Annotated in this window: 56 protein-coding genes (2 of these 56 only partly in view); 33 read left to right on the top strand and 23 right to left on the bottom strand. The window is 51.0% G+C overall.

Annotated features, from left to right (window positions below):
- From LG201_RS01660 to LG201_RS01650, 3 genes are all read right to left on the bottom strand, one after another.
- Positions 1-406 carry the 5' end (the start) of a DUF4175 domain-containing protein gene (locus tag LG201_RS01660; RefSeq protein ID WP_226770447.1) on the bottom strand. It extends 740 nt beyond the left edge of the window, so only the first 406 of its 1,146 coding nucleotides appear in the window; it begins with the start codon at positions 404-406; the stop codon falls past the left edge of the window.
- Positions 407-431: 25 nt separating this feature from the next.
- Positions 432-2,123, bottom strand: coding sequence for a sensor domain-containing diguanylate cyclase (locus tag LG201_RS01655; RefSeq protein ID WP_226770446.1), 1,692 nt, complete (start codon positions 2,121-2,123; stop codon positions 432-434).
- 171 nt (positions 2,124-2,294) lie between these two features.
- Complete coding sequence (locus tag LG201_RS01650; protein WP_226770445.1) at positions 2,295-4,484, bottom strand: heavy metal translocating P-type ATPase; 2,190 nt, start codon at positions 4,482-4,484, stop codon at positions 2,295-2,297.
- A gap of 101 nt (positions 4,485-4,585) precedes the next feature.
- Between LG201_RS01650 and LG201_RS01645 the strand changes: the two genes are divergently transcribed.
- Entirely contained in the window at positions 4,586-4,825 is a 240-nt protein-coding gene (locus LG201_RS01645) for a heavy-metal-associated domain-containing protein (protein WP_226770444.1), read from the top strand.
- A 96-nt stretch (positions 4,826-4,921) separates the two neighbouring features.
- Here LG201_RS01645 and LG201_RS01640 read toward each other — a convergent pair whose 3' ends face one another.
- The 4 genes from LG201_RS01640 to LG201_RS01625 form a co-directional block, all read right to left on the bottom strand.
- Complete coding sequence (locus LG201_RS01640) at positions 4,922-6,304, bottom strand: multicopper oxidase family protein (RefSeq protein WP_226770443.1); 1,383 nt, start codon at positions 6,302-6,304, stop codon at positions 4,922-4,924.
- Positions 6,305-6,306: 2 nt separating this feature from the next.
- The gene (locus LG201_RS01635; RefSeq protein WP_226770442.1) at positions 6,307-7,695 is read right to left on the bottom strand and encodes a TolC family protein; all 1,389 of its coding nucleotides are present in this window, start codon (positions 7,693-7,695) and stop codon (positions 6,307-6,309) included.
- A gap of 3 nt (positions 7,696-7,698) precedes the next feature.
- Positions 7,699-7,983: a hypothetical protein gene (locus LG201_RS01630; RefSeq protein WP_226770441.1), complete on the bottom strand. Its 285-nt coding sequence runs from the start codon at positions 7,981-7,983 to the stop codon at positions 7,699-7,701.
- 71 nt (positions 7,984-8,054) lie between these two features.
- The gene (locus LG201_RS01625) at positions 8,055-8,408 is read right to left on the bottom strand and encodes a hypothetical protein (RefSeq protein WP_226770440.1); all 354 of its coding nucleotides are present in this window, start codon (positions 8,406-8,408) and stop codon (positions 8,055-8,057) included.
- A 142-nt stretch (positions 8,409-8,550) separates the two neighbouring features.
- Here LG201_RS01625 and aat point away from each other — a divergent pair, with 142 nt between their 5' ends.
- From aat to LG201_RS01570, 11 genes are all read left to right on the top strand, one after another.
- A complete protein-coding gene (aat, locus tag LG201_RS01620; RefSeq protein ID WP_226770439.1) occupies positions 8,551-9,246 on the top strand; it encodes a leucyl/phenylalanyl-tRNA--protein transferase in 696 nt (231 codons plus the stop codon).
- Positions 9,243-10,001, top strand: a complete 759-nt coding sequence (locus tag LG201_RS01615; protein ID WP_226770438.1) for an arginyltransferase — start codon at positions 9,243-9,245, stop codon at positions 9,999-10,001. Before aat ends, LG201_RS01615 begins: the two co-directional genes overlap by 4 nt.
- A gap of 205 nt (positions 10,002-10,206) precedes the next feature.
- Entirely contained in the window at positions 10,207-11,094 is an 888-nt protein-coding gene (locus tag LG201_RS01610) for a prephenate dehydrogenase (RefSeq protein WP_226770437.1), read from the top strand.
- Complete coding sequence (aroA, locus tag LG201_RS01605) at positions 11,082-12,368, top strand: 3-phosphoshikimate 1-carboxyvinyltransferase (RefSeq protein WP_226770436.1); 1,287 nt, start codon at positions 11,082-11,084, stop codon at positions 12,366-12,368. Before LG201_RS01610 ends, aroA begins: the two co-directional genes overlap by 13 nt.
- A gap of 25 nt (positions 12,369-12,393) precedes the next feature.
- On the top strand, positions 12,394-13,065 hold the full coding sequence (cmk, locus tag LG201_RS01600; RefSeq protein ID WP_226770435.1) for a (d)CMP kinase: 672 nt from the start codon (positions 12,394-12,396) through the stop codon (positions 13,063-13,065).
- A gap of 91 nt (positions 13,066-13,156) precedes the next feature.
- Positions 13,157-14,866, top strand: coding sequence for a 30S ribosomal protein S1 (gene rpsA, locus LG201_RS01595; protein WP_226770434.1), 1,710 nt, complete (start codon positions 13,157-13,159; stop codon positions 14,864-14,866).
- Positions 14,867-14,877: 11 nt separating this feature from the next.
- Positions 14,878-15,162 carry an integration host factor subunit beta gene (locus LG201_RS01590; RefSeq protein WP_226756978.1) on the top strand — a complete coding sequence of 95 codons (285 nt, stop codon included), beginning with the start codon at positions 14,878-14,880 and terminating at the stop codon, positions 15,160-15,162.
- Between the two features lie 129 nt (positions 15,163-15,291).
- Complete coding sequence (locus tag LG201_RS01585; RefSeq protein WP_226770433.1) at positions 15,292-15,534, top strand: LapA family protein; 243 nt, start codon at positions 15,292-15,294, stop codon at positions 15,532-15,534.
- A 70-nt stretch (positions 15,535-15,604) separates the two neighbouring features.
- Positions 15,605-16,768, top strand: a complete 1,164-nt coding sequence (gene lapB, locus LG201_RS01580) for a lipopolysaccharide assembly protein LapB (RefSeq protein ID WP_226770432.1) — start codon at positions 15,605-15,607, stop codon at positions 16,766-16,768.
- The gene (pyrF, locus tag LG201_RS01575) at positions 16,765-17,460 is read left to right on the top strand and encodes an orotidine-5'-phosphate decarboxylase (protein ID WP_226770431.1); all 696 of its coding nucleotides are present in this window, start codon (positions 16,765-16,767) and stop codon (positions 17,458-17,460) included. The genes lapB and pyrF overlap by 4 nt, the downstream gene beginning before the upstream one ends.
- A 130-nt stretch (positions 17,461-17,590) precedes the next feature.
- The gene (locus LG201_RS01570) at positions 17,591-17,893 is read left to right on the top strand and encodes a ComEA family DNA-binding protein (RefSeq protein ID WP_319006030.1); all 303 of its coding nucleotides are present in this window, start codon (positions 17,591-17,593) and stop codon (positions 17,891-17,893) included.
- Between the two features lie 73 nt (positions 17,894-17,966).
- Here LG201_RS01570 and metG read toward each other — a convergent pair whose 3' ends face one another.
- Positions 17,967-20,015 (bottom strand): methionine--tRNA ligase, encoded by a 2,049-nt coding sequence (metG, locus tag LG201_RS01565; RefSeq protein ID WP_226770430.1) that lies wholly within the window; start codon positions 20,013-20,015, stop codon positions 17,967-17,969.
- 119 nt (positions 20,016-20,134) lie between these two features.
- Between metG and apbC the strand changes: the two genes are divergently transcribed.
- Positions 20,135-21,223, top strand: coding sequence for an iron-sulfur cluster carrier protein ApbC (apbC, locus tag LG201_RS01560; RefSeq protein ID WP_226770429.1), 1,089 nt, complete (start codon positions 20,135-20,137; stop codon positions 21,221-21,223).
- Between the two features lie 71 nt (positions 21,224-21,294).
- Here apbC and LG201_RS01555 read toward each other — a convergent pair whose 3' ends face one another.
- Together LG201_RS01555 and pgl are read right to left on the bottom strand one after the other, a co-directional pair.
- Positions 21,295-21,900, bottom strand: a complete 606-nt coding sequence (locus LG201_RS01555) for a hypothetical protein (RefSeq protein WP_226770428.1) — start codon at positions 21,898-21,900, stop codon at positions 21,295-21,297.
- 199 nt (positions 21,901-22,099) lie between these two features.
- Positions 22,100-22,807: a 6-phosphogluconolactonase gene (gene pgl, locus LG201_RS01550; RefSeq protein ID WP_226770427.1), complete on the bottom strand. Its 708-nt coding sequence runs from the start codon at positions 22,805-22,807 to the stop codon at positions 22,100-22,102.
- A gap of 124 nt (positions 22,808-22,931) precedes the next feature.
- Here pgl and gnd point away from each other — a divergent pair, with 124 nt between their 5' ends.
- From gnd to LG201_RS01530, 4 genes are all read left to right on the top strand, one after another.
- A complete protein-coding gene (gene gnd / locus LG201_RS01545; RefSeq protein WP_226770426.1) occupies positions 22,932-23,843 on the top strand; it encodes a phosphogluconate dehydrogenase (NAD(+)-dependent, decarboxylating) in 912 nt (303 codons plus the stop codon).
- Positions 23,844-23,927: 84 nt separating this feature from the next.
- On the top strand, positions 23,928-25,406 hold the full coding sequence (gene zwf, locus LG201_RS01540; RefSeq protein WP_226770425.1) for a glucose-6-phosphate dehydrogenase: 1,479 nt from the start codon (positions 23,928-23,930) through the stop codon (positions 25,404-25,406).
- Between the two features lie 76 nt (positions 25,407-25,482).
- Positions 25,483-26,049, top strand: coding sequence for a dCTP deaminase (dcd, locus tag LG201_RS01535; RefSeq protein ID WP_226770424.1), 567 nt, complete (start codon positions 25,483-25,485; stop codon positions 26,047-26,049).
- 102 nt (positions 26,050-26,151) lie between these two features.
- Positions 26,152-28,392, top strand: a complete 2,241-nt coding sequence (locus tag LG201_RS01530; protein ID WP_226770423.1) for an arginine/lysine/ornithine decarboxylase — start codon at positions 26,152-26,154, stop codon at positions 28,390-28,392.
- Between the two features lie 61 nt (positions 28,393-28,453).
- On the opposite strand, the gene LG201_RS01525 is transcribed toward LG201_RS01530, so the two are convergent.
- On the bottom strand, positions 28,454-28,936 hold the full coding sequence (locus LG201_RS01525; RefSeq protein ID WP_226770422.1) for a dihydrofolate reductase: 483 nt from the start codon (positions 28,934-28,936) through the stop codon (positions 28,454-28,456).
- A gap of 118 nt (positions 28,937-29,054) precedes the next feature.
- On the opposite strand from LG201_RS01525, the gene LG201_RS01520 reads away from it, so the two are divergent.
- From LG201_RS01520 to LG201_RS01505, 4 genes are all read left to right on the top strand, one after another.
- A complete protein-coding gene (locus LG201_RS01520) occupies positions 29,055-30,491 on the top strand; it encodes a HAMP domain-containing sensor histidine kinase (protein WP_226770421.1) in 1,437 nt (478 codons plus the stop codon).
- Positions 30,488-31,081: a hypothetical protein gene (locus tag LG201_RS01515; RefSeq protein ID WP_226770420.1), complete on the top strand. Its 594-nt coding sequence runs from the start codon at positions 30,488-30,490 to the stop codon at positions 31,079-31,081. Before LG201_RS01520 ends, LG201_RS01515 begins: the two co-directional genes overlap by 4 nt.
- Positions 31,078-32,445 carry a sigma 54-interacting transcriptional regulator gene (locus LG201_RS01510; protein WP_226770419.1) on the top strand — a complete coding sequence of 456 codons (1,368 nt, stop codon included), beginning with the start codon at positions 31,078-31,080 and terminating at the stop codon, positions 32,443-32,445. The genes LG201_RS01515 and LG201_RS01510 overlap by 4 nt, the downstream gene beginning before the upstream one ends.
- A gap of 254 nt (positions 32,446-32,699) precedes the next feature.
- Positions 32,700-33,155, top strand: a complete 456-nt coding sequence (locus tag LG201_RS01505; protein ID WP_226770418.1) for a hypothetical protein — start codon at positions 32,700-32,702, stop codon at positions 33,153-33,155.
- A gap of 162 nt (positions 33,156-33,317) precedes the next feature.
- Here the strand turns inward: LG201_RS01505 and LG201_RS01500 are convergent, their stop codons facing one another.
- The 7 genes from LG201_RS01500 to LG201_RS01470 all read right to left on the bottom strand — a co-directional run bounded on the left by LG201_RS01500 (position 33,318) and on the right by LG201_RS01470 (position 41,273).
- Entirely contained in the window at positions 33,318-33,518 is a 201-nt protein-coding gene (locus LG201_RS01500; protein ID WP_226770417.1) for a YjfB family protein, read from the bottom strand.
- Positions 33,519-33,680: 162 nt separating this feature from the next.
- Positions 33,681-34,208, bottom strand: a complete 528-nt coding sequence (locus LG201_RS01495; RefSeq protein ID WP_226770416.1) for a PepSY domain-containing protein — start codon at positions 34,206-34,208, stop codon at positions 33,681-33,683.
- Between the two features lie 102 nt (positions 34,209-34,310).
- A complete protein-coding gene (locus tag LG201_RS01490) occupies positions 34,311-36,182 on the bottom strand; it encodes a putative bifunctional diguanylate cyclase/phosphodiesterase (RefSeq protein ID WP_226770415.1) in 1,872 nt (623 codons plus the stop codon).
- Positions 36,183-36,333: 151 nt separating this feature from the next.
- A complete protein-coding gene (locus LG201_RS01485) occupies positions 36,334-37,128 on the bottom strand; it encodes a thymidylate synthase (protein ID WP_226770414.1) in 795 nt (264 codons plus the stop codon).
- A 12-nt stretch (positions 37,129-37,140) separates the two neighbouring features.
- A complete protein-coding gene (thrC, locus tag LG201_RS01480) occupies positions 37,141-38,571 on the bottom strand; it encodes a threonine synthase (protein ID WP_226770413.1) in 1,431 nt (476 codons plus the stop codon).
- Between the two features lie 61 nt (positions 38,572-38,632).
- The gene (locus LG201_RS01475) at positions 38,633-39,946 is read right to left on the bottom strand and encodes a homoserine dehydrogenase (protein WP_226770412.1); all 1,314 of its coding nucleotides are present in this window, start codon (positions 39,944-39,946) and stop codon (positions 38,633-38,635) included.
- 52 nt (positions 39,947-39,998) lie between these two features.
- Positions 39,999-41,273, bottom strand: coding sequence for a pyridoxal phosphate-dependent aminotransferase (locus tag LG201_RS01470; RefSeq protein WP_226770411.1), 1,275 nt, complete (start codon positions 41,271-41,273; stop codon positions 39,999-40,001).
- A 130-nt stretch (positions 41,274-41,403) separates the two neighbouring features.
- Between LG201_RS01470 and LG201_RS01465 the strand changes: the two genes are divergently transcribed.
- Positions 41,404-41,772 carry an Mth938-like domain-containing protein gene (locus tag LG201_RS01465; RefSeq protein ID WP_226770410.1) on the top strand — a complete coding sequence of 123 codons (369 nt, stop codon included), beginning with the start codon at positions 41,404-41,406 and terminating at the stop codon, positions 41,770-41,772.
- 128 nt (positions 41,773-41,900) lie between these two features.
- Complete coding sequence (ccoG, locus tag LG201_RS01460; protein ID WP_226770409.1) at positions 41,901-43,310, top strand: cytochrome c oxidase accessory protein CcoG; 1,410 nt, start codon at positions 41,901-41,903, stop codon at positions 43,308-43,310.
- A gap of 174 nt (positions 43,311-43,484) precedes the next feature.
- Here ccoG and LG201_RS01455 read toward each other — a convergent pair whose 3' ends face one another.
- The 3 genes from LG201_RS01455 to fabA all read right to left on the bottom strand — a co-directional run bounded on the left by LG201_RS01455 (position 43,485) and on the right by fabA (position 46,795).
- Entirely contained in the window at positions 43,485-44,906 is a 1,422-nt protein-coding gene (locus LG201_RS01455) for an aminotransferase-like domain-containing protein (RefSeq protein WP_226770408.1), read from the bottom strand.
- Between the two features lie 63 nt (positions 44,907-44,969).
- A complete protein-coding gene (gene fabB, locus LG201_RS01450) occupies positions 44,970-46,199 on the bottom strand; it encodes a beta-ketoacyl-ACP synthase I (RefSeq protein WP_226770407.1) in 1,230 nt (409 codons plus the stop codon).
- Between the two features lie 80 nt (positions 46,200-46,279).
- Positions 46,280-46,795 carry a 3-hydroxyacyl-[acyl-carrier-protein] dehydratase FabA gene (fabA, locus tag LG201_RS01445; RefSeq protein ID WP_226770406.1) on the bottom strand — a complete coding sequence of 172 codons (516 nt, stop codon included), beginning with the start codon at positions 46,793-46,795 and terminating at the stop codon, positions 46,280-46,282.
- A 300-nt stretch (positions 46,796-47,095) separates the two neighbouring features.
- On the opposite strand from fabA, the gene LG201_RS01440 reads away from it, so the two are divergent.
- The 7 genes from LG201_RS01440 (at position 47,096) to LG201_RS01410 (ending at position 52,968) form a co-directional block, all read left to right on the top strand.
- Positions 47,096-48,112 (top strand): AAA family ATPase, encoded by a 1,017-nt coding sequence (locus LG201_RS01440; RefSeq protein ID WP_226770405.1) that lies wholly within the window; start codon positions 47,096-47,098, stop codon positions 48,110-48,112.
- Between the two features lie 15 nt (positions 48,113-48,127).
- Positions 48,128-48,991: a DUF58 domain-containing protein gene (locus LG201_RS01435; RefSeq protein ID WP_226770404.1), complete on the top strand. Its 864-nt coding sequence runs from the start codon at positions 48,128-48,130 to the stop codon at positions 48,989-48,991.
- Between the two features lie 2 nt (positions 48,992-48,993).
- Complete coding sequence (locus LG201_RS01430) at positions 48,994-49,938, top strand: hypothetical protein (RefSeq protein ID WP_226770403.1); 945 nt, start codon at positions 48,994-48,996, stop codon at positions 49,936-49,938.
- Positions 49,939-50,919: a vWA domain-containing protein gene (locus LG201_RS01425; protein WP_226770402.1), complete on the top strand. Its 981-nt coding sequence runs from the start codon at positions 49,939-49,941 to the stop codon at positions 50,917-50,919.
- Positions 50,910-51,446: a hypothetical protein gene (locus LG201_RS01420; RefSeq protein WP_226770401.1), complete on the top strand. Its 537-nt coding sequence runs from the start codon at positions 50,910-50,912 to the stop codon at positions 51,444-51,446. The genes LG201_RS01425 and LG201_RS01420 overlap by 10 nt, the downstream gene beginning before the upstream one ends.
- Positions 51,447-51,466: 20 nt before the next feature.
- The gene (locus tag LG201_RS01415; protein WP_226770400.1) at positions 51,467-52,438 is read left to right on the top strand and encodes a vWA domain-containing protein; all 972 of its coding nucleotides are present in this window, start codon (positions 51,467-51,469) and stop codon (positions 52,436-52,438) included.
- 158 nt (positions 52,439-52,596) lie between these two features.
- Positions 52,597-52,968 (top strand): hypothetical protein, encoded by a 372-nt coding sequence (locus LG201_RS01410; RefSeq protein ID WP_226770399.1) that lies wholly within the window; start codon positions 52,597-52,599, stop codon positions 52,966-52,968.
- A gap of 199 nt (positions 52,969-53,167) precedes the next feature.
- Here the strand turns inward: LG201_RS01410 and LG201_RS01405 are convergent, their stop codons facing one another.
- Positions 53,168-53,647: a protein YgfX gene (locus LG201_RS01405; protein WP_226770398.1), complete on the bottom strand. Its 480-nt coding sequence runs from the start codon at positions 53,645-53,647 to the stop codon at positions 53,168-53,170.
- A 27-nt stretch (positions 53,648-53,674) separates the two neighbouring features.
- Here LG201_RS01405 and ygfZ point away from each other — a divergent pair, with 27 nt between their 5' ends.
- The 3 genes from ygfZ (at position 53,675) to LG201_RS01390 (ending at position 57,354) form a co-directional block, all read left to right on the top strand.
- On the top strand, positions 53,675-54,679 hold the full coding sequence (gene ygfZ, locus LG201_RS01400; RefSeq protein ID WP_226770397.1) for a CAF17-like 4Fe-4S cluster assembly/insertion protein YgfZ: 1,005 nt from the start codon (positions 53,675-53,677) through the stop codon (positions 54,677-54,679).
- A gap of 75 nt (positions 54,680-54,754) precedes the next feature.
- Positions 54,755-56,890: a TonB-dependent receptor plug domain-containing protein gene (locus tag LG201_RS01395; RefSeq protein ID WP_226770396.1), complete on the top strand. Its 2,136-nt coding sequence runs from the start codon at positions 54,755-54,757 to the stop codon at positions 56,888-56,890.
- Positions 56,887-57,354, top strand: a complete 468-nt coding sequence (locus LG201_RS01390) for a TlpA disulfide reductase family protein (protein ID WP_226770395.1) — start codon at positions 56,887-56,889, stop codon at positions 57,352-57,354. Before LG201_RS01395 ends, LG201_RS01390 begins: the two co-directional genes overlap by 4 nt.
- A gap of 35 nt (positions 57,355-57,389) precedes the next feature.
- Here LG201_RS01390 and LG201_RS01385 read toward each other — a convergent pair whose 3' ends face one another.
- Positions 57,390-57,671 carry the end of a sensor domain-containing diguanylate cyclase gene (locus LG201_RS01385; protein ID WP_226770394.1) on the bottom strand. Its footprint extends 1,164 nt past the window's final position, so the window shows 282 of its 1,446 coding nt (coding positions 1,165-1,446); the start codon falls outside the window, past its right edge — the gene reads right to left on this strand; it ends in the stop codon at positions 57,390-57,392.

The raw sequence follows: 57,671 nt of genomic DNA, 5'->3' as shown, positions 1-57,671 counted from the left end.
AGCCATCCAGCACCAGAATGAAGCCCCACCACATTGGGCTGAACGCATAGTAGACCAGATCACCGAACGGCGTGATGCGTGTCCACATCAGCCACCAGAAGAACAGCATGAATACGGCGCCTATCCAGAACCAGATAGGGAATGACAGCTTGCTGGGTGCCGGGCCAGGACTCACCTGTTTGAAACCAAACCAGGTCGGGAACAACAGGAAAATAGCAAATGCGATCTCGACCAGCCCCACCAGGGTGAACACCAGCAGGTTGAAGCCGGGCATATCGGAAACATAATCAGGTGGGAACACACCGAAGCCGGGCGGCAGGTGAGTATCGGGATAGGCAAACCACGCCGCAATCAAAGGTAAAGCCAGGCATAATAGCACTGGCCACAGCAAAGGCCACTTCTTCATCTTAAATCTCCCCTGGTTAAAAAAGTTATGTTTGTGTCGTTATTTTTCTGGAAAATTGCGGCATGCCACGCTGACGTTCGCGCTTATGGGCATACATGCGTGTATCCGCAAGATATTTCAATACGTTACCATCCCGGCTTTCCATGGCATGGGCAATACCATAGCTCATTCCGGAAAATTCGAAACCTCGAGTATGCAGCACCTTCATCGCGGCCTGCAGGCGCGACTCTAATTGGCTGACATTACCCGATGCGCTGGTAATGGCAAACTCGTCACCGCCAATTCTATGCAGAACCCCCGTCTCGCCCATGGCCTCCTGCACTGCCTGGGAAAAACCGCACAGCAGCTCATCTCCACGCTTATGTCCAAAATTATCGTTGTAAAATTTCAGGCCATCGATATCAATAAACACCAGCACCCCTTCTGGCGGCAACATATCCAGTTGCTGATCAAGCGCATAACGATTGGGCAAACTGGTCAGTGCATCGGTATGCGCAATTTGCAGATGATGCTCAGACAAAGTCAATGCATGCTCTTTTTCATGGTGCAGCAGGGCAAACTGGCGTGCAAGCACCAAGGCCAGCAATACCATTTCCACCGTGACTGCCAACATGCCGAAGTGCTCAATATAAATCGTATTGGAACCATGCACCTGGGCATTCGAAATGGAATAAGAACCGATGACAAAGAACGCCATTACAGCCACCAGGTAATACTTGGCAATCAAATGGCCACGCCATGCGCGCCTGATGCCAGCAATCAACCCATATAACATGATCAGGCCAACACCATAGCGATCAAACTCCAATGACCAATGCGGCCATAGTATGGAAACGGGGATAAATATCACCATGGCATAAATAATCCAGCGCCCCACGCGATAGAGCATGGAGTATTTTTGCTGGTTGATTCCCAATAGGTGAGTCACAAACAAGATGTACGCAATATTTGAAAACAGGATAGGAAAGCTGATCAGGTAAAACCAGTGTATTCCCACCAGGTCTGGCAATATCAGCAAGGCCATGCCGTTATAGAACAGGTTGCCAAAAATAAACAGGGCGTACATATAGTCCGTCACCTGCTTGCGCACATACCCCAAGGCCGAGTAATAAATCATGAGAATAAACATGGCGCCATAACATAAGAGCACCATGGCATTACCCGGCTTGATGGACTGCTGATAAGTCTTGAGCGTAGCTAAATAGGGCTCAGGATGAGCAAGAAAAAAAGGGGATTCAAGCTCACTGACTAGCCGGTAATGCCCAGCTGGCAACATCATATCGCGGCCATGGCGCAATATATAAGGATTGGGTTCTTGGGACTGGATCCCACCATGTAGCGTAGACAGCAGCTTGCCTTGAGCGTCATATATCCGGTGGGTGAATTTTCCTATGACGCTGGAGCTTTTAAAATCAATGACGTAATGCGCACTGGTGGGCAGCTCGAAATCGGCTTTATAAAGAAAGTGTCCACCGCTGCTGGCCGGATGGAGAACGGGAGTGAGCCCCGTGTTGTCTTTGTCATGTGCCACCTGGTTGAAAGAACTCCCTGTCGCCTCATACCATTGCCCTGCCAGCGCCGATGGTTCAGCCACAGACAAACAAGCATGCATGCCTAGCCAGGCCAGCACCAGCCACGACCACAGACTGCCCCACTTCAGGGGCTTATGGAAACCTGGGTGATATCCACGCATAAACCCACCGATTATGATGATCACGATGCGCTATCCCGGCCCACATCATGGCCTGGATATTAAATACACCATAGCACTGCATACCAAATACACGATCATGCTGGATGTAGTGAGCTGACATCGTATGATTGATTTCCATGGCCGCAGATTCTACCCTGCAATCACTTGATTGATCATTATTTGTTGAAGCATTTATCACTCCTGTGAAGACCCAGCACTTGGGCGCCAACGACGCAACAATAATGCATTCGATACCACACTGACGGAACTAAGTGCCATTGCGGCTCCCGCCATGACCGGACTGAGCTGGCCAAAGACCGCTAGGGGAATTCCGATCATATTGTAGATAAATGCCCAGAACAGATTCTGCCTGATCTTGTTGTAAGTGCGCCGCGATACCAAAATCGTATCTGCCACCAGCAATGGGTCCGAACGCATCAAGGTTACGGCTGAAGTATGCATGGCCACATCCGTACCGCTGGACATCGCAAAGCTAATATCAGCAGACGCCAGTGCTGGCGCATCATTAATGCCATCGCCTACCATTGCCACCACATGGCCTTGTTGGCGCAGTGCCATGATGACGCTGGCTTTGCTTTCCGGCAACTGTTCCGCACGTACTTCATCCATACCAAGCTGCTGAGCCACGCGCTGTGCACTGACCGGGTTATCCCCAGTCAACAATATAGTGTGAATCCCCAGTTTGCGCAGGTGTTGGATGGCGGCTTTGGACTGAGGCTTGATCTCATCTCCAAATGCCAACAAACCTAACAATCTAGCCTGCCCCTGTTCTTTCTCTGCCAGCCATGAAATGGTGAGTCCCTGTTGCAGTAACCCTTGCGCCTGAACATCCAGCAGCCCCATCTCAACGCCAATGTCCTGCATGCAGCGCACATTACCAAAGAATACCGTACGTCCTGCCACGGTGGCCTGCAGTCCGCGACCTGGTAATCCCCTTGCATTGGTAGCCGCCGCAAAAGTGATGGCATGTTGTTTGGCATAATCAAGCACAGCCTGTGCCAGGGGGTGATGGCTCCCGCTTTCCAGGGAGGCCGCAAGGCTTATTAGCGTTGTTTCATCGGTGCCTGCCACCAATACATCCGTGACCACAGGTCTACCTTCAGTAAGCGTTCCAGTCTTGTCGAAGGCGACATAATTGATGCGATGTGCCAACTCTAGTGCATCTGCATCCTTGATCAAAATACCGTAGCGCGCTGCCACACCAGTACCCGCCATCATCGCCGTCGGCGTTGCCAGCCCGAGTGCACATGGGCATGCAATCACCAGCACGGCAACCGCATTGAGCAAAGCCTGATCCCACGCCCCGTTATAGAAACCCCAGCCCAACAAGGTAAACAAGGATATCGCCAGCACCACAGGCACAAATATCGCACTGACCTTATCCACCAGCCGCTGAATGGCAGGCTTGGCAATCTGTGCATCTTCCACCATGCGGATAATCCGCGACAATGTGGTTTCTGTGCCAACAGCCAGCGTTTCCACCAGCAAGACGCCATCCAGATTGACTGCTCCACCCGTGACACGCGCATTGAGGGATTTCTTGACCGGCTCACTTTCCCCGGTCAGTAGAGACTCATCCAAATAACTTATGCCCTCAACAATCCTGCCATCTACAGGCATACGTTCGCCCGGACGCACCACAACCACATCACCCACCTTGATGTTAGCCAAGGGCACATCCCGCTCCTGCCCATCACGCCTGACTCTGGCAGTATCCGGACGTAATGCCTGAAGGGCGCGTATTGCCTCAGTAGTTTGGCGTCTGGCGCGGGTTTCCAGCCATTTACCCAGCATCACCAGGGTGATCACGGCACTGGATGCCTCAAAATACAGATGTTCAGGGTGGCGAAATAGCAGATAGAGAGATAAACCATAAGCGGCTGAAGTGCCTATTGCCACCAGCAAATCCATATTACCGGACAGATTTACCGCGGCTTTCCAGCCCGACCTGTAAAATCGCGCTCCGAGCCAGAACTGCACAGGCGTTGCCAGCAAGGCCTGTACCCAGCCTGGGAGCATCCAATGCTGTCCAAAAATACTACCCAGCATGGGCAATACTAACGGCGCGGTCAGCAAGGCAGCACATACGACCTTCCACCCTTCCTGACCATCATTGATATCCGGCAGCCGGGTTCCCGGATGAATCAATTGCGCACCATACCCCAGCTTGGCCACTACTGCCGTGACAGCCTCGGCCAGTCCAGGGCTTGCGGCTTCTACATGCGCACGTTCAGTCGCGAGGTTGACCGAAGCCACGTTTACACCCGGCAGTTTGTGCAGTGCTTTTTCTATACGTCCAGCACAAGCAGCGCAGGTCATGCCGCTGATGGCAAAATCAAGTGTATGTACATCCGGTTCGGGCATGGCAGCACTTTTTCAGGCAAATCGATCATGATTGCGCTTATACAATACTGAAGCACAATCTCTAAATAGCAATAACGGCAGGATCAAGGCTGGACTTTACCATGTCATACTTACACACCAATCAAGTCCTCATGGAGACCAAGTCAATGTATGTATTCAAGGTGAACGACATTAGTTGCAATCACTGTGTGCAGTCCATTACCCAAGCCGCGCTAGAAGTGGATAACAACGCCAAGGTAAATGTAGATATCTCCAGCAAAACCGTCAGTATAGAAAGTAACGCCGATCAAGCACTTTTCAGGGAGGCCATCACGGAAGCTGGCTACACGCCTGAGCAATAATTAATACACCGCTCAGCGGTGTATTAATTACATAACGCATTACATACCACCCTCTTTTTTAATAAATGTAATCATTAGCCCAGAAGACCCTTCGATTCAATGATGGTCATGAGAAGCAGGCTTCCTGACATGCACATCATGAACTTCTGTTCCTTGTCCCGACTCATGATGAACAGGCGCTCGGTCGACGCTCAAGCCCGTATTATCAACCTCATAGGCCACTGTCCCCTTGGGGTGCTTGTAATGCCCAGGATCTTTATAGTCTCCTTTTTTCAATCCATCGCGAACCTTGACTGTAGTAAACATCCCACCCATATCCATGGGGCCAAACTGCCCATTGCCGCTCATCATGGGCAGTGTATTTTCCGGCAAGGGCATGGACATTTCCCCCATTTCAGACATGCCAGCTTCTCCCATAGGCATATAGTCCGGTAGCAAGTCCGTGATTTTATCTACCAAGTCGCGCTGATCCACGCCTATCATGGTGGGAACTTCGTGACCCATCGCATTCATGGTGTGGTGACTCTTGTGGCAATGGAATGCCCAGTCTCCCGGCTCATCGGCGGTAAACTCTATCGCGCGCATCTGCCCCACAGCAATGTCGGTCGTCACTTCAGGCCAGCGCGAAGCTGGCGGTGTCCAGCCGCCATCAGTCCCAGTCACCACAAACTCATGCCCATGCAGGTGTATGGGGTGATTGGTCATACTGAGATTTCCCACTCTGATGCGCACCTTCTCCCCCCTGGCTGCCACCATAGAATCAATCCCTGGGAACACACGGCTATTAAAAGTCCACAAATTCTGTTCCAGCATGGTACTCACCTTGGGGGTATAGCTACCTGGTGCAATGTCATACGCATTGATCAACAATACATAATCCCGATCTACCCGCATCAGCTCAGGATTTTTCGGATGTGTCACCCAGAAACCCATCATGCCCATAGCCATCTGCACCATTTCATCTGCATGTGGGTGATACATAAACGTCCCGGCACGCTTGGCCTCAAACTCATAAACAAAAGTCTTGCCTGGTGCAATCGCAGGCTGGGTCAAGCCACTAATCCCATCCATGCCATTCGGCAAGCGCTGCCCATGCCAGTGGACACTGGTAGATTCTGGCAGGCGATTGGTGACATAAATACGCACACGATCCCCCTGCACTACTTCTATCGTGGGACCAGGGCTCTGGCCGTTATAGCCCCAGAGATGGGCTTGCATTCCCGGCGCAACTTCACGGACCACCGGTTCCGCCACCAAGTGAAACTCTTTCACGCCATTGTTCATGCGCCAGGGCAATGTCCAGCCATTCAGGGTAACCACTGGATTGTAAGAGCGCCCACTGTGTGGCACCAAAGGAGACTGCGTGTCCGCGTGCTCTACACTGACGATCTCAGGCAAAGCCGCCATGGCCACCTTGCTCACACTGGCAGCAGCCAGTGCTGCGCCTCCCAGCTTGAAGAAATCTCGCCTGTTCAACATTCCTATTCCTTTCGATTGCCAACAGCGAGCGCTAGCGGCCCTACGGTTGCCAACTCCAGATCAGCCTCTGCCAGCCAGAAATCACGCAGTGCTGCTATATATTGATTGACGCTACCCACTTGTGTCCTGACATCCGCCAACAGATCAAATGCACTGACCAGCATGCCGTTGTAACGTAATTGATTTTCTTGCAGGATACGATGACGCAAGGGCACAATCTCGTCACGATAATGCCTGGCAATCTCGTAACGTACCCCATAGCTGTTATAGGCCTGACGAACTTCCGACTGTGCATCAACCACTACCTGTGCAGTGTGATTCAAGGCTTCCATATACATCGCCTCAGCACGCGCTACCCGCGCATTGCCAGCATCAAACAATGGCAATTCAAATGCGACTTCCACGCCATTCTTGTAAGCGTCTCCGCGCCGCCCTTCCAGCACTCGCGCCGGACCCAGCTCCAGCACATTGATAAAGCGCGTGGTTTTTGTCAGGCCCAGGCGTTTAGCCAAGGTTTCTACTTCCAGGCGCTGGGCTTGTAGATCTAACCTCAGATCAAAGGTATTTTTCTCTATCTGCAACAGGCTGGCTTCATTGCTGGGTAAATCCGGCAAGTGGGCTGGCAAGGTAAAAAGCGCTCTATCTGCCAGCCCTAATGACCGTGCCAGTTCCTCTTGCGCATTCACCTGCTGCTCACGCGCTCTGGCATACTCCAGCGCCGCATCGGCATAAAACCCCTGCTCACGCGCCTGATCCAGCTTACTCCAGTTGCCTTGCTGATACATTCTCCGTGCAAGCTCCGCAGCAGCTTCCGCAGATTGCTGAACCTGTGCAGCATAGCTCACTGCCTGATTGGCAGCGACAGCATGAACCCAGGCGCGACGCACTACTTGCGCCCGTTGGATCACAGCTAGGCTGACCGCTTGCTTGGTTTGCTCAAACCGACGCCGCTCGATTTCTGTGGCTTTAGGCATGGTGATAAAAGCAAAGACATTCATGGTGAATGCCTGCTCTATCTTGTAATCCCCGTCATTACGCGCATACAGCATGGAAAAGCGAGGATTGGGCAAACGCCCCGCTTGTACCAGGTCAGCCTCAGCAATCCCAAGTTCGGCATAGCTGGCCTGCAGGCCTTTGTTATTCAACAAGGCCAGTTGTACCGCATTATCCACACTCAATGGCTGCGCCAACAACTCTTTGACACGCTCACCAGTTTCAGCGGACGAATTGCCATCCCGCTCCCAGCTCAATGTCTGCTTGAGATGCTTGCCCACGCCTTGTTTGACATCATCAAATCCACCATCCCGACTGAAACTAGTGCAAGCACTCAGGGAGAGCAATAACAACAATGCCGCACTACCGCGCATCGTGATATCTCGCTTGGCATTCATGGACTATTTCCCGTGTTGCATATGCTGACTATGGTCATGCTCTGCATGACCTTCCATCTCATGATGGCCTGCATGGTCATCTTGCTTCGTCGGGAGTTTTCCAGAGGTTTTGCCTGGTGATGGTTCAAATGCCTGGTATTGATTCAGGGCAGGCTGATAAGGCAGATGCTGCTCGGGTGTCTTGTGATCGTGAGCACTATGGTCATGAGTTTGCGGGGTATCTGCATAAGTAGTGGCAGAAACAACAAGAATGAATGCCGCAACAACGGCGGATAAAGTAGATGACATGATGCTGACTCCGTACATGATCAAAAAGCCTTGTATTCAAGGACTGGTAAAGGGCGGCAATGCCGCTGCGATCATGAGTTGATAGGGGGTCGTTGCAACAAGGCTAAAGCGGGAGAGAAGTATATGACCTCACGCGCATCATCTTGAGGACTGTATGGCTTCGCGATCGTATTGAATGTTGGCAAAGACAGCAACATACTGAAACAGGACAGGCAATCATGGCAACTGCTGCAATTTGCACTGCTTGTATCATGCCCTGCATGTTGATTAGCATGCTGCATTGCCTGGTGATCATGTTGTGTATGGACTGCATGTTCATGCTGCATGGAATCTGCAGACGGCAGATGCAATACCGTACTGGCCGAAACAGTGTCGATCAGAAATATGGTGAGCAATAGCAGGGCAAAAGTGCGTAAATAGCGCATGGGCTCATTAAAGCATACCGACGCAGGCCGGTAAAGCACCCCAGGCATGCCATCCAGATGATAAGCTAGGCATGAATCATGGATAATGCATCATGCTGAATTTAATCCCTTCCCACCTATTCGTTAGCGCACTGTTTGGCAGATGAGCCACCGTTATTACCGTTTGCCAGGTGGATTGGTACGCGCACTGGACGCCAATACCCCTTTCCCTGCATTAAGTGAAGCGCTGCAAGAACCTAACGGCCTGATTGCAGTAGATGGTGACCTGTCAGCCAAACGCCTGCTGGAAGCATACCAATTGGGGATATTTCCCTGGTTCAGCGCAGGAGAGCCTATCTTGTGGTGGAGTCCAGACCCTCGCATGGTCTTGTTTCCGCAAGAGCTCAAGATTTCAAAGTCGCTGTCAAAACGCTTGAAGAAGCCAGATTATGAAGTACGCTTCAACACCGTATTCAGCGAGGTCATCCAGGCCTGTGCGAACACTGGGCGAGATGGACAGGATGGTACCTGGATCACGCAGCAGATTATGGATGGTTATAGCCAACTGCACGCATTGGGTTATGCCCACAGCGCAGAAACCTGGATAGATGGCAAACTGGTCGGCGGACTGTATGGCGTTCGCATTGGGAATATGTTTTATGGTGAATCTATGTTTCATCATGTCACCGACGCGTCCAAACTGGCATTTGTACACATGGTCAAGCATTTACAGCAGGGCGGATGCGGCATGATAGATTGCCAAATGAAGACAGCGCATCTGATCTCTCTAGGAGCGCGCGAAATTTCTAGGGCAGAATTTTCCCAACGGCTAGATGAATTGGTACACTACCCTTCATGACCTTGCCTGGTGAACAACATCTACAAAAAATCCAGTTCTACGCGACAACTGCGTACGCCTGTGGCTACCTCAAGGATCAGCCAGCACAATCCCTGATTGCGACGCCGCATCACCTGATTGATGCCCAGGCATACAGCGGCTTGATCAAGCTGGGTTTCCGCCGTAGTGGCAAGTTTGCCTATCGCCCTCACTGCGAAACCTGCCATGCCTGCATTCCGGTGCGCTTACCCGTGACAGAATTCAAGCCAAAACGCAGCCAGCGACGCGCATGGAGCCATCATCAAACCCTGTCCGTATCCTTGATGGAACTGACATTTTCTGAAGAACATTTTGCACTGTATTCCGCCTACCAAATTGCACGGCATGAAGGGGGTTCCGGTGACCCGGAAACTGCCGAACAATACCGCAATTTTCTGGTACAGAGCAATGTAGAAAGCCTGATGGTGGAATTCCGCGACCATGGCGTACTCAAGATGGTCAGCGTGGTGGATATTGTCCGCGATGGTATTTCTGCGGTATATACTTTTTATGATGCCAGCGACCTGCACGCCAGCTATGGTACTTACAATGTGATGTGGCTACTGGAGTGGTGCAGAACCCTCAACCTGCCCTATCTATACCTGGGATACTGGATCAAGGAAAGCCGTAAAATGGCTTACAAAAAAAACTTTCTGCCCCAGGAAGGCCTGGTCGATGGGTCCTGGCAGCCAATACATCTTGAGGGTGATGGCCCAGATCAATCAAGACAAGATTAATACACCATAAAGCTTGCGTGCCCAATGAACTTTATTACTCTTCACGCACTCTGAATCTTCACTCCTTGTCGTCTCCGAGCAAACGGCGTTTTAGTGATGTCAAACTCACTAAAACGCCGCTCTTGCTAACTGTCTCCAGCCCCCGAAGTGCCTGTCAAGCATGATACAATCGCGCTTTTAATCTGACAGCTGTCGCACTACAAACTTGAAAAAACTGCTTATTTTCGGTGTGGGCCTGATTGGTGGCTCACTTGCACTTGCGCTCAAACGTTCCCAGCCAGGCTGGCATGTGGTGGGTATTGGTCGCCATGGTGACAGTCTGCAAGAAGCCATCAGCCTGGGGATCATTGATGAGTCGGCAACCGACTTGTCGGCTGCGTTACACAATACCGACATAGTGGTCATTGCTACGCCCGTCGCCCAGACTCCCGCCATCTTCAGTGCAATTGCACCCTTTCTTGACAGCCATACCGTCATTACCGATGTTGGCAGCACAAAGGCTGATATATCAAGTGACGCCTTGCGTTTGCTTGATAAGCATGCCTGCCGTTTTGTACCCGGGCACCCGATTGCAGGTGCAGAAAAAAGTGGCCCTGCAGCCGCTAATGCCGACCTGTTCGTCAATAAAAATGTCGTGCTTACGCCCACAGAAATCACTGACACTCATGCCGTGAATACCGTACGCGAGCTATGGCAAACAACAGGCGCTCGTGTACGTCAGATGAGTGCAAGTGAGCATGATGGCATATTTGCCGCCGTCAGCCATTTGCCACACCTGCTGGCATTTGCGCTGGTTGATGACCTGGCCTCGAGGACTAATTCATCCCAGTTTTTTGAGTTTGCGGCCAGTGGCTTTCGCGACTTCACACGCATTGCTGGCAGCTCACCGGAAATGTGGCGTGATATCAGCCTTGCCAACCGTGAAGCCCTGTTACAAGAGCTGGACACTTACCAGCAAGCGCTGTCGCAATTACGCGAGTCCCTGCATAACGAGGATGGCAATCAATTACTTGCATTATTTGATCGTGCCAGTCGCGCCCGTATTGAATGGGCGCAACAGCACCCCCAACAGGCCTCATCATGGAAAATCTGACCCTTCAAGCCGCCAGCAAAGCCCATGGCAGCATCAAGCTCCCCGGCTCCAAGAGTATTTCCAATCGCACCCTGCTGCTAGCCGCACTAGCTTCAGGCATCACCGAAATACACGACCTGCTGGCATCCGATGATACCCAGCGCATGCTGGAAGCCTTACTAACCCTGGGCGTCGGCCTTGAGCAAACGGGTGCACACCAATGGCGGGTACACGGTACTGCGGGCCATTTTCCGGTAAAACAGGCTGCACTGTTCCTGGGTAATGCAGGGACGGCCTTCCGCCCACTCACCGCTGCACTGGCCTTATCGCAAGGCGAATATGAACTCTCGGGCATTGCCCGTATGCATGAGCGCCCGATTGGGGATTTGGTGGATGCGCTCAATACCGCAGGGGCCAACATAGAATACCTGGACAACCCAGGCTTTCCGCCACTCAGCATTCATTCCTCCACCCTCAATACGACTGCACCAATCAAGGTGCGCGGCGACGTTTCCAGTCAATTTCTCACCGCCTTGCTGATGGCATTACCACTGGCTGGTGAAGCCATCACCATAGAAGTGACAGGAGATCTGATCTCCAAGCCTTATATCGAGATTACGCTGAATCTGATGGCGCAATTCGGTGTCATGGTGGAGCGTGATGAATGGCGCTCATTCACTATTCCAGCCAATAGCCGCTATCAAAGCCCTGGCAGCATTCATGTAGAAGGTGATGCCTCCTCCGCTTCCTACTTTCTCGCTGCAGGAGCGATAGGTCAAGGCCCGGTAAGAGTTGAAGGGGTTGGTAGCAAAAGCATCCAGGGCGACATACGCTTCATCGAGGCACTGGAATTAATGGGAGCCAATATCAGCGCAGGTGAACACTGGATTGATGTCAGTCACAATGGCAGCAAGTTGAAGGCCATAGATCTGGACTGCAACCATATCCCCGATGCCGCAATGACGCTGGCCATACTCGCCCTGTTTGCAGATGGCAGCAGCACCCTACGCAACATTGCAAGCTGGCGCGTCAAGGAAACTGACCGCTTGAGCGCGATGGCAGCTGAATTAAGAAAAGTGGGGGCAACCGTCGAAGAAGGTAGCGATTACCTTACCGTCACGCCCCCCTTCCAACTCACGCCCAATGCCGTCATAGATACCTATGACGATCACCGCATGGCCATGTGTTTCTCACTGGTTGCGCTAGGCGGCGTACCCATCACCATCAACGACCCAAAGTGTGTGGCCAAAACCTTTCCCGACTATTTTGAACGTTTTGCAAGCATTAGCCATTAGCCCAAATAATTACTGAATCACATCCATGTCCACAGCCCCTATCCCCGTTATTGCCATTGATGGCCCATCTGCCTCAGGCAAAGGTACCATTGCCCAAATAGTCGCCAGCAAGCTTGGCTATCACTACCTGGACTCAGGCGCCATCTACCGCATCACTGCACTAGCAGCGAAAAACCTGGGGGTTTCCTGGCAGGATGAAACCGCGCTGGCAGCCCTGGCAGAAAAAATGAATATCCGTTTTGAACAAGGTCAGATACTGCTTAATGGGGAGATTATCACCGAGGCTGTTCGCACTGAGGAAATCAGCCGTGGCGCCTCAGAGGTAGCCGTACACCCCCAGCTAAGAACCGCGTTACTCGGCCTGCAAAAGAGCTTTCGCCAGGTACCCGGCTTGGTGGCAGACGGGCGCGATATGGCGACCGTTATATTTCCTGATGCGCAGACCAAGATATTTCTCACCGCGAGTGCTGAGATACGCGCGGAAAGACGCTATAAACAGTTGATAGAAAAAGGGATACATGCTAATCTGGCAGACATCTTGCAGGATTTGCAAACCCGGGATGCGAGAGATCAGCAAAGATCTGTTGCTCCGCTGCAGCAAAGCAAGAACGCAACATTGCTGGAAACCAGCGCGCTTAGTATAGAGCAAGCGGTTCAGGCTGTACTGGATTGCAGACAGCAAAGCATAAATGCTTAAATTTTTGTAGTAAGTGTGCCGTGAATCCCACCGATTCGTGGTTTTTTTAATTTGACCCGCTGCACGGCGGGATTATCTGGATATTTTTTTAATGGCTAACCTTTCAACCACAACCTCCTCCATGGAAAGCTTTGCAGCTCTTTTCGAGGAAAGCCTGGCTCGCCAGGAAATGCGCTCCGGTGAAGTGATCACTGCTGAAGTTGTTTCAGTCGATGATGATTTCGTTATTGTTAATGCAGGCCTGAAATCCGAAAGCGTGATTCTGGCTGCTGAATTCCGTAACGACCGTGGCGAACTCGAAGTCAGCGTAGGCGATTTCGTTAAAGTATGTATCGAATCCCTGGAAGATGGTTATGGTTCAACCAAGCTTTCGCGTGAGAAAGCCAAGCGCCTGGCTGCATGGCTGGATCTTGAAGAAGCAATGAATGAATCCCGCATCATCAAGGGTATGGTCAATGGCCGTGTCAAGGGTGGTCTGACTGTCATGGTGAACAGCATTCGTGCATTCTTGCCAGGTTCACTGGTTGACCTGCGTCCTGTTAAAGACACAACACCATTCGAAAACAAGGAATGGGACTTCAAGGTTATCAAGCTGGATCGCAAGCGTAACAACGTTGTGGTTTCACGCCGTGCCGTGCTGGAAGAAAGCATGGGCGCTGACCGCGAAGCACTGCTTGAGTCCTTGAAAGAAGGCGCAGTGGTTAAGGGTATCGTTAAGAACATCACTGATTACGGTGCATTCGTTGATCTGGGTGGCATTGATGGCTTGTTGCACATCACTGACCTGGCATGGCGCCGTGTCAAGCACCCATCAGAAGTGCTGACTGTTGGTGAAGAAGTTGAAGCCAAGATCCTGAAGTTCGATCAAGAGAAGAATCGTGTTTCCCTGGGTATCAAGCAGTTGGGTGATGATCCATGGGTTGCACTGACACGCCGTTACCCAGTGGGTACACGTCTGTTCGGCAAGGTAACCAACTTGACCGACTACGGCGCATTCGTTGAAATCGAACCAGGTATTGAAGGTTTGGTCCACGTATCCGAAATGGACTGGACAAACAAGAACGTACATCCTGCCAAGATCGCTCAACTGGGCGACGAAGTAGAAGTCATGATTCTGGAAATCGACGAAGACCGTCGCCGTCTGTCACTGGGCATGAAACAATGCCAGGCCAACCCATGGGATGACTTTGCTGCTTCCCACAAGAAGGGTGACAAGGTTAGCGGTCAAATTAAGTCCATCACTGACTTCGGCGTATTCATCGGCTTGCCTGGTGGTATCGACGGCCTTGTGCACTTGTCCGACCTGTCATGGAATCAAACTGGCGAAGAAGCGATCCGCAACTTCAAGAAGGGTGACGAACTGGAAGCAGTTGTTCTCAGCATTGATGTTGAGAAAGAGCGTATCTCCTTGGGCGTTAAGCAACTGGATAGCGATCCATTCAGTGCTTACACTTCATTGAACGACAAGGGTGCTATCGTTAAGGGTGTCGTCAAGTCTCTCGAAGCCAAGGGCGCAGTCATTACCCTGGACGGCGAGGTTGAGGGCTACCTGCGTGCTTCCGAAGTTTCCCGTGACAAGGTGGAAGATATTTCCACAGTGCTTAAGGAAGGCGAAGAAGTTGAAGCCCGCATCACCAACATTGACCGCAAGAACCGTTCTATCACCTTGTCAATCAAGGCTAAGGACATGGCTGATGAAGCTGATGCAATGCAAAAATTCAGCAATGACGCAGGTTCTGCCGGCACCACCAATCTTGGTGCGTTGCTGAAGGCTAAGCTTGACGGCAAAAACAACGAGTAAGGCGTCAAGCCATGACCAAATCAGAGTTGATTGCCAATCTGGCTGCGCGTTTCCCGCAACTAGTCGTCAAGGATGCCGAGCTTTCTGTTAAGGCTATTCTTGACTCAATGACGGACAATCTTGCTACTGGTGAGCGTATCGAAATCCGTGGATTCGGTAGTTTCAGTCTGAACTACCGTCCACCACGGCTAGGCCGCAACCCTAAGACTGGTACCAAGGTACAAGTGCCTGAGAAGTATGTTCCACACTTCAAGGCAGGCAAAGAGTTGCGTGAACGTGTTGACCTGAGTGAATAAGCGCAGCAGTTTGCGCTAAAGAAACGGCAGTATCCTTATGGATGCTGCCGTTTTTTTTGGCTTTTTTGCATCAATTCATTAACGCTTTTACGTCTGCTTGGGTAAAATTGAACCATGCGCACCCTATACATGATTTTAAGTATTCTGTTGTTTATCCTGCTGCTGGGCTTCGCCTTCAAGAACTCAGCGCCTGTTGAACTGGCTTATTACCTCGGCTACTCTTGGCGAGCACCGCTTTCCCTGATGCTCTTGATCACCTTCTTCACGGGTATTATTGCAGGCATCATTGCCTGCCTGGGCTCGCTGATCAGGCAGAAACGCAAGCTGCTGGCACTGGAACGTGAGCTGAAAAACCTGAAATTAAACAGCTAATAACCTCTGTACGCTTTATCCAACATAACACCCGAGACATCACGCACTGGGGCACTCCTGGAACTACATCATGGAATTTGAATACTGGTGGCTGCTCGCCCTACCGCTCTTTTTCACACTAGGCTGGCTGGCCGCCCGTGTTGATATCAATCAATTGCTGACCGAGTCTACTGCCTTGCCTGCAGCCTATTTCAAAGGCCTGAATTTCCTCATTAGCGATCAACACGACAAAGCCATTGAAGCATTTATCGAAGCAGTACAAGCCAATGCGGAGTCCATGGAGTTACATTTTGCCCTGGGCAGCCTGTTCCGTCGCCGAGGTGAAGTAGATCGCGCCATCCACCTGCATCTCAACCTGCTTGAACGCAAGGAGCTGCCAGACCAGCAGAAACAAGCTGTAATGGCAGAACTGGCCCAGGATTACTTAAAAGCAGGCCTGTTTGATCGTGCAGAGGAATTGTTCACCTCATTGCATGACAGTCGCTACAAGCAGACTGCGCTACGGGCTTTACTGGAAATCTATATCCGTGAACGCGAGTGGAACAATGCCATCAAGAGCGCCATTGAACTAGAGCGTTTGTCTGGCATTTCATTCCGCAAGGAAGTCGCCCAGTTTCACTGTGAAATTGCCATGAAGGCTATATTGGAGCATGACACCCACACGGCACGCCATTCGCTGGAGACAGCGATTGAAGCGGATAAACGCTGTGTACGTGCCAATATCATGCTGGGAGACCTTGAAGCTGCCAATGGCACACACAAACTTGCCATCTCCTATTGGAAACGCGTCGAATTCCAGCAAGCAGAATATCTAGGGCTGGTCGCCCCAAAGTTGCTCAGCAGCTATAAGGCACAAGGTAACCTGGACGAAGGCATTGCCCTGCTCAAGACTTATTTACAGTCCTATAAACTCGCTTCCATCCTCAATCTGGTTTATGAAACCACATTGACTGAAGAAGGCCCTGCCAGCGCAGAAAAGCTGGCACGTGACGAGCTAAGTCGCAAACCCAGCCTGCAAACCCTGGATCAATTCCTCCGCGCGCAATCCCTGTTGGAAGATGCCAATCAGCAGGATGCGCTGCTCATGCAACAAACCGTGCGCTATGCCATAGGTAACCGCAGTGCACATTACTGTGATCAATGCGGTTTCCGTGCCCGCAACTTCCATTGGCAGTGTCCCGCATGTAATGCATGGGAATCCCTCTCTCCTGAAAACAAAGAAACTGCGGTATGAACGATCCCAAAATTATTGTCGCACTAGACTATGCTGATACTACCAGTGCGCTCGCCCTTGCCAAAACCCTGGATCCTGCACTTTGTAGACTAAAGGTAGGTAAAGAGCTGTTTACCACCGCAGGTCCGCAACTAGTCTCTCAATTGATCGATCAAGGCTTCGGCGTATTTCTGGACCTGAAATTCCACGATATTCCCAACACCGTTGCCAAGGCCTGTGAGGCTGCAAGCAAATTAGGTGTATGGATGCTCAATGTCCATGCTTCAGGCGGTCTTGCCATGATGGAAGCAGCACAGGAAGGGATTGCGCGCAGCCAGCACTCTCCCTTGCTGATTGCAGTGACTGTGCTCACCAGTATGGATCAAGCCGGCCTACAACAAATTGGTATCCATATTCCTGTGCACGAACATGTACTGCACTTGGCTAACTTGACCCAACAAGCCGGCTTGGCTGGGGTTGTCTGCTCAGCACAGGAAGCCCCGCTGCTACGAGAACATATCGGCCCTGATTTTTGCCTGGTCACACCTGGCATTCGCCCTGCCGATGCCAGCCTGGATGATCAATCTCGCGTCGTGACACCATCACAAGGTCTGAAACTGGGTGCCAGTTACCTGGTCATCGGTCGTCCAATTACCAGAGCAGATAACCCGCTCCTCGCCCTGCAAAACATCAACAACTCACTACACTTATAACAGGAATGATTCACGCCTGATAATCATTATTATCCGTAGATATTTCTCCGTATTGATCAGCATATGATGTAGTGCCTGCTAGAGGTCTTAATGGCGGGCCTACCTTATATCTCTATCAACTCGGGGAAAAATGATGAAAAAATTGTTTCTGGTATTTGCTATCGCATTCAGTTTCGCACTCAACGCCTTTGCCGCAGTAGATTTAAATTCAGCCTCTGTTACAGAACTCGAAACCGTTAAAGGAATTGGCCCATCAAAAGCCCAGGCCATTGTTGATTACCGCAAGGCCAATGGCGGATTTAAGTCAATAGATGACCTGGATAACGTCAAGGGCTTCGGTAAAAAGAGCGTAGACAATCTGCGTAGCGAAGTCACAGTAGGCAAAGCGGCTAAAACCGAAAAACCAGCCAAGTCAGATAAGAAACCAAACTAAAACTCCTTGTAACCAAAAAATAAAAGCCCCAGATGGGGCTTTTATTTTGGGCTGCTCCGCTCAAGCAGACGAGCTACTTCACTCGCATACCCGCTTGGGCACCGCTATCAGGACTCAGGATAAAAGGCCCGCCACGCTCATCACTGGCAGCCAGTACCATACCTTCAGACAAGCCAAACTTCATCTTGCGCGGTGCTAGGTTCGCTACCATCACCGTCAATCGACCTTTAAGCGTCTCTGGATCGTAAGCCGACTTAATCCCGGCAAACACCTGACGCGTCTTTTCTTCACCAATATCCAGGGTCAGCTTGAGTAATTTTTCAGCGCCTTCCACATGTTCAGCATTGGCAATGCGGGCAATTCGCAAATCCACCTTGGTGAAATCATCAATTGAGATGTACTCGCCCTCCTCCGCGCTCGCATCTTGAGTAGCAGGAGCAGCAGACACAGTGCCCGCCTGCTGCTGTAAAGATTCTTTATTGGCTTCCACCATGGCTTCCACCTGCTTGGGATCGATACGCGTCACCAGGTGCTGATAAGGCTTGATGATATGACCTGCGGATAAAGGCAGATCAATATCTCCCCAGGTCAGAGGATTGATATTCAGGAAATCTTCAATCGCAGTAGAAAGTCCTGGCAATACCGGTTTGAGGTAAAGCGTCAACAAACGGAACATTTCCAGAGAAGCCGAACATACCTGATGCAATTCGTCCTCACGTCCTGCTTGTTTAGCCATTTCCCACGGCGCATTCTCCGCCACATAGCCATTCGCCTTATCTGCCAGTGCCATAATTTCCCGCAGAGCACGGCCTGAGTCACGACTTTCAAGACTGGTGCGTATGGCGTCAGCAGCTGTGCGTAGTTCGTTGATGACAGCATTATCCGCAATGGCTGCCAACTTGCTGTCGAAGCGCTTGCTGATAAACCCTGCTGTTCGACTGGCAATATTGATGTACTTGCCCACCAGGTCGCTATTCACGCGCGCAATGAAATCATCCAGACTGAGGTCGATGTCCTCCATGGTGCCATTCAACTTGGCCGCATAGTAATAGCGCAGGTATTCCGGGTTCTTTACATGCTCAAGATAACTACGCGCAGTAATGAAGGTCCCGCGCGACTTGGACATTTTCTCGCCATTCACGGTCAGGAAGCCGTGGGCAAATACCTTGGTTGGTGTGCGATATCCAGAGTATTGCAACGTGGCTGGCCAGAACAAGGCATGGAAATACAGGATGTCCTTGCCTATGAAATGATACAGTTCGGTCTTGGAATCCGCTTTCCAGTACTCGTCAAAATCCAGCCCTATTCTGTCACTGAGGTTCTTGAAACTGGCCATATAGCCGATAGGCGCATCCAGCCAGACATAAAAATACTTGCCGGGCGCATCGGGAATTTCAAAGCCAAAGTAAGGCGCATCGCGCGAAATATCCCAATCTGACAAGCCTGAACCAAACCACTCGCCCATCTTGTTGGCCGCTTCCGCCTGAAGGGTGCCAGAACGTGTCCACTGCTTGAGAAACTCTTCACACTCACTCAGCTTGAAGAAATAATGCTCGGTTTCCTTGCGTACCGGGGTAGCGCCCGATACCGCAGAATAAGGGTTGATCAGCTCAGTTGGGCTATAGGTGGTGCCACAGACCTCGCAGGAATCGCCATACTGATCCTTGGCGTGACACTTTGGGCACTCGCCTTTGATAAACCGATCCGGCAGGAACATATTCTTGACCGGGTCGTAATATTGCTCAATTGTGCGGGTAGCGATTTTGTCATTGGCCTTCAGTTCACGATAAATACGGCTGGATAACTCGCGATTTTCCTCGGAGTTGGTCGAATAGTAATTATCAAACTCGATCAGGAAATCGGAAAAATCTGCATAGTGCTCGGTATGGACGCGACCGATCAACTCCTCTGGCGTAATCCCTTCTTTCTCGGCACGCAGCATGATGGGCGTGCCATGGGTATCATCAGCACACACATAATGTACGGTATGGCCCTGCATCTTCTGAAAACGCACCCAAATATCACTCTGCACATATTCGACCATATGCCCCAGGTGAATGCTGCCATTCGCATACGGCAAGGCTGAGGTAACAAGGATTTTACGTGATGCATTTTCAGACATAATGGAATCGCAGGCATTCAGACAATGTAATCCTGCATTTTAGCAAACTGAAGCGGTTTCACATAAGCAATCCGCATGCGCTAGAATGACTCATTCAGAATTTGCAGGAAATCATACTCATGACGCTTATTGAGTCCCAGGTTCAGGACATCCTCCGAACGGTCACAGACCCTAATACAGGCAAGGATTTTGTTAGCAGCAAGGCGGCTCGCAACATCCAAATCAATGGCAATCATATTTCGGTGGATATTGTGCTGGACTACCCCGCCAACAGTATATTCAGCCAGATCAGGGGCCTCGTGGAAACAGCGCTGAGAACCCTGCCGGGCGTGAGCAATGTCTCTGTCGGTATCAGCAGCCACATTGTCTCGCACAAAGCGCAACGCGGTGTACAGTTGCTACCCAATATCAAAAATATTATCGCTGTCGCTTCCGGCAAGGGTGGCGTGGGGAAATCAACCACGGCTGTGAATCTGGCCCTGGCTCTGGCTGCTGAAGGCGCACGCGTTGGCATTCTGGATGCAGACATCTACGGGCCTTCACAACCGCAGATGCTGGGCATCAGTGGCAGGCCTGACAGCAGCGATGGCAAAAGCATGGAGCCACTGGAGCGGTACGGCCTGCAGGCCATGTCGATAGGCTTTCTCGTCGATATCGATACGCCGATGGTCTGGCGTGGCCCCATGGTGGTCGGCGCACTGGAACAACTACTCCGTGACACCCGCTGGAAGGATCTGGACTATCTGATAGTGGATATGCCGCCCGGCACCGGAGACATCCAGCTCACACTGTCGCAGAAAGTCCCGGTGACTGGTGCCATCATTGTCACCACCCCCCAGGACATTGCCCTGCTGGATGCGCGCAAAGGCTTAAAGATGTTTGAAAAAGTGGGCATCCCCATACTCGGCATTGTCGAGAATATGAGCACCCATATCTGCTCTAATTGCGGCCATGAGGAACATATCTTTGGCGCTGGCGGAGCGCAACGCATGTGCCAGGACTACAAGACCGAACTATTGGGCAGCCTGCCGCTCGATATTCGCATCCGCGAACAGACCGATGGCGGCAAACCTACGGTAGTGGCAGAGCCAGACAGCGCTATCGCCGCCACCTACCGGCAGATTGCCCGTACTACAGCAGTCAAGCTGGCCCAGCTCAGTCAGGATTACAGTAGCAAATTCCCGAACATCGTGATTCAAAACACCTGACAGCAAGCATCTAAGATAATAAAAAACCCACGCCTCTCAGCGTGGGTTTTTTATTATCTGCAACAGTATGATTATTTCTTGGTAGTGCTGACTGGCACAACATCAGCACTACCGGTTGGCCCACCCACCGCAGCGTCATAATTATTCCGTGCATAGGCAATCATCAATTCGCTAATGCGCGCCGCCATATTGCGATCAGTACCACCAAACGAGTAAGCCGCGCCCATTGCATTAGCTCGCTGGTAGAACACGGGTTCGGCAATTATCTTGCCAGTGTCCGCTTCGGTATAACGCATTTTCATGACAATCGCGGAACTGCCAGCAAGCGCCCCAGCCAGAATACGTCCCGCTGTACCCACCAGCTTCACATCACTACAGATAGGCTCTATCAGCAATTTACGGGTACCACTCGCAGTCTTGCTATTCCAGTCCTTTACCATCGGCCCCAGTTTCCAGTTCAATTGTCCTTGAACATCGGTCAAGGCAACATCCGCACCGCGTTGCTTGGCACAATCTTCAGCCGTATTGATAGGTTTCAACTCAAAACTGGAGAATTTAGAGAATGGCTCAAGCGGAGCAGGATTCTGGGCATTGGTCGGCGTACGCACATTGGTAGTACAACCAGAGGTGACCACCACGGCCATAAGCAAAGTGATGATGGAGAGTCTTGATTTCATATTATTTTTCTAAGTCCTGGAAGAAATTACACATTGATCTATCCTGCATCAGGATGATCGCGCAGATGCAGCTGAGAATATTCAATCAAACTCAGCAACCCATGCATGGTTCTACCGAAAAATCCCATTACACAATCTAAAATGTGGTGCAAAGAATTGACCGGTAGCACAACGCGTACAAGGTTAAACAGGCAAAGGGTTAGAGATTAACGCCAAAAATATAGACATCCACACCATTCTTGGGTCGGATGAAGCTGGCAGGGATATCCACCCCAGTGCGCCAGTTATTCACAGCTTCCTGCTTGCCCGCACCAGTCACAAAAAAGACCACTTCCCGGGCATGACTCAGGCGGCCTGCACTGATAGATACACGCTCAGGCGGCGGTTTGGGGGCATCAAACACGGCGACTGCTGCCTGGCTATCATCCCAATGATGTCCGGGGAATAAACTGGCGGTGTGTCCATCCTCTCCCAAGCCCAACAATACAAGATCAAACTCGCCAATGTCCGCCAGCGTTTCGTTATATGCCGCGGCGGCTTCCACTGCGCCACGCTCGGCAGGAATATCATGTACCTGGGACGCTGGAATAGCGACATGCTTTAGCCAGGCATCCTGGGCCATCAGGCTATTACGCTCCTCGTGCTCTGGTGCCAGGCAACGGTCATCGCCGTAATACACATGCCATTTGCTCCAGTCCGTGTCTATCTTGGGCAACAATTGATAGACACTTTTAGGCGTACTTCCACCTGCCAGCACAATGCTGAACTTGCCATAACGGGCAATTGCATTTTTTGCCGCTTCTTCAATATGTTGGACCGCGCTGCTGTAAAGCGCTTCCTGCGCAGTAAAAACCTGCCATCGGCTCACCTGGCCATTAATCACCAGGGATTGCGTTGTATTTTGCATGATGTAAAACCTTCACGTTATAATTATCAAGTTACACGCTGATCTTAATTATCAACTAAGTTCATCTTACCCCAAAAGTCTTACCCACAAGGAAGATGGCATTCTCCTCATCAAGGAAAACTCAATGAAACTCGCAATGATAGGTCTTGGAAAAATGGGTGGCAATATGACACGCCGCCTGCTGAAACATGGTATTGAAGTGGTTGGCTTCGACTTCAATGAAGATACCGTGAATCAAATTTCTCTGGCCAACGGCATGATCCCAGCAAAGTCTGTAGCAGATGCTGTTGAAAAACTGTCTGGTGAACCACAAAAAATTGTCTGGCTCATGCTGCCAAGCGGCGATATCACGGAAAACCAGATCAAGGATCTCGTACCCCTGCTGAACAAGGGCGACATCATCGTTGATGGCGGTAACTCGAATTACAAGCACAGTCAGCGCCGTGGCGTATTCCTGGCTGAACACGGCATACACTTTATCGACTGTGGCACTTCTGGCGGTATCTGGGGCCTGGAAAACGGCTATTGCCTGATGTACGGCGGATCCAAGGAAGCGGCTGAAGTGATTATACCGATTGCCAAGGCCCTGACCCACGAAGACCGCGGTTGGGCGCATGTAGGCCCTGTCGGTTCCGGCCACTTCACCAAAATGCTACACAACGGTATTGAATACGGCATGATGCAGGCGTTTGCGGAAGGCCTGGACTTATTGAAGGGCAAGGAAGAATTTAACCTGGACTTGGCTCAGATCACTGAACTCTGGCGTCATGGTTCCGTTGTTCGTAGCTGGCTGCTGGACTTGACGGCTGAAGCATTGGCCCATGACCAGGAGCTGTCCTCGATTGTCCCTTATGTTGCAGACTCAGGCGAAGGCCGCTGGACCGTAGTGGAAGCCGTGGATCAAGGCGTGGCAGCTCCAGTACTGACCGTGGCATTGCAAGCACGTTTCAGAAGCCAGGATTCCAAAGGCTATAGCTACAAACTGCTGTCCCTGATGCGTAATGCATTTGGCGGTCACGCAGTCAAAACCAAGTAAAGGCATCACATGCCGAACATCATGCCTGGCGTATGATGTTCGGCATCTATCTCCAAATTATCAACATTACTTAGAGAATACTGAATGAAAGTCATAGACCCTTGTACACTTGTGCTGTTTGGTGCCAGTGGCAATCTTTCCCGTATCAAGCTCATGCCTGGCCTGTTCCGCCTGGACCAAGCAGGCCGCTTGCCGGAAAAAATGACCATCCTGTCCGTAGGCCGTAGCCAGGTTTCCCGTGAAGACTGGTTAGCCGACATCAAGGGCATGCTGGATGCCAAGTTCCCCAAGGGATATGACCAGGCAGTATTCAAACGTTTTATCGCGCGTCATCAGTATCACGCCAATCCGCCGGAAGACAAGGATGCATTCAACCGCCTCAAGGCAACGTTGTCGAATGAGGCTGTGTTCCCGCAGAACCTGGCTTACTTCCTGTCCGTGCGCCCTTCCGACTTTGCGACGATTGTCGAACAGCTTGCAGCCGTTGGCCTGACCCAGGAAGACAAGTACTGGCGCCGTGTAGTGGTTGAAAAACCATTTGGCACCGACCTCAAGTCTGCACAGCAACTACAATCCTCAATCACCAAGCACCTCAAGGAAAGCCAGATCTATCGTATAGATCACTATCTGGGCAAATCAGCCTTGCAGAACATTATGCTGCAACGCTTTGCCAATGCGGTACTGGAGCCGCTCTGGAATAACCAGCACATTGATCACGTGCAAATTACCAATACCGAACAACTCGGTGTAGGCGAACGTACCCAGTTCTATGATGCTACTGGTGCCCTGCGTGACATGATTCAGAGCCATGTATTGCAAACCCTGGCGTTGACCGCCATGGAACAGCCCGCTTCACTGAGCCCTGATGACATACGTGCAGAAAAAATCAAGGTGCTGGAAGCCATTCGCCCGATTCCTGCCAATGAACTTGAAAAACACGCTTTCCGCGCCCAATACTCGGCGGGTGAAGTGAAGGTAGAAAAAGTCCCCGGTTATCTGGAAGAACTTGGTGACAGCAGCAGCGTTGTGGAAACCTATGCCGCGCTTAAACTGTTTATCGATAATCCGCGCTGGAAAGGGGTACCGTTCTATATCCGCACGGCTAAACGCCTGCATGAAGCCGACACCCGTATTTCAGTTCGCTTCAAGCAAGCCCCGCTGCAACTGGGTAACGGTCAAGACCAAAACTGGTTGATTATCGGCATTCAGCCACGCGAATGTATCAAACTGGAAATTCAATCCAAGATTCCAGGATTGGATATTGCCACACGCACCATCCAACTGGATGCAGCTAACCGTCAGGAAGGCGATGAAAGCATTGATGCCTACGAGGCACTCCTGCTCAACCTGATGGAAGGCGATAACTCGCTCTACCTGCATATCAGCGAAGTGGAAGCCCAATGGCGCCTGGTAGACCCAGTCATTGAAACTTGGGCCAAGGATCGCAAGCCCGTGCATCAGTACCCAGCAGGCAGCAGCGACCCAGAAGCTTCCAAGGTGATCTTTGAACAGGAAGACCAGTTCTGGCGCTATAGCATTGAGCTGGGTGGCGATCACAAGTAATTATTCATTTTTATGACAAGAATTAAAGCGGAGTAAATACACTCCGCTTTTTGTCTTTCTAGCGAAAGAGACTGCAATGAGCATTAAATCCGACAAATGGATACGCCGCATGGCTGAGCAGCACGGCATGATCGAGCCGTTTGAGCCCACGCTGATCCGCGAGGTGAATGGCGAGAAAATCGTTTCATATGGCACATCCAGCTATGGTTACGATATCCGCTGCGCCAACGAATTCAAGGTATTTACCAATATCAACAGCACCATCGTTGACCCCAAGAATTTTGATCCCAATTCCTTTGTGGAATTTAACGGCGATTACTGCATCATTCCGCCCAACTCCTTTGCGCTGGCTCGCACTGTTGAGTATTTCCGCATTCCACGCAGCGTACTTACGATCTGTCTTGGCAAATCCACTTATGCCCGTTGCGGCATCATTGTGAATGTCACCCCATTTGAGCCTGAATGGGAAGGCTATGTCACGCTGGAATTCAGCAACACCACGCCGCTGCCTGCCAAGATATATTCTGGCGAAGGTTGCGCCCAAGTCCTGTTCCTGGAGTCCGATGAAGTATGTGAAACCTCCTATAAAGACCGAGGCGGAAAATACCAAGGACAAGTCGGCGTTACTCTGCCCAAGATATGATGTGAGTTTGTAATATTCAATTACTGGTTGAAATAGCATAACGCGCGATTGAGTGTGCTATATTCCGCTTTTTTTAATTCTAGGCAGCCTTCAGGAGGCCTCATGAAATTCCGTTTTCCAGTCGTCATCATTGACGAAGATTTCCGCTCAGAAAATTCTTCCGGCCTAGGTATCCGGGTCTTGGCCAAGGCCATAGAGGATGAAGGATTTGAAGTTTTAGGTGTCACCAGCTACGGTGACCTGACCTCCTTTGCCCAACAGCAAAGTCGGGCCTCTGCCTTTATTTTGTCGATTGATGATGAAGAATTTGTGGAGGAATCTCCACACGCACTGGAAAACCTGCGCAAATTCGTTGAAGAAATTCGTTTCCGTAATGAGGAAATCCCGATTTTCCTGCATGGCGAAACACGCACATCGCGCCATATTCCCAATGCCATCCTGCGTGAACTCAATGGTTTTATTCACATGTTCGAGGACACGCCAGAGTTTGTCGCACGCTATATTGTGCGTGAGGCACGTACCTATCTGGACAGCCTGGCTCCACCATTCTTCCGTGCACTGACGCATTATGCGGCGGATGGCTCATACTCCTGGCACTGCCCTGGGCACTCCGGCGGTGTCGCTTTCCTGAAGTCACCAGTGGGGCAGATGTTCCACCAGTTCTTTGGTGAGAACATGTTGCGCGCCGACGTCTGCAATGCCGTTGATGAACTGGGCCAACTGCTAGACCACACGGGCCCGGTAGCTGCGTCTGAACGCAATGCCGCCCGCATATTCAATTGTGACCATTTATACTTTGTCACCAATGGCACCTCCACGTCCAACAAGATCGTCTGGAACTCCACAGTGGCACCGGGCGATGTAGTGATTGTGGACCGTAACTGCCACAAGTCAGTATTGCACGCCATCATCATGACCGGGGCTATCCCGATTTTCCTGATGCCGACCCGTAATCACTTCGGCATTATTGGTCCTATCCCCAAAGAGGAATTTTGCTGGGAAAACATCCAGAAAAAACTCGAAGCCAACCCATTTATTGGTGACAAGACTGTTAAACCACGCGTGCTGACCATTACTCAGTCGACTTACGACGGTGTGCTTTATAACGTTGAGGAAATCAAGGAAATGCTCGATGGCAAGATTGATACCTTGCATTTCGACGAAGCCTGGTTACCGCATGCCACCTTCCACGATTTCTATGGCGACTACCATGCCATAGGCGCCGATCGCCCACGCTGCAAAGAATCCATGATATTTTCCACCCAGTCCACGCACAAGTTACTGGCGGGATTGAGCCAGGCCTCGCAAATTCTGGTGCAGGATGCACAGGATATCCAGCTTGATCGTGACCTCTTCAACGAGGCCTATCTGATGCACACATCCACCAGCCCGCAATACTCGATTATTGCCAGCTGTGATGTGGCGGCGGCCATGATGGAAGCGCCTGGCGGCACTGCCCTGGTGGAAGAGTCCATCATGGAAGCGCTTGATTTCCGCCGTGCCATGCGCAAGGTGGATGAAGAATGGGGCGTTGACTGGTGGTTCAAGGTCTGGGGGCCTGATGACCTGTCTGAAGAAGGCATAGAAGAACGTGCTGCCTGGATGCTGAAAGCGGGCGAACGCTGGCATGGTTTCGGCAATCTGGCCGAAGGCTTCAATATGCTGGATCCGATCAAGGCCACCATTATCACGCCTGGCTTGGATGTCGATGGTGCATTCTCGGATGACATCGGTATTCCGGCTGCCATCGTTACCAAATATCTGGCGGAGCATGGCGTCATTGTGGAGAAAACCGGTCTTTACTCCTTCTTCATCATGTTCACGATTGGCATTACCAAAGGTCGCTGGAACACCATGGTAACGGCATTACAGCAGTTCAAGGATGACTACGACAAGAACCAGCCGTTGTGGAAGGTATTACCCGAGTTTGTCGCCAAGCATCCACGTTATGAGCGCATAGGCCTGAAAGAACTATGTAAGCAGATCCACGAAATCTACACGGCCAATGACGTTGCGCGCTTAACCACGGAAATGTATTTATCCAATATGGTACCCGCCATGAAGCCTACCGATGCCTTTGCCAAGGTGGCTCATCGCAAGATAGATCGCGTGCAGATTGACGATCTGGAAGGCAGGATCACCGCTGTGCTGCTGACGCCATATCCTCCAGGTATTCCTTTGTTGATTCCAGGCGAACGCTTTAACAAGATCATCATCAACTACCTGCAGTTTGCTCGGGAGTTCAACGAGCGTTTCCCAGGATTTGAGACTGACGTCCATGGCTTAGTAAAAGAGATAGTCGATGGCAAGGCAAACTACTACGTAGACTGCGTCATCAGCTAGGCAACTTGCTATTAAAAAGCCCCGATTGTGTGATGCGATCGGGGCTTTTTTTATCAGCAAACTATTGGCGCTGATAAGTCATATAGGTGAATGACAGGCCCTTGGCGCTGACGTGTTGCTCACGGCTTATCTCCTGCCAATCTGTCAGGTCGAATTCAGGCAGGAAAGCATCTCCTTCGAACGCAGCATCAATCTGTGTGATATAAAGCCGATCTGCCAGCTGCAAGCCTTCGCGGTATAACTCGGCACCACCGATAAGAAAAACCTCGTCATCCCCTTCAGCCAGTAGCACCGCCTCTTGCAGGGAATGGGCAATCAGTGCACCTGACACCTGATAATCGCGGTTACGCGTCACAATGACCGTGGTACGGTCAGGCAGCAAACGGTTAAGCGAATCATACGTCTTGCGACCCATGATGATGTGATGTCCCGTGGTCAATGCGCGAAATCGTTTAAGATCTTCAGGCAAATGCCAGGGCAAGGTGTTGTTCAAACCGATCACCCGCTGCTGGGCGACCGCAACAATAAGAGAAAGATTAGCCATAGCGCCATTATACGTGGAGTTTTTGTCTAGCAAGTTTGTAAGACAATCACCGCTCCCGGTAAATTGGCATATGGGTTAACATAAAAGACCCCCTTCGCCGATCAGATGGATAACCCGCTTGCAAATCGCCTACCCTAAATCATTTCTTAAACTGCTGTTGATCGGCTTTGCACTCGCCATGCTGCCATTGCTGTTTGCTTTTGGTAATGCGGCACTCTATCTGGACAGACTGGCAACCCAAAGCCGCGACACCGTCACGCAGGCAGTACAGGCAACCCGTGCCAGCCGTGCGCTAGTGGAGCAGATTACCTTCATGGAGCGCAGTGCACGCCAATATTGGGTGCTGGAGGACGAGCTACTACTGGATAACTATGAACGTGCGCATGACAAGTTTATCGACTCCCTGGAAGATCTGGACCGGCTGCCACTGACCAGCAAGCAGAAAACCTCACTGCATCAGCTCACCCAGCAAGAAGCCACGCTCTATCAGAATGTGATGCAACATCCTGCCCAAGCCGTACCGGCTGACGAGATGGTGGCAAAGTTTGCGGAGCTGACTGGCAAAGCCCAAGATATCCTGGACGAAAATAACCGCCAGATTGACCGCGAATCGGCCATCCTTGCAGAAACAGCAGAGCGCACCCAGCAAATCATGTTGTGGCAAACCCTGACGCTGATTCCTGTTGCCCTGCTGGTTGCCATTATCATCACCTTTCTGGTAGCACAGCCGATACGCCGCATGGATGCCGCGATCCGTAAACTGGGAGAAGGTGACTACAAGGAGCCTATCAGCATTGATGGGCCGGGTGACCTACGCAGCCTTGGGGAGCGCCTGGATTGGCTACGCGCTCAACTCAATGAACTGGATCAGCAAAAACAACGCTTTTTGCGTAATGTCTCGCACGAACTGAAAACCCCGCTCACGGCAATTCGTGAAGGCAGTGAACTCCTTAGTGATGAGGTAGGCGGTGCACTGACGCCACAGCAACGTGAAATTGCGGGCATCTTGCGTGAAAGCAGCCTGCGTTTACAAAAGATGATAGAAAACCTGCTGAGTTATACTGCGGTCCAATTTCATGCACCACATTTAAAACTGGAGCAGATCGCCTTAACCAAACTGACAGAGGAAATTCTTGGCGATTATTCGCTGACGATTTCTACTAAAGCCATTAATATCCAGCGCGACTTTTTCCCTACCGAGATCATGGCAGACCAGGAGAAGATACATTCCGTGATTGATAACCTGGTCTCCAACGCCATCAAGTACACCCCTCAATCCAGCAATATCCGCATCAGCATCACCCAGCAATCCGGTCATGCCATTATTGAAGTTCATGATGGCGGCCCTGGTGTCATGTCTGCAGACAAGGCCAAGCTGTTCGACCCCTTCTATCGTGGTGACAGCGTCTATGAAAGCCTGGTCAGCGGCAGCGGACTGGGACTCTCCATTGCCAAGGAATATGCAGATGCCCACGGCGGCGAAATTATTCTATTACCTTCAGAACGCGGTGCTCACTTCCGCGTTTCATTGCCATTGAAAGCTGTAAAATCATGAAATTGCATGTATTCCCCCCCCTAGTATTCAGTGTCCTTCTCACCGCTTGCGCGCATACAAGCCCTACTCCTGCAAAAACTGACCTGGAGACCAAAAAATCCGACAGCACTCCTTTGCATCAGCCCAGCACTAGCCAGACTGCTGTTACCAGTTACCATCAGCCCAGCCTGCTGGAGTTTGCATTTGATTTTTCAGAGATGACCCCAGAAACACAGAAAAAAGAACTGACACAAATTCAGGACAAAATCAGCGCGCATCGTGATGAATTGCATCATAAAGTCAAGGCAGCCATGATTTACTCCATTCCTGGTAGCCGTTTACGTGACTCCAGCAAGGCACAACCCTTGCTTGATGAGTTGACGCGCGAAAAACGGCTGAACTCGGAAGAGAAAATGATGGTCGCTATTCTCAGGGAATATGCCCTGGAAGCCAGCAAACTCAGCCAGCGCATCCGTGATGAGCAGAAACGCACCGAAGAAAACCAGCAAAAAGCGGATGCCTTGCAGCAAAAACTGGATGAACTAAAGAAAATTGAGAGGACCATGATGCAGAAATCACTGAAAGAGCTAAGTCGAGGAAGTGGTAAATGACTGAAGTTACAAAAAGAATTCTCACAGTCGATGATGATCCAGACATTCTTAAACTGATGGGAATGAGGCTCAAAGCTGCGGGATATCAGGTCATTACTGCTACCAACGCAGATGAAGCCTTGTCGCAAATTGCCATCAGTCGACCTAACCTCGTCATTACTGATTTACGCATGCCTGGTATGGATGGACTGGCATTGTTTGATGTTATCCATAAGTCTGATCCGTCACTGCCCGTCATCATGGTGACTGCCCATGGATCGATTCCTGAAGCGGTTGATGCCACACAGCGCGGCGTATTCGGCTTTCTCACCAAGCCTTTTGATAGCAAGTCACTATTACAGCAAGTGGAAGCGGCTCTGCGCATAGGCACTGGCACCTTGCATCACACCAACAGCGAGGATGACCACGAGTGGCGTAAAACCATTATTACCCGTAGTCCTCAAATGGAAAATCTGCTTGGTCAAGCCAAGCTGATGGCGATTTCCGACGCCAGCGTGTTCATTCAAGGTGAAAGCGGAACCGGTAAAGAACTACTGGCACGGGCGATTCACCAGGCCAGTCCACGTAACCAACAACCGTTTATTGCGATTAACTGTGGCGCCATTCCTGAAGCCCTGCTTGAGTCAGAACTATTTGGCCATAGCAAAGGGGCGTTTACTGGTGCACTGCGTGACCATAAGGGCCTGTTCCAGACCGCTGATGGCGGCACGCTGTTTCTGGATGAAATCGGCGACATGCCCCTACCCTTGCAAGTCAAGTTGCTACGGGCCTTGCAGGAGCGCGCAGTCCGCCCCGTGGGGGCGAATGCCAGTATTAATATTGATGTCCGTGTGATTTCCGCCACCCATCGTAACCTGGCAGAAGAAATGAAAGCCGGACGTTTCCGTGAAGACCTGTATTATCGTATTAATGTGGTGGGCCTGGAAATTCCCGCACTTGCTGCGCGGCGTGAGGATATCTCATTGCTAGCCAATAACTTCCTGAATGATCTGACCACTAAATATCGTAAGAAACTCAATGGCTTTGCACCTGAGGCTCTTGAACTTCTGATCGCTGCACCATGGCCTGGCAATGTCCGTCAGCTACAAAATATTGTGGAACAAACCGTTGTCCTGTCCACCACCTCGTTAATCCCGGCCACACTGGTACAAAAGGCGTTGCAAGATGATATAGGCGGTATCGTGCCTTTTGAGGTTGCACGCAAAAACTTTGAACGGGATTATCTTGTAAAACTGCTGAAAGCCACTAATGGAGGGGTGACACAAGCTGCTCGCCTTGCCCAGCGCAACCGCACCGAGTTTTATAAACTCCTACAACGTCACCAGCTGACCCCTGCATTATTCAAGAACGACAGTAACTCCTAATGTAACGCTCAATGCCGACGTCTCAATTCAGAGACTTAATTTATCATTATTTTTCAATAACTTACTACAAGCACTATTTAATTGTCTCTTTATGGAGACGATTAAATAGTGGTCACAAGCCTACAAATAACCTTCAAGCTATTGATTAAATTAAGCTATTTAAAGTTGGCACGATCTTCGCTATATATCAATCAGCAAAAACTCAGCTGTTCCGTTTAAGTTGAGTGCATGATAAATCGTCGGAGACTGAAAAAATGTCTAACAATATTAAAAAAACACATCCTATGGTATTGGTCGCTGCAACGGCCCTCACCATATTCAGCCTCTTGGGAAGTGCTGCCATTACTGGCCTGATCCCAACTGCGCATAGTTATCGCCCTGATTTGGCACAAGAGCTCATGACAGAAACCAATGCGACAATGGCCGTTGGTGAGACGATCAACAACAGGATGAGTAGCAGCACTAACAATAAAGAGTTAAGCAATCCTCAGCAACAAAAAGCATGTAAGGATTGTGGAACAATCATCTCTATACGGTCATTTGACAGTGATATTGATCAGCTATACAGCGCAGAAAATGCCAATATTGCTTATATGATCAAGGTGAAAATGGGTAACGGCAACCTGAATACCGTCATGCAATATAGCAAACCACGCTATTCTGTAGGTGACCAAGTAAAACTCAGAAGTGGTAAATTAGTTAGCGCATAACCCGAACATATTATCTCCAGGCTCCTCATAGCAGGCCTTTATCCTCCCCGAGAAGGTCTGTTTTTTTATTCCCAACCAAAAGCCCTGCATTGCAGGGCTTTTGGTTTATTGTGAGGCAATATCTCGCCTAATACATCAGGCTACATTCAGGAAGGCTACTGTCTAGGCGGTCGTGTTGACGTTTTGACCGAGATGATCAGGCAGATTAGGCGCAGATGGCAATTGAGGTAATGCCTGAAGCAAAGCCAGCGCATTGGATGAGCTGATATCCAGCGCTTTCTTCAACACACTAATTCCCACCTCTTGCTGCAGCTTGGTGGCAGAAAGTTCAGTGGCGACATTGGCAATCGCATTGATATCCATACGGTGACTCCTTTGCTGAATCTGATCTATGCCTTATTAACGGCATTCATAGGCCCAGCTTTAACTGCCGCATCCATATTGATTGCCATACCCCCAAAACCTATAGTCAAAAAAAACGCTCCCTAAGGAGCGTTGATTGACTGTCCGTACAGTCAGAAACTTTTATTCCTTACCGATCTGGTAGAACTCTTGGTGAGCTTCGACCACCTTACCGCTGGTTGCATCCACTTCTACCTTGATTTCCTTACCATCCTTGGTCTTAATATCAAACTCGTAAGAAGCAGAACCGTCCTTCTCGATTTCATATTCAACTTCAACGATTTCACCTGGGTAAGCAGCAAGTGCAGTCTTGCGTGCATCTGCTTCATTCACTTTAAGCTTGGCCTTAAACAAAGGATGGTCAGCAGAATCAACTTCCTGCTCAACTTCCACAATCTTGCCTGTGTTGGCATCGCACTCTACATCCCATGCAGTACCATCAGCGGATTCGATATCAAACTCATAGACCGGAGTTTTGTTTTCAAGCTTAAGCTCAACCTTGACTACATCACCAGCTTTAGTCTTGAGAGCGGCTTGCAAGCATTTTTCTAGGCTTACTTTTGTTTTTGGGAACTCGTGGTGATCAGCCAGAGCCAGAGTGCTGGTTGCAGCAAATACCAATGCGCTAATGCTTAGTGCGAATTTCTTCATTGTCATCTCCAATTTTTTTATAAACTGGCTGAATTATATATGAGAATTTATTTTTCGGGAAAAAATCCCGAATTATTTTCCATAAAATCCCAAAATTTCTTATCAGGTTTCACGCGCTTTCGCAATTTCAGTCATCGCATGCCTATCTACAGGCTGGCTGAACAAGAAACCCTGGGCAATATCGCATCCCTGTGCGCAGAGAAATTGTAGCTGTACCTGATTTTCAACCCCTTCAGCCACGACTTCCAGCTTCAGACTATGCGCCATCTGTATAGTAGCCGTCGTAATCGCCACATCATCTGCATCAAGTGGTATATCACGGATAAAACTACGGTCTATCTTGAGTCGACTGACCGGGAAACGCTTGAGATAGGCCATTGAAGAATAGCCGGTTCCAAAATCATCAATGGAAAGATGAATGCCCATCGCTTTAAGTTCTTTCAAGCGCGTAATCGTGGTTTCAGCATCTTCCATCAATACCGTCTCGGTAATTTCCAGCTCCAACAGGTCTGTATCCATATGGGTTTCTTCAATAATCTGGGTGACGCCATTAACCAAAGACTCTTGACGGAACTGTCGCCCAGAAAGATTGACACTCATTCTCAGCCCCTCTATCCCGGCGGCTTTCCATGCCATGGCTTGCTGGCAGGCTTCTCTTAGCACCCATTGTCCAATCGGCACAATCAACCCGACTTCCTCTGCGATAGGGATAAAATTACTTGGCATCAACACTCCACGCTGCGGATGATTCCAGCGGATGAGCGCTTCTACGCCGATCAGTTTCTGGCTTGGCAAGGCAATTTGCGGCTGGTAATGCAATTCAAACTGTCCCTGCTCCAGCGCGACGCGCATTTCACTTTCAAGGGTCAACCGGTTGGAGCTTTTATGATGCATTTCAACAGAAAACATCTGGAAATTATTCTTGCCACGACTTTTGGCGTAGTACATAGCAGCATCGGCATCACGCAATAGATGCGCAGCATCCTCGCCATCGTAAGGATAGAGGCTGGCACCGATACTGACCCCGACATAGAGATTACGGTCATTAATTGCTATCGGGGCAGCCAGCGCCTCAATAAAGCGATTGGCAATAGCGTGAATATTCTCCACCTCTTCGCTCTTTTCCAGAATCATGGCGAACTCATCACCGCCTACGCGATAAATCACATGATCAAGATTGCCTGTTGCTACCATGCGTTGTGCCACCACACGCAACAACATGTCCCCCACATCATGTCCCAAGGTATCATTAACAACCTTGAAATCATCCAGATCAAACACCAACAAGGCCAACACACTACTCTTTTGTTGCGCCTCATCGAGCAGGGTCTGGAAACGCTGATTAAACGCATAACGGTTCAGCAGATGGGTAACGGTATCGTAATTGGTCAGGAATCCGGCGCGCTCTTCGGCCTGCAGTACCGCGCGTTGCAGCCGGCTAAGCAGACTGGCCGCAGCATATAGCGTAACCAGCATCACCATGATTGTGGTACCGATATACCAAAGCAGATTACGGTACAACTGTTTTAGATTAGCCCTGGCGTAAAGCACAGCACGCTGATGGCCTTTTTCCATAACTGGTTGCCAGATTTCAGCATTCAGCAGATTCGTATTAACGGTTAACTCCGTGACCGGAGACTTGGCCGCCATATCGGGCAGCTGGCCATTGCGAACATAATGCGCTATACGCTCCTGCTGCAAGCCATACAAGGCAACCGCATCAATTTCGGGCGCAGCGGACAAACTGCTCAATACATTCTCTATCGATTTATGCTTACCAGCATCCAAGGTCTGCGTAATATTGCTGGCCACAATCTGCATTTGGACTTGCAACTTATCGGAGAGACTGCTTTTTAATGTCGCATACTCCACCAGAATCAAGGAAAAAGTGGCAATCAGCAAGGCCAAACCAACGGCCAGAATATGGACTTTACGTAATACTGGCGGTACTGATTTATAAGAAGAGGAGGTCATTACTAAGTCGCAGTTTTTAGAGTTCTATGTCGACGCCAGCCAAGCTAGAACGGGCATCGTCGATGGGTACAGATCATGTAGGTTCTACCACACATGAAGAAATAGGCTATATCATCACCCAGCAATTGAAGCACGCCCCTGCCCGATTCAGTCAGACAGCTACAGCGGCCTTGATGGCAGCATGTGATTGATAGTTTTCCAGCGTGAAATCCTCATAGCGGAAGCTGAATATATCACTCACATCCGGGTTGATATGCATGCTGGGCAATGGGAAAGGCTCACGCGACAGCTGCTCTTGTACTTGATCCAGGTGGTTGAGGTAGATATGCGCATCGCCTAGCGTATGCACAAAATCTCCCAACTTGAGACCACATACTTGAGCCACCATCATGGTGAGCAATGCGTAAGACGCAATATTGAATGGCACCCCGAGAAAAATATCCGCACTGCGCTGATAAAGCTGGCATGACAGCTTGCCATCCGCAACGTAGAACTGGAAAAAAGCATGGCAGGGAGGCAGTTTCATCTGATCAACGTCAGCCACATTCCAGGCCGACACAATGATACGACGTGAGTCTGGATTATGCTTGAGCGTATTGATTACCTGACTAATCTGGTCTATATGCGTGCCATCCGGCTTGGGCCAGTTGCGCCACTGATAGCCGTACACCGGGCCCAGGTTACCAGCTTCATCGGCCCACTCATCCCAGATCCGAACCCCATTTTCCTTGAGGTAGGCAATATTGGTACTGCCCTGCAGGAACCAGAGCAGCTCATGGATAATGGATTTGAGATGGACCTTCTTGGTCGTCAATAATGGAAAACCCTGCTCCAGATTGAATCGCATCTGATAGCCGAACACGGATAGGGTACCGGTACCGGTGCGGTCTTCCTTCTTGTGGCCGTGCTCCAGTACGTGGCGCATCAAGTCGTGATAGACCTTCATTCCATCTCCCGATTATTTAGTATGAGCAACAATGAACTGCTTGATAGTGGCAATATCAGCCTCCATCACTTCAAAGCGTTGTGGCAGGTTTTCAAGACCATCCAGGCTGGCTGGACGCTCAGGCCGCTCACCCAATGCCTCGACAATCGCATCTTCAAACTTGGCGGGCAAGGCAGTTTCCAATACCAGCATGGGAATGTTGTCCTCACGATGCTCCAGCGCTACTTTGAGGCCATCCGCAGTGTGTGTATCAATTGTGACATGGTATTGATCGTACGTAGTCTTGATGGTCTGCATGCGGTGTGCATGATTGCTGCTACCCGACACAAACCCGTAATCCGCTACCTTGGCAAACAGGCCATCCGCATTGAGATCAAATGCACCGCCTGCATCCACCTGTTTCCACAATTCGCGCATCTTGGCACCATCGCGCCCCACCAGATCAAACACAAAGCGCTCGAAATTGGAGGCCTTGGAAATGTCCATGGAGGGACTGGAAGTGTGATACGTATTGGCAGCGCCTCGGGGGCGATAGACTCCAGTACGGAAGAACTCGTCCAGCACATCGTTTTCGTTGGTGGCGACTACCAGTTTGGCAATCGGCAGCCCCATCATACGGGCAATATGGCCAGCACAGACATTGCCAAAATTACCTGATGGCACAGCAAAACTGACCTGCTGGCTATTGTCGCTGGTCACCGCAAAATAACCCTTGAAGTAATACACCACTTGGGCCGCAACACGCGCCCAGTTGATGGAGTTAACAGCACCGATCTTGTTCTCAGCCTTGAAAGCATGGTCATTGGATACCGCCTTGACGATGTCCTGGCAGTCATCAAACACACCCTTGACGGCGATATTGAAGATATTGTCATCTTGCAGGCTGAACATCTGGGCAGTCTGGAAGCGGCTCATTTTCTGGTGTGGCGAGAGCATGAATACATTCACGCCCTGCTTGCCACGCATGGCATATTCCGCAGCTGATCCGGTATCCCCCGAAGTAGCACCGAGGATATTGGTGGTCTCGCCCTTCTTGGCCAGGACATATTCAAACAGATTGCCCAGCAACTGCATGGCCATATCCTTGAACGCCAGCGTGGGGCCATTGGAGAGCGAAAGCAGGTAAAGATCTTTTTCCAGTTTGAGTACCGGGGTGATATCTTCCACATTCTGTCCCGGGCGTGCATTCGCATACACCTCGGCACGATAGGTGTTATCCACAATCGCGCGCAAGTCTGCTGCAGAGATATCATCAATCAGGCGTGACAACAGGGTAAACGCCAGATCCCGATAATGCATGCCACGCATGGCATTGAGATCCGCATCACTAAACTGCGGATAACTTTCAGGCAGATAGAGACCACCATCAGGGGCAAGGCCGCCCAACAGGATTTCACTGAAACTCAGTGCGGGCGATTGCCCGCGGGTGGAAATGTATTTCATTGCACGCTAGGCAAAGCTGGTAGACAGAGTCATGCCCCTAAGCTTTGCCACCCTTTCTTTATTATCGGCTTAACTCTTCCATACGCAAACGCGTCACCTTGCCCGTAATCGCATCCAAGGCTTCAATCTCGGTAATGGCAGCATCCATGTTCTTCTCCACGGTGACGTGCGTCAGAATGATGATGTCAGCCTGATCTTCACCTTCTTGTGGTTCTTTCTGGATCATGGCGTCAATAGAGATCTGGCGATCACCCAGGATACGCGTCACATCGGCCAGCACACCTGGCTTGTCGACTGCACGCAAACGCAGATAGTAGGCACTGCTCACCTCACCTATAGGCAGTATGGGCAGATCCACCAATTGGTCAGGCTGGAACGCCAGGTGTGGCACACGCTGGTGCGCATCCACAGTGTGGGTACGGGTCACATCAACGATATCAGCTACCACTGCACTGGCCGTAGGCTCGGCGCCTGCACCTGCCCCGTAATAGAGGGTAGGACCTACCGCATCGCCCTTCACCAGCACCGCATTCATGGCGCCATTGACGTTGGCAATCAAACGCTTTTCAGGAATCAGCGTGGGGTGCACGCGCAACTCCACGCCCTTGTCAGTACGCTTGGTAATGCCCAGCAACTTGACGCGATAGCCCAGCTCTTCAGCGTAGCGAATATCCACCGCAGCGAGCTTGCTGATGCCCTCGACATAAGCCTTGTCAAACTGCATGGGAATACCAAAACCAATCGCGGCCAGGATCATGAGCTTGTGCGCTGCATCAACCCCCTCCACATCAAAGGTAGGATCTGCTTCGGCATACCCCAGGCGCTGGGCTTCCTTCAACACATCTGCAAATGCCAGGCCTTTTTCACGCATCTCGGACAAGATGAAATTGGTGGTGCCATTAATAATGCCCGCAATCCACTCGATACGATTGGCTGCCAAGCCTTCACGCACTGCCTTGATAATAGGAATGCCTCCAGCTACAGCAGCCTCGAAAGCCACAATCACGCCCTTTTTCTGTGCCGCGGCAAAAATCTCGTTACCGTGCAGGGCAATCAGCGCCTTGTTGGCCGTCACCACATGCTTGCCGTTTTCTATGGCCTTGAGCACAAGGTCCTTGGCGACGGTATAGCCGCCTATCAATTCCACCACGATATCAATGGTGGGATCTGCGACAATCGCAAATGCGTCATCGGTCACTTCAGCGTTGCCATCGGTCAGCTTGCGCGCCAATTCCAGATTACGATCAGCCACGCGGGTGATCTGGATCGGACGACCGGCACGGCGGGCAATTTCTTCTTGATTACGGGTAAGGACGGTATAGGTGCCGCCACCGACAGTGCCGATGCCAAGCAAACCAACATTGATGGGTTTCATTAAGTTTCCAGCTCTCTTGCTTTTTTCAAACGGTAGTCAGCACAGCCTGCCATCAGGCTTGCACACTGCGCTGTTTTGTCTCTTTTTTATCAACCAACGCGATGGTACTGTGCTGCTTGCGGTAGTTTTCAAGGAAGCGTGCAATACGCGTAAAAGCTTCGGTCAGGTCATCCAGATTAGGCAGGAACACCACACGGAAGTGGTCTGGGGAATGCCAATTAAACCCAGTACCTTGCACCAGCAACACTTTTTCTTCCAGCAGTAAATCAAGGATGAACTGCTGGTCATCCTTGATCGGGTATACCTTTGGATCCAGTCGTGCAAACAGGTAAAGGCCCGCCTTGGGCTTTACACAGCTGACACCTGGAATCTCGGTAAGCATGTTGTAGGCCAGATCGCGCTGCTTGCACAGCCTGCCAGTCGGCGCTACCAGGTCATCTATACTCTGGTATCCCCCGAGTGCGGTCTGTATCGCCAGTTGCCCTGGCACATTGGCACAGAGACGCATAGAGGCCAGCATATTCAGGCCTTCAATATAATCGGCAGCATGGCGCTTCTCTCCCGAGATCACCAACCAGCCAGCACGATAACCACAAGTACGATAATTCTTGGATAAACCATTAAAGGTGACAAACAGCACATCATCGGCAAGGGAGGCAATCGACGTGTGCGTATTGCCGTCGTACAACACCTTGTCATAAATTTCGTCAGCAAAGATCACCAAACCATGATGACGGGCGATCTCTATGATGCCTTCCAGTATCTCGCGCGGATACAGGGCACCAGTGGGATTGTTCGGGTTGATCAGGACAATACCGCGGGTATTGGCGGTGATCTTGTTCTCCATATCCTTGAGATCTGGCAACCAGCCAGTTTGCTCATCACAGAGATAATGACGTGCTGCGCCTCCAGCCAGCGTCACTGCGGCAGTCCACAGGGGATAATCCGGCATGGGTACCAGCACCTGGTCACCATTATTGAGCAACGCCTGCATGGCCATCACGATCAGCTCGGAAACACCGTTACCGATGATGATGTCATCAATATGCACGCCCCGGATATTCTTCTCCTGCGTGTAATGCATAATCGCTTTACGCGCAGCAAACAGCCCCTTAGAGTCGGTGTAACCCGAGGCAGAATCCATGTTGCGGATGACGTCCTGCAGAATCTCCTCAGGTGCGCCAAACCCAAATGGGGCCGGGTTACCGATATTGAGCTTGATAATGCGGTGCCCTTCCTCCTCCATTTCCTTCGCTCGCGCCAATACCGGGCCTCGAATGTCGTAGCACACGTTATTGAGCTTGCTGGATTTGGCAATTGGTTGCATGGAGTGGCCCGCTAAATTCGGATTCGAAAAATGTGCTATCTTACCTTGAGTTGGCATTCAATTGAAGGGTAATCCTTGTGTGCCACCGTGTTCTATACGCTTTAATTTTCAAGACAAAATCTCTCTGGACATGAAACTACATCTGACACAGGCTGCTGGCAGCCAATTGATTACCGGATATGGCGACAGCTGGGTGGAAGTGAATCACGCCAGACATGACAGTAGCATGATCGTGCTACCTGCCACATTGGTTGAGCACTGGCCCGTCAAAGACTTCGACAGCCTGGCATCCGAACACTTCGAACAGTTGATTAGCCTCAAGCCAGAAGTCATTCTGCTAGGCACCGGCCCGACTCATCGCTTCCTGCATCCTCGCGTCAGCCATACATTGATACAAGCTGGCATCAGTATTGAATGCATGACGACGGTCGCCGCTTGCCGCACCTATAACATCCTGATGGCAGAAGGCCGCCATGTAGCTGCGGCATTGATTATCTAGCTAATAAAACCCATATCCATCAATAGCCCCATACAATCTGATATGGTTTTTTAAATCATAACTGAATCTGTAATACATCGTGCTTTACCCCCATTATTTGCATAGCATCATAAATTCCAGGAATTGCTATGCAAGCCGAAGCCACAGTATCCACACGCAACACGGTACGGAGGATCATCCCTATTGTTCCTTACAGTGTCAAAGGGCGTTACCGTAATATCAAGTCCATCATTCTCAATGCGGCATTCGCTGTCTATTTCCTGTTGCCATGGCTGCGATGGAACAATGATTCAGGTACCGGGCAAGCCATCTTGCTGGATATCCAGAATTCCCGGTTTTATATATTCAACCTGGTGCTATATCCGCAAGACCTGATGGTGTTATTGGGCATCATGGTGTTTGCCGCTATTTTGCTATTTGTTTCCGCTGCCATGTTTGGCCGCATTTTCTGCGGCTTCTTTTGCTTCCAGACACTATGGACGGATGCATTTCGTTTTATCGAGAAATGGATACAAGGCGAAGCGCAAGCGCAAAAGCGACTTAGCAATGCACCCTGGAGTGTAAAGAAAATGGCGTTATTGGGTAGCACCCATGCGCTATGGCTGTTGCTGTCATTTGCCACCGCCCTTACTTTTACCCTTTACTTTGCCAATGCGCATACGCTGCTTGGTGCTATCTTCACAGGGCAGGCTGCAATCGCAGCTTACATCACCATCTCCGTGCTGACTGCCACCACCTATGTGGCTGCGGGTTTTGCGCGCGAAGATGTCTGTTTCGTGGCTTGTCCTTACGGTAAATTTCAGGGAGTGATGCAAGATGCCTCCACTGTCACCGTGATCTACGATCAGGCACGCGGAGAAGGCATGAAAGGACGCCAGGCCCCCACAACACAACTCAAGACCCCGCAAGCCAGGCAAGACCAAGGTTTTGGCGATTGCATAGACTGCAATTACTGCGTGAATGTCTGCCCTACCGGCGTGGACATACGCAAAGGCTTCCAGATTGGCTGTATTTCGTGCGGACTATGCGTAGATGCCTGCAATAACATCATGGACTCGATCAAGCTTCCACGCGGACTGATCCGCTTTGACCGCGATGAGAATATTAAGGAAGTGGATCAGGATATGAAACGCTGGTCTATCATCAAACGCGCAAGCTACATCAGCCTGCTAGCCGCTAGTGGTCTATTTACCTGGCATATTGCCAGCTCGCTGGAACCCTATACCGTGATCGTGCAGCAGGAAAGACAACCCCTGGTGACACAACTTTCCGACGGCAGTTTGCGCAACCGCTACCAGGTGCGCATTACCAACAAAACTGCCGAGCCGGAAACCTATCATATCCATAGCAGCGGCTTGCCTGACAACAGTTTTAAGGGATGGAAGCATATTGCAGTGCCTGCAGGGAAATCCTATACCAGCGACTTCAGCGTATCACTACCGCCAGGCATGGGCACCAATCACTTCAGCCTCACCATCACGCCGCATAAACAGCCTGAGGCGGCGCACAAGTTAAGGGTCAGTTTCTTTGCAAAATAAATACTGAAACAGGCTATGGAATCACCAACCCTGAAAGCCAAAACGGCAACCTTCAGGGCTTGTGACTCGCTCTAATGCCACCGACTGCAGCAAGCGATACGCAGCACGAAACAACCCTGCTCGCCTTACTCATGCCTGCATTGTTATGCGGAAAATCCCAGCTGCTATCGGCTCTTACTTTACTGGCCTCATGGCAGCCATCAAGCGCCCCAGGGTTTTGAATGCCGCGTCTATATCTGGCCCAACAGGCTTGCTGTAATTCAGCCTGATGCAATAGCGGCATTGGTGCCTGACAGAAAAAATAGGCCCAGGGGCAATACTGACACCCTGCTCCAGGGCACGCTGAAACAATAAGAGCGCATCGACATACTCAGGCAGTGCGACCCATAAAAAATAGCCTCCACTGGGGCGCGTCACGCGGGTTTCTTCAGGAAAATGCTTTGCCACCAGGTGTAGATACTGGTGCTGCTGCAGTTCAAAACCCGCGCGCAGCTTGCGCAAATGACGGTCATATCCGCCATGTTGCAAGAAATCCGCAATGGCCGCCTGGGCAATGGTGCTGGTGGAAAGAGACGTAATGACCTTGAGCCGCTCCACCTCTTTTTCATAGCGCCCAGGCAAGGTCCAGCCTACACGATAACCAGGTGCCAGCGTTTTGGAGAATGAACTGCAATGCATGACATATCCCTCGGCGTCATACGCCTTGGCTGGTTTATGCGCTTGCAAACCAAAATAAAGCTCGCCATACACATCATCTTCTATCAGCGGGATCCGGTAGCGCGTGATCAGCGCCACCAATGCCTGCTTACGCTCGGGCGGCATGGAAACCCCCATGGGATTCTGGAAGCTGGTCATGGACCAGCAGGCCCGTATCGGACATTTTTCCAGCATTTGCTCCAGATACTCCAGGTCCATGCCACGCACCGGATCCACCGGGATTTCCACTGCCTTCAGTTGCAGGCGTTCCAGCGCCTGCAGGCAGCCATAAAAGGCTGGCGATTCTATCGCCACCAGATCACCTGGCTTGGTGACAGCCTCCAGACACAGATTCAAGGCTTCAAACGCGCCGTTGGTAATCACGATGCTATCGACATCAGCCTGGATCCCCGTATTGATATATCGCTGGGCAATTTGTCTACGCAGGTGGCGGTTACCAGGCGGCAACGACTCCACAATCTCAGCTGCTCCCATATGCTTGGTAGCACGGGCAAGCGAGCGAGAAAGGCGCTCTAGCGGAAATAGCTCTGGCCACGGAAATGCAGAACCCAGGGGAACGGTGGCAGGATCCTTCATGGAACTCAAAATCGAAAATACCATATCGCTGACAGCCACTGCCATGCTGTCGTGTTCAGGCAATGGAGTGTTGTGCGCTGCCAGCGGCTTGAGCACATGGTTGCTGACGTAATATCCAGACTTGGGCTGGGCGCGAATCAGGCCCAGGTTTTCCAGTTCGTAGTAAGCCTTGAAGATGGTGGCGGGACTGAGTTTGTGGTTCAGGCAGGCTTGACGTATTGAGGGCAGTTTTTCGCCCGGCACCAGTATGCCTGCACGGATAGCTTCGGCAATATCATGCACGAGTTTTTCGTAAAGTTTCATGCGACCCTTGCAGACAACAAACCAAGCGGGAAGACTGCAGGCGATAGTCGCCTGCAGTTGTGTCTAAGCCAGGTTCTTGCGCGAAAAAGTCAGTGTGGCATTGGTGCCACCAAAGCCAAAACTGTTGGATAGTGCGGTCTGGATATTGGCGTTATCAATGCGCTGGGTCACGATAGGCAAACCTTCTGCTGCAGGATCCAGTGTCTCGATATTGGCAGAGGCTGCGATAAAGTTGTTTTCCATCATGAGCAGGGTATAAATCGCCTCATTCACACCCGCAGCACCCAATGCATGGCCGGATAGTGACTTGGTAGAAGCAATCGCCGGCACCTTGCCATGTGTACCGCTGCCGAATACTTCACGGATGGCTTCCAGCTCCTTGGTATCGCCTACTGGCGTGCTGGTACCGTGAGTATTGATGTAATCCACCTCATCCACGCCCTGCAACGCCAGCTTCATGCAACGCACTGCTCCTTCACCGCTAGGCGCCACCATGTCGTAACCATCAGAGGTGGCACCATAGCCCACGACCTCGGCATATATCTTGGCACCACGTGCCTTGGCATGCTCATACTCTTCCAACACGACAATCCCGCCGCCGCCAGAAATCACGAAGCCATCCCGTGCCTGGTCATAGGTACGAGAAGCCTTGTCCGGCGTGTCATTGTATTTGCTCGACATCGCGCCCATGGCATCAAACAGGTAAGACAAGGTCCAGTGCTCTTCTTCACCACCACCAGCAAACACGATATCTTGCTTGCCAAGCTGGATTTGCTCGACACCGGCACCAATACAGTGGGCACTGGTAGAGCAGGCGGAACTGATACTGTAGTTGACACCCTTGATCTTGGCACCCGTTGCCAGAGTAGCGACAATACCGCTGCACATGGCCTTGGTCACCATATAGGGGCCAACACGGCGGATACCTTTCTCTGCCAGCACAGCATTGCTCTGCTCTATGCTGTCAGTGGAAGGCCCACCACCACCGACAATAATGCCGGTACGCACATTGGAGACGAGATCCTCGCCCAGGCTGGCATCGGCAATCGCCTCTTGCAAGGCAATCCATGCATAGGCATGACCATTGGCCATAAACCGCATCAGCTTGCGATCAATGAGCTCCTGCACATTCAGCTTGACTGAGCCCGCGACGTGCGAGCGCAGGCCATGATCTGCATATTCCTGATTGAACGTGATACCGGAACGGCCCTCACGCAGGCTGTCCAGCACTTCAGATTTGTTGTTACCAAGACTGGAAACAATGCCCATCCCGGTGACGACGACACGACGCATTGCGTGTTCTCCCACATTAATTCGTTGATACAACGACGGTTAAACCATCGCCGCAGGACCTTATGCCCTGCTAAACACGACTAGAAATTATCGGTGCGTGTAAACAGACCAACACGCAAATCATTGGCTGCGTAAATCTCGCGACCATCAATTTCCATGCGGGCATCTGCAATACCCATGACCAACTTACGCATGATGACACGCTTCAAGTCGATCTTATAAGTAATCAGCTTACCGCTAGGCAACACCTGACCAGAAAATTTCACTTCCCCGGAGCCTAGCGCACGACCACGACCAGGACCACCCATCCAGCCAAGGTAGAATCCTACCAGCTGCCACATGGCATCCAGACCCAGACAGCCCGGCATCACCGGATCACCTTCAAAATGACAGCCAAAAAACCAAAGATCAGGCCTGACATCCAGCTCAGCAACGATCTGGCCATTTCCATATCTGCCGCCATCCTCTGTTATGGAGACGATCCGGTCAAACATCAACATGGGGGGCAATGGCAATTGCGCATTGCCTGGACCAAACATCTCGCCACGCCCGCATGAGAGCAATTCTTCAAAGGTAAAACTATTCTGTTTTTGCATTTAATTATTCTGTACTTATCAATTTCGCTATTTTCGCCTGAAATGCTGTTTAACAAAAGCCCAGACAGTGAAACTATTTAAAAAAACAATGGATCAACTCCAGCCATCACTACTGCTACATCGGGTTATAACGGGAGCACAAGCTACTTTAAGAACTTCGCCACAAGCCTTTTATGCAGTGGAATTGCCTACTTCAGCAAAACAGGTATACCGATCTGTTTACACCATGAATTAAAAACCATACCATACGGGAAAAATTCCGGCATCCAGCCTCAACCCTACTTCTTATGGAATTCACCAATGAGCGACCGTCAACTGGCCGATTGGCGCACACAAGCGCTGCAACTGGAAAATGAAGTCAATAAAGTCGTCGTAGGTCAGCAAACCCCCGTCCGCCTGATCACCACATCCATCTTCGCTCGTGGCCATGTGTTACTTGAAGGCGACGTGGGTGTCGGCAAAACCACCTTGTTACGTGCCTTTACCCGAGGCATCGGTGGCGGCTATCAGCGGATAGAAGGCACCATAGACTTGATGCCCAACGATCTGGTTTACCATACCTATCTTGGTGACGATGGTCGCCCGCACGTCAGCCCTGGGCCACTATTATCTCACGGCACCAACCTATCCGTATTTTTCTTTAACGAAATCAATCGTGCTCGACCACAAGTGCACTCCTTGCTGCTGCGGGTGATGGCGGAACGCACACTGTCTGCGTTCAATCGCGAGCATCATTTTCCGCATATGCTGGTATTTGCCGATCGCAACCAGGTGGAAAAAGAAGAAACTTTCGAGATTCCATCAGCTGCACGTGACCGTTTTATGATGGAAATACCGATTCTGGTGCCGAATGATGCCGACATCATGGAATCGCTGATTTTTGACACGCGCTTCCATGATGTGGATGCGCTGGTCAGCCATGTCAGTACCGATATCCTGCAGTTTGACCAACTGAACCAGATTGCAGAGTTGATTCAATCCAGCGTACAAGCGAGTCCGACATTGCGCCGCTATGCGCTTGACCTCTGGCTGGCCACGCTCACCCCGGCCAAATATGGCATCAAGATCGAAGGGGTGGACATCAAGCGCCTGGTGTTGGCTGGTGCCAGTCCACGCGGAATCGCCATGATGATGCGGGCGGCCCGTGTGAATGCATGGTTGAATAATCGGGATGCCGTAGTTCCTGAAGATATTCATGCGGTCTTCCATGAAACCATCGCCCATCGGCTGGTATTCAGCCCGATCTATGAAATGCGCCGTAGCGAAATCGCTCGTGAACTGCTGAATCAGCTCATCCGCTCCATTACCGCACCATAAAGCAGGGCTGGAACCATGGTGCCTGAACTCGCAAAAGAATTTACCTACCAGGTGGGGTGGCGCTCCCGTGGCCGCCATCCTGGCCGCCATGTCAGTGCGCAGCGTGGACTGGGGATGGACTTTGTTGGCCATGCGCCCTTGATTGCCTATCCCGATCCTCGTCGCATCGACCTGCGCCTGAGCCTGCGTGACCCCATGGAACAGGTATTTGTCCGTATCTACAACCAGCGTAGCGCTACGCCCATCTTTGTGGCGTGTGACCTGTCAGGCTCCATGGGATTTTCCGGCCATACCAACAAGCTGAAAACAGCCGCAGAAATTACTGCCTCTGCTGCGCAATCCGCCTCCAGGATCAATGACCCCTTTGGCTTTATCGGGTTTGATCATGTCGTACGAGAAGACTGGATCAGTCTGCCCAGCGTACGGGTACAGGCAGCGTATGCCCTGGCAGATCAATTGCAGCACTATCGCCCGGCTCATGTCGATGGCAATGGCTTGCTCGACGTTGCCCAACACTTGCCACGGGAACGTTCCCTGGTCTTGCTGGTATCTGACTTCCACATGCCACTGGAGATCATAGAAGAGGCGCTGATACTCATGCAACGCCATCATGTGGTGCCCATCGTGCTGTGGGATGCAGCCGAGTACAAAGCCATGCCAGAGTTCGGCTTGACCCATGTCACAGACAGTGAAACCGGCGAGAAACGCACGCTGTTATTGCGTAAAGGGACTCATGCCCGCATTCAAGCCGCATTTGCCGAACGACACGCTGCATTAACTGCATTATTCATGCGTTACGATCTGCCGCCGTTCTTTATTGAGCAAGGCTTTGATGCCGATGCCCTGACCGAATACTTCTACCAGTTTGTGACGGCATGACCATGAAACTATCCACTATTATTGTGCTTTCCCAGCTCTTGCTAAGCTCCCTGTCACTGGCGTGGGCTGCAGAACCCGCCATCAGCAAGGATGATCCGCCAGTCGAAATTACAGAAAGCAACCCGGAACGCGAAGTAGGCTATCACGTGGGAGATGTGTTGCAGCGCACCATCACCCTCAAGGTTGCGGACACCTACCACTTGCTACCCACCTCATTGCCATTGGTGGGCAACCAGAAAAAATACCGCAACAAGGATCAAGGCATTGAGATTTATTCCAGCAAGATGAGTGAAAGCCATCGTGGTGGCTTTAACATCTACACACTTGTGCTCAATTACCAGGTATTCAGCTCCAGCATTGTCGCCAAGCCAGCGGCCTTGCCACCTGAGTTCGTCAAGTTTGCCGGCAATGGAAAACTGTTCCGCGTGCGTATCCCGAGCTGGAGTTTCCGCATTTCTCCCCTGGCCGTGTATGGCTCGGTCAAGATAGAAAAAGACATGAGCCAGCTGCGCGGCCCGCTACTGCTGGATGACAGCGTACATCGCCAGGCCCTGAATACCGCGATCGGGGTACTCAGCTTCTCCCTGCTAGGACTGCTCTACATATTGGGCAATCGTTCCTGGTTGCCACGCATGGGCGGGCCATTTGCCAAGGCCAATCGCAAGGTCCGCAAATCCAGCGATGACGATCATGGCATCAAGTCAGCCATTAGCAGCCTACACCAAGCCTTCAACCAAAGCAGTGGACAAAGCGTATTTACTGCCAGTGAATTCATCAGCCAGAAACCCGGATTTTCGCCTATCAGAGAGGAAATCGAGCAATTTTTCCTGCTGTCCCGCGCCGTGTTTTTTGATGCATCTACTCCCAGCGCTATTCAGGATCCGCCGCCTATCTGGTTACGCAAGTTCAGCCGCCGCTGCCGTGACTGTGAAAGAGGATTGAAGTAAGTGAGCTTCGTACACCTGTGGCTACTGTTTTTATTGCCTTTATCACTCATACCGCTGTTGCTGGAACGTCAGCATAGTCGCAGCTACTCCTGGCTGGGCCTGTTGCCACGTGACCGCCTGTCCGACCTGCTCGGCCTGCTGCTCAAGATACTGGCAGCCCTGGCATTATTCTTCATGACGCTGGGCGTAGCTGGGCCTGTTACTGATGCCCAATACATAGAGCGCATCGGCCAAGGGGCACAACTGGTCTTGATCATAGATCGCAGCGCCAGCATGGATGACCCATTCTCAGGGGCTGAGTCCAGCGGTGTGGCTGGAGAATCAAAAGCCGGTGCGGCTGAGCGATTGATCACCCGTTTTGTAAAGGAGCGGACTAACGATATGTTCGGCATGGTCACTTTCAGCAACTCGGCCATCCATGCACTTCCGCTCAATGACAATCGTGATGCCATTCTGGCGGCCATCCGTGCAGCAGGCGGTGCAGCCCTGTTCCAAACCAATATTGGCAGTGGTCTCACCAGTGGCCTGGCACAATTCGACAAGACACCAGACTCAGGTTCACGCGCCATCATTCTGCTATCCGATGGCGGTGGTCGTATTGGCGCCAATATTCAGCAAAAAGTCCGTGACTGGCTGGAGCGTATGAATGTCACCCTATATTGGATAGTGCTGCGTCAACCAGGGGCGATCAGTATTTTTGATACCAGCTTCAAACCTCCTGAAGACAAGCCACTGCCACCATCGATTGAACTGAATGAGTTCTTCAAAACCCTGAACACCGGCTATCAGGCGTATGAAGCTGAAGATCCCAAGTCATTGGCAGCAGCGATAGAAGATATCAACCGCAAGGAAAAGAAACCCATCCGCTACATGGAAGAAATCCCTGGGCGTGACTACTCTCCTTATTGCTATGCCCTGGCCGCATGTCTGCTGGCCTTGTTGCTGGCGGCAAAATTCATTGAGGTAAGAACATGGCATTAAGCGCAAAAAAACTGACCTTGATACTGGCGGGAGTCGCCGTGATATCTGCTGCCATCGCGATATGGCAGGTAAATGAAATTCAGGAAATCCGCCAATTCAACCAGGCAATCAAGGAAGGCAAAACACCCACCAGCCACAAGCAATCTTATGAGGCCAAATTTGCTGTTGCGTACTGGCAGGCCCAGAATGGTCGTTTTCAGGAAGCCACTCAGCTATTCGGCCAGTTACTCGAACAAGGATCTGATACCCAAAAATCAGCGGTGCAATTCAACACCGGTAACATTTTCTTTTTACGCGGCCTGGCGGTGAATGGACGAGACATCACCGTGCGAGACGAAACAGAATATTTGCTCAATCAGGCACGGACAGCTTATGAGCAATCGTTGCGCTTGGATCACACCTTTTGGGATGCCAAACATAATCTTGACCGCGTATTGAGCATGTTGCCGGCAACCCCGACTCCAGGCGTAGGCGAATCTGACTCACCAGGCCTCATCATGGGCAATATCCCTGTAGGTTTACCTTAAAGGCCGATATGTTCAAGCGCATGTTTTCATTACTGCGTCGGTACTTCCATCGCGATACCGCACTGCTCGCAATTGCGCTGTTGCTGCTGGTGGCAGCTGCGTTCAAGCCCACGGTACCGATGCCACGAAATATCTACAGTTACATGCTGGTCGTTGATATCAGCCAGAGCATGAATACCAAGGGCATGTTCTGGCGCGGCAAGGAAGTCACACGGCTGGAATACACCAAACACATGATGCATGATCTGGTGGCCGGCATGCCGTGCGGTAGCCGGGTCAGCCTGACTTTCTTTTCTGGGCTAAGCGTGGCCGCGCTCTATACCCCGATTGAGGTCTGTGCCAATTATGCTGCCATCCAGGACACGATTGCACGGACTGAATGGCGCCAGGCGTGGTCTGGCAATAGCCGCCTGCGAGAAGGCACAGACTCACTCAGCCGGTTATTACGCACCATGCCGGAACCAACCCAGCCGATATTCTTTACTGACGGGGAAGAAGCGCCGCGTCTGCATGCCTTCAACACCCGCGATCTCAGCAACTTCCAGGGTGGCAATGGCTGGTTGATTGTGGGCATAGGCAGCAAAGATGCCAAGCCTATTCCCAAGCTGGATGAAAGCAACAAAGTCATTGGCTATTGGTCTGCCGAGAACTTCACCATGCAACCCGGCATTGCACAAATCTCGCAGCAGAACTTCGGCAACCGGGATGATGGCACTGCCAGCACGGAAAATGACAGATATCAGTCCACGCTGGATGAGGAGTACCTGCTCAAGCTAAGCAAGGAAATCGGTGCAACTTATATCAATGGTGAAAGCATGATGAATGTGAAGTCCGCGATGAGCGACCTTAAACCAAGCAAACGTGATTTTTCACCCATGCAGATAGACTGGCTGCTGGTACTGGTTTCCGGCTTGCTAGTGCTCAGCTCGTATGCGCCACAACGCCTGAGTAAATTAGTCAGGCGAATCTTGAGTCGAAAAACAGTCAACTAGCCATATAACTCTTGGGCTGGGTCGAATAAGGGAATTGTTTCCAAGCCTGTTGGTGATTGCGACCCAGGCGGACTATTCGTCAATGGAAAGTTGAATAAAACCAACCAAGCTCATCCATGCATTACAATCCCAGCCCTATGTATCGTCAGGAAAATAGTATGAAGTTGTTCGCAATTGCCTTGTCGGCATGGATGATGGTATTTCAATGCCAAGCCCATGCAAACTCGTATTCGGATAAAAAAATATTCGAGGAAGATGCCAAGCAGGATATCCTGAAAGGGCAATCCAGCCGTGAAAACATGGAATTCAGGGTGACGATTGTGACTGAGTTCAGCGATAGCCTTAACCTCTGTGGTGAGATTCGCAGGACAGCGAACTCGGAATGGGTTCGCTTCATCAAGGTTTACGATACAGAAACTGAACGTTTTAATTCGGTGTGGATAGAACCTTCTGATCCAATTCTAGAAGTAGAGGAATTCAAAAGGAATCAATTTGATAGTTATTGGGATCGCCGTTGCTTAAAAAGGTAATCCCATAGCCAAGCTTACTGATTTCCCAGCCCTCGCAAGAGGGCTTTATTTTAGCTATTGCGCGCCATGCATGATCTCATTGGACTTCACTGGAATTCAATATTTTGACATCATAAAATTGAATTATTAATCATATAAAACTTAATGTATTCAACCCTATAAGTATTTCAATACGCAATGAAGATTGCGTAGTTTGTTGTTAGCCTGATGAATGCTCATTCTCCTCCGTGCTCTCATGCCTACCCCAACGCAGCCATACCCTGAACCGCCTGAACTCAATCGGATCAACCGCATCCGGCACGATGACACAACACGCCCTGCCACGCTCCAGCTTGAAGTTAAGTACAGTCAGATACGGGTGAACAAAGCTACTGCCTAATACCTGCCCCTCTTGCCTTTCTCCGTCGCGTGTCACCATCGTCAGTTTTCCCGTTCTGCTCAACTCCAGGCGGACACAGGCATGAGGATGCAGCCGCAAGCCTTCACGCCGAATCTGACGTATCACTTCCCAGATGATCGTCAGCAGCATCAGCAAGCTGATCCACCATGGTAGTGGTAGCATCCATGGGATAGCGATTGCGATCAAACCTGCCACGACAAAGGCCCAGACTAGTCTGCGCGATGACTGCAAGGTCAGGGTCAACGGCTTCACGTTATAATGTCGCATTGTTGTTTGCATCTTCACCGCTTTTACCAAGGATCCTTCATGAGTCTATGGCACGAATTCCTGCTTACCCAGGGCGCATCCGTTAATGATCACACTGCCAGCTTCAGTCACAAACCCGCTGCCAATGCGACTATCCTCACCGACCTCTCACATTATGGGCTGTTGTCGCTGGAGGGAGAAGATGCTGTTACCTTCCTGCAGGGGCAAGTCACCAATGACGTGAAGAAACTGGATGGCATACAAAGTCATTACAGTGGCTATTGCACTCCTAAAGGCAGGTTATTGGCGCTGTTCCTCGCCTTCTCCCGGCAAGATAAAATTTACCTGCAATTTGACCGTGCCCTGCTGGAAGCCATCAGCAAGCGTTTGAGAATGTATGTATTGCGCTCCAAGGTAGTCATCACTGACAGCAGTGATACCACTGTGCGCCTGGGTCTTGCTGGCGAACAAGCCACCAGCGCCTTGCATGCACTGTTTGGTGATGTGCCTGCAGCTGAATATGCCATGACTGCATTTGATGACGTGATCGTATTGCGCCTGCCTGGCACTCTGCCCCGCTATGAAATCATCGCCCCAACCGAGAAAGCAGCCACGATTTGGTCTGCGCTCAGTACACAGGCCACGCCTGCCAACCAGGCAGATTGGGACTGGCGCGAGATTCATGCAGGCATCCCTGACATCGTGTCTGCCACTCAGGAAGCCTTTGTGCCGCAAATGGTGAACCTGGATCTGCTGAACGGGATTAACTTCAAGAAGGGATGCTACACCGGCCAGGAGATTGTGGCACGGACCCACTACTTGGGCAAAGTAAAGCGTCGCACCCACCTCGCCCATATTGCGACTGACAGCCAACCCAAGGCTGGCGATGAATTACAGGACGCCAGTGGCACTGCTGCCGGACAAATTGTGCGATCTGCCGCTCACCCAGAAGGTGGGTTTGATGTATTGGCGGAACTACGATTGGAAAGCGTGGAAAATGGGCCAGTATCCTGGCAAAACCAGGTGCTGACATTACTGCCACTGCCTTACTCGCTTGAAAAATAAGCATCGTTTGGATTCACTTGGCAGCCCATTATTGCTAATAATAATTATTTACAATAATGTGAGATGATTTTGTTTATGTCTGCCAATCCCATGCCCCATGCTTCCACCTCTCTTGCCATTGCCCTGGCCTTGCTCAGTCCGCTGGCCAGTGCAGAAGAATCCAGCACTCTGGTGCTTGATCCCATTACGATCAAAAGCAAGACCAACCAGGGCTCTACTCGTCCAGGGGCATTGCGGGAAGACATCGTCAAAACAGAATCAATCAGTGAGCGTCGCATCGAGCAATCCGGCGCCACCAACCTGACTGAAGCACTGGAAAAACAACCAGGGATTGCTGTTCAGGTGGAATGCTCAATCTGCAATGTGCGCAATGTGCTGCTGAACAACCTGCCCGGGCGGTACACCACGCTGATGATTGATGGCATCCCTATCTACTCCTCCGTGTCCTCGGCCTATGGCCTTGATAGCGTCAGTGTATGGGGCATAGAGCGCATTGATATAGCACGTGGTGCCGGGGCCAGCCTCATCGCGCCTGAAGCGCTTGCTGGTTCAATCAACATCGTCAGCAAGCGGCCGACTCAGGACATGGCGAGATTACGCATCCAGGGCGGCAGCTATGGTGCCAGACTGTATGAAGGCTATCTCGCCAAAAACCTGGAAAATGGGGCATTGACTGCTACCTTCAGCAAGAATCAACATGACACTGTAGATGAAAGTGGTGAAGGTGTTTCTGAGTACACCGGTTATGACAGGAAAATGCTTGGCCTGGGCTGGTTTGCCGATGACCTGGGAGGCTTCAAGGTGCGTGGGCGACTGGATGTGGTGGATGAGCAACGCAGTGGTGGTGCCTTGGGAACACATTACAGTGCCATCAAGGCAGATCAAACTGGCAACCCTTTTGACTTTAGTCGCGGTCGGCATGGCTCACCCGCGAGTAATGGCTGGACTGTCCCCGATACCGGGGTATTTCAGCCCTACACCCAAGGACGGGCTGGGCTATCCGAGATCATATTCACTGACCGTTACCAATTGGTTACCTCGGCAGAAAAACTGCTGGGATCAGGCAAGCTCAGACTGGCATTTGGCGCTGCCGAACATAAGCAGGATAGTTTTTACGAAATCACCACTTACAAGGCCAAGCAGCAGCAATACTATGCAGAGGCGTCCTATCAGTTTCCGGTTGCGGAATGGTTGCTCACCGCCGGCCTGAATTACCGTTTTGAAGATTTACGCAGCCACGGCTTTTCCGCCGCCAACAACACCAATGTCAAAGGGGTGGATAACTATCGCTATCGCACCCCTGCAATGTTCTTGCAGGCTTACCGTACTTATCTGGATGAAAAACTTGAAGTGAATGGATCCGTCCGGCTGGATCACCATAATGTGTTTGGCAATATCACTTCCCCGCGATTCAATGCGCTCTATCACCATACCGATGAGATCAGCAGCCGCTTCAGCATGGGTCGTGGCTTTCGTGCGCCCACCAGTTTCTTTGAGCAGGACCACGGCATACTCGACGATATCCGCATCATCCGCATGCTGGATAAACCGGAAAAATCCGATAACCTCAGCTATGCCCTGAGTTATGCGAATGAACGCCTCGCGGTCACCAGCTCATACAACTATAACCGTATCCATCATATGGCTACATTGACCCCAGGCGTGGCGGACCCTGCTGGCGGCACTGGCACCGTTACCCTGTTTGAAAACTCGCCGCACAAGGTTGTGGTGCAGGGCGTGGACATCAATATGTCGTATCAACTCACGCCCAGCACTGTGCTGAGCATAGGCGGTGAGCGCTACCATTATGAGTTTGCACCGGGTACGCTGATTTTCTCACGGCCGGAAGCCAGGGCCTTTTTTACCGTCGATTATGAGCGCGGCCCCTGGACAGCCTACCTGCGACTGAACTGGACTGGGCCACATGACCTTGCCAAGTTTTATGATTACGAGAACAACCCACGCTACAATTTTGATGGCAGCCGCAAACGCGATAAAAGCCCCTCCTATTCCACCACCGACGTGCGTACTGAATACCAGATAAACAAGCGGCTAGCCTTGTATGCCGGGGCAGACAACCTGTTTGACTTCAAGCAGACGGACTACGAAAACTTTCTCTGGATAGACGGGGCTGGCGGCATAGATTTCACCCATCTATGGGGGCCGGGCCGTGGACGTTATCTGTATGCTGGGTTCAAGGTGTCACTGTGAAGCGTGGGCTTATCGTCCTCCTGATCGGCATGCTGCACATTTGCGCATATGCAGGTGAAGGACCCTGGGGATTCACTTTGCCCACCCTGGATGGCAGTCGTTTTGTTGATCTGAGGCATACGCCAAAACCAGCCCTGGTCAATTTCTGGGGAGTGGATTGCCCTCCCTGCATCCATGAATTACCCGCGCTGGACCAGTTTGCCGCCCGCCATTCCACATGGAGTGTATGGCTAGTCAATACCGACGCAGCGGCATTGGCCCAACGTTTTATTGATCAACATCCAGTCCAATCCACCGTGTTAAGGTCGGGCATGAATGTCAGTGGCTTAATGCGCGCAGCGGGCAATCGCACTGGTGCATTGCCGTTTACTCTGGTGATCGATAGCAAGCAGGCCATTTGCTTCAGGAAAGCGGGAGCACTGATAGCACTGGATTTTGCCTATATGCAGCAAAATTGCCACTGAGTGATTAGCAAAGTGAGTCCGCACAGGCTGCGTACTCACTTCTCCAGGCGGCTAAGATTAACCTGGTTACGGCCTGCCATCTTGGCAGCATACATGGCGGCATCTGCCCTATCGAGCACATGTTCCATCTTCTCGCCGGTGCGGGCTACTGCCACACCCAGGCTCGCTGTAATACTGATCTGCTCGCCTTTATAGGCGATCAATTCATTTTCCACCGCGTTGCGTATTTTTTCTGCCAGCAACATCGCACTATGCTCATCGCAATCCTTGATGACGATGAGAAACTCTTCCCCGCCCCAGCGGCAGATAAAATCAGC

Source organism: Methylobacillus gramineus, assembly GCF_020532675.1.
Lineage (GTDB): Bacteria > Pseudomonadota > Gammaproteobacteria > Burkholderiales > Methylophilaceae > Methylobacillus > Methylobacillus gramineus.
Note: the sequence above shows the minus strand (reverse complement) of the source record. Positions and strands in the feature narration are given on the sequence as shown.

Excerpts from the sequence above, each read along its gene's own strand:
- LG201_RS01465 (WP_226770410.1), top strand. The coding sequence starts at position 41,404 with ATGAAACTACATCTGACACAGGCTGCTGGCAGCCAATTGATTACCGGA.
- LG201_RS01510 (WP_226770419.1), top strand. The coding sequence starts at position 31,078 with ATGACTGAAGTTACAAAAAGAATTCTCACAGTCGATGATGATCCAGAC.
- gnd (WP_226770426.1), top strand. The coding sequence starts at position 22,932 with ATGAAACTCGCAATGATAGGTCTTGGAAAAATGGGTGGCAATATGACA.
- pyrF (WP_226770431.1), top strand. The coding sequence starts at position 16,765 with ATGAACGATCCCAAAATTATTGTCGCACTAGACTATGCTGATACTACC.
- ccoG (WP_226770409.1), top strand. The coding sequence starts at position 41,901 with ATGCAAGCCGAAGCCACAGTATCCACACGCAACACGGTACGGAGGATC.
- LG201_RS01555 (WP_226770428.1), bottom strand. The coding sequence starts at position 21,900 with ATGAAATCAAGACTCTCCATCATCACTTTGCTTATGGCCGTGGTGGTC.
- fabA (WP_226770406.1), bottom strand. The coding sequence starts at position 46,795 with ATGCAAAAACAGAATAGTTTTACCTTTGAAGAATTGCTCTCATGCGGG.
- LG201_RS01585 (WP_226770433.1), top strand. The coding sequence starts at position 15,292 with ATGATTTTAAGTATTCTGTTGTTTATCCTGCTGCTGGGCTTCGCCTTC.
- ygfZ (WP_226770397.1), top strand. The coding sequence starts at position 53,675 with ATGAGTCTATGGCACGAATTCCTGCTTACCCAGGGCGCATCCGTTAAT.
- LG201_RS01625 (WP_226770440.1), bottom strand. The coding sequence starts at position 8,408 with ATGCGCTATTTACGCACTTTTGCCCTGCTATTGCTCACCATATTTCTG.
- LG201_RS01630 (WP_226770441.1), bottom strand. The coding sequence starts at position 7,983 with ATGTCATCTACTTTATCCGCCGTTGTTGCGGCATTCATTCTTGTTGTT.
- LG201_RS01495 (WP_226770416.1), bottom strand. The coding sequence starts at position 34,208 with ATGAAGAAATTCGCACTAAGCATTAGCGCATTGGTATTTGCTGCAACC.
- fabB (WP_226770407.1), bottom strand. The coding sequence starts at position 46,199 with ATGCGTCGTGTCGTCGTCACCGGGATGGGCATTGTTTCCAGTCTTGGT.
- aat (WP_226770439.1), top strand. The coding sequence starts at position 8,551 with ATGAGCCACCGTTATTACCGTTTGCCAGGTGGATTGGTACGCGCACTG.
- LG201_RS01415 (WP_226770400.1), top strand. The coding sequence starts at position 51,467 with ATGTTTTCATTACTGCGTCGGTACTTCCATCGCGATACCGCACTGCTC.
- LG201_RS01475 (WP_226770412.1), bottom strand. The coding sequence starts at position 39,946 with ATGAAACCCATCAATGTTGGTTTGCTTGGCATCGGCACTGTCGGTGGC.
- LG201_RS01645 (WP_226770444.1), top strand. The coding sequence starts at position 4,586 with ATGTCATACTTACACACCAATCAAGTCCTCATGGAGACCAAGTCAATG.
- LG201_RS01435 (WP_226770404.1), top strand. The coding sequence starts at position 48,128 with ATGGTGCCTGAACTCGCAAAAGAATTTACCTACCAGGTGGGGTGGCGC.
- LG201_RS01525 (WP_226770422.1), bottom strand. The coding sequence starts at position 28,936 with ATGGCTAATCTTTCTCTTATTGTTGCGGTCGCCCAGCAGCGGGTGATC.
- LG201_RS01590 (WP_226756978.1), top strand. The coding sequence starts at position 14,878 with ATGACCAAATCAGAGTTGATTGCCAATCTGGCTGCGCGTTTCCCGCAA.
- metG (WP_226770430.1), bottom strand. The coding sequence starts at position 20,015 with ATGTCTGAAAATGCATCACGTAAAATCCTTGTTACCTCAGCCTTGCCG.
- LG201_RS01635 (WP_226770442.1), bottom strand. The coding sequence starts at position 7,695 with ATGAATGCCAAGCGAGATATCACGATGCGCGGTAGTGCGGCATTGTTG.
- lapB (WP_226770432.1), top strand. The coding sequence starts at position 15,605 with ATGGAATTTGAATACTGGTGGCTGCTCGCCCTACCGCTCTTTTTCACA.
- LG201_RS01420 (WP_226770401.1), top strand. The coding sequence starts at position 50,910 with ATGGCATTAAGCGCAAAAAAACTGACCTTGATACTGGCGGGAGTCGCC.
- zwf (WP_226770425.1), top strand. The coding sequence starts at position 23,928 with ATGAAAGTCATAGACCCTTGTACACTTGTGCTGTTTGGTGCCAGTGGC.
- pgl (WP_226770427.1), bottom strand. The coding sequence starts at position 22,807 with ATGCAAAATACAACGCAATCCCTGGTGATTAATGGCCAGGTGAGCCGA.
- LG201_RS01455 (WP_226770408.1), bottom strand. The coding sequence starts at position 44,906 with ATGAAACTTTACGAAAAACTCGTGCATGATATTGCCGAAGCTATCCGT.
- LG201_RS01485 (WP_226770414.1), bottom strand. The coding sequence starts at position 37,128 with ATGAAGGTCTATCACGACTTGATGCGCCACGTACTGGAGCACGGCCAC.
- cmk (WP_226770435.1), top strand. The coding sequence starts at position 12,394 with ATGTCCACAGCCCCTATCCCCGTTATTGCCATTGATGGCCCATCTGCC.
- LG201_RS01500 (WP_226770417.1), bottom strand. The coding sequence starts at position 33,518 with ATGGATATCAATGCGATTGCCAATGTCGCCACTGAACTTTCTGCCACC.
- rpsA (WP_226770434.1), top strand. The coding sequence starts at position 13,157 with ATGGCTAACCTTTCAACCACAACCTCCTCCATGGAAAGCTTTGCAGCT.
- LG201_RS01530 (WP_226770423.1), top strand. The coding sequence starts at position 26,152 with ATGAAATTCCGTTTTCCAGTCGTCATCATTGACGAAGATTTCCGCTCA.
- LG201_RS01515 (WP_226770420.1), top strand. The coding sequence starts at position 30,488 with ATGAAATTGCATGTATTCCCCCCCCTAGTATTCAGTGTCCTTCTCACC.
- LG201_RS01650 (WP_226770445.1), bottom strand. The coding sequence starts at position 4,484 with ATGCCCGAACCGGATGTACATACACTTGATTTTGCCATCAGCGGCATG.
- LG201_RS01470 (WP_226770411.1), bottom strand. The coding sequence starts at position 41,273 with ATGCAACCAATTGCCAAATCCAGCAAGCTCAATAACGTGTGCTACGAC.
- apbC (WP_226770429.1), top strand. The coding sequence starts at position 20,135 with ATGACGCTTATTGAGTCCCAGGTTCAGGACATCCTCCGAACGGTCACA.
- LG201_RS01490 (WP_226770415.1), bottom strand. The coding sequence starts at position 36,182 with ATGACCTCCTCTTCTTATAAATCAGTACCGCCAGTATTACGTAAAGTC.
- LG201_RS01570 (WP_319006030.1), top strand. The coding sequence starts at position 17,591 with ATGATGAAAAAATTGTTTCTGGTATTTGCTATCGCATTCAGTTTCGCA.
- LG201_RS01410 (WP_226770399.1), top strand. The coding sequence starts at position 52,597 with ATGAAGTTGTTCGCAATTGCCTTGTCGGCATGGATGATGGTATTTCAA.
- dcd (WP_226770424.1), top strand. The coding sequence starts at position 25,483 with ATGAGCATTAAATCCGACAAATGGATACGCCGCATGGCTGAGCAGCAC.
- thrC (WP_226770413.1), bottom strand. The coding sequence starts at position 38,571 with ATGAAATACATTTCCACCCGCGGGCAATCGCCCGCACTGAGTTTCAGT.
- LG201_RS01505 (WP_226770418.1), top strand. The coding sequence starts at position 32,700 with ATGTCTAACAATATTAAAAAAACACATCCTATGGTATTGGTCGCTGCA.
- LG201_RS01440 (WP_226770405.1), top strand. The coding sequence starts at position 47,096 with ATGAGCGACCGTCAACTGGCCGATTGGCGCACACAAGCGCTGCAACTG.
- LG201_RS01640 (WP_226770443.1), bottom strand. The coding sequence starts at position 6,304 with ATGTTGAACAGGCGAGATTTCTTCAAGCTGGGAGGCGCAGCACTGGCT.
- LG201_RS01430 (WP_226770403.1), top strand. The coding sequence starts at position 48,994 with ATGAAACTATCCACTATTATTGTGCTTTCCCAGCTCTTGCTAAGCTCC.
- LG201_RS01405 (WP_226770398.1), bottom strand. The coding sequence starts at position 53,647 with ATGCAAACAACAATGCGACATTATAACGTGAAGCCGTTGACCCTGACC.
- LG201_RS01615 (WP_226770438.1), top strand. The coding sequence starts at position 9,243 with ATGACCTTGCCTGGTGAACAACATCTACAAAAAATCCAGTTCTACGCG.
- aroA (WP_226770436.1), top strand. The coding sequence starts at position 11,082 with ATGGAAAATCTGACCCTTCAAGCCGCCAGCAAAGCCCATGGCAGCATC.
- LG201_RS01395 (WP_226770396.1), top strand. The coding sequence starts at position 54,755 with ATGTCTGCCAATCCCATGCCCCATGCTTCCACCTCTCTTGCCATTGCC.